Here is a 55,371-nt window from a genome sequence, read left to right on the forward strand (position 1 = left end):
AAAGCGGGTCACGTCTACGTTCAGATACTCGGAGACCGTGCTTCCTTCTGTATATCCCGATTGTGTATTACCTGTTAATGTGTCTTTTGGTTCAATGTTGGTAAACTCAAAAATATTTTTGCCTAAATATTTCTTTTCAGGATGGGTAATACAGACACCTTCTTTGGTAAAAACGTAGGCATAATTGTTCGGGGTTTTATCTATATTGATGAAGTATTCGTGAAGATCATCCAGGCTTACTGCAGAGCCATAATACAACAGGTCTTTATTGGACAGTGTAAGAGAGTCATAACTTACCCAGTACATACTGTCTTTACGGATATTTAAAAAATCACGGAAATTTCCGGAGCCGTTATTGTCTATCTTTATGTACTTTCCTTCTTTTCCTTTTTTTCTGAACAGGTAAGATAAAGGGCTGCTGCTTTCAAATTTCCCGGAAGCATGGCTATAGTAAGCATACCAACTGTAAGGCAGCAGATTACGTTTTCGGTTCAGCTCGTTCAGAACGGAAGAGTATTCTTTATAATTTTTCAGACCGTCTTTCTGGATCAAGGCCCGAAGAAGATACTGATAGTCTTCGATATTCCTGAATTCTTTTTCTATGGTTTCGTATTTCCTGAAAAATGTTTTCCGGGCAAATTCTTCATTATTTTTCCGGCTGTCATGAGTAATAAGAACACTCAGAATGGCAAAAGCGGTTGCGGCAATTAAACAGGTCGACAGAACCGCTATATAAATAGATTTCTGAGATATTATGTGTTTAAAATTAATATTCAATTCTTATGATTATTTTACTATTGATTTTTAATAATCATATTAATATTTTGTTGGTGTCTGTTTTCAACGATGCTTAGTATACTTTGCATGCACTAAGGCTGTTAAGACGGAGCAATCTTTGGTGATTCAACTAAGCGAATACTTAATCTAATGCTTTTTGAAGCTCTCAATTTCACTGCGGTTCACTTTTAGAATATATAAGGAGCAACAATATAATTTGATTTATAAATGGAGATTAATCAATTCAAAGCGAGCACTTTAAATATGCAAATCAAACAATTAAAACCAAGAATTCTAGTTTGGGATTACAAATATAAAAAGAAATTAAGAATTTAATGTACTATACCAAGAGATCCGTTACAAAAACAAGTGTGATTTTATTGATACAAAAGAGTATCTTTCAATAGCTTATCTACAATGTAAAATGAGATAATATTTCCCAACATTTACTAATTTTTGTCTTTTAGCAACTAATTTGGGTTCGAAATTTCCTTCATTTCCTGACCTTTGACCGATTTTTTCTGTTAATAAATTTACAAAGGTCTTTTTTGTTCTTAATGAGACAATACCTCTTTTCTTGCCATTTCAGGCGTTTATTTCCAATTTTATTAAAATTTATATTCAATAAATAAAAAAATGTTAAAAATTTATTAAAAATACAAATAATAATTTCTATTTTTAAGTGGCATAAAATGTAAATCATGATAAAAAACCTATTTTCTAAACCCAGTTATGGCCAGGAAGCTATTAGGGGCAAACTTTTCTTATTGATAGTGGTATTATCCACGGTTTGCTCAAAAGCACAATCCCCCTCCCTAGAGATGGCCGCAGGTGACAGTAACCCCACTACCAATGTAACCAATGTTGTAGGCAGTACTGTAATCAGACTACGAAACAATACAGACAACCCTACTGGTAGTACTTATGCTACTTATGCAAATCCCAGTGCTTTGAATGTTACGTATACTATGAGCAATCAGCAGTATACACAAACCAATTTTACCGGCTATAACGGAGCTATTTTCATGGGATATCCGGGAGAACCTATTCTGACATTAATGAATGCTTTCGGAAATACAACTGCTAATACTCCTTTTACGAGCAGCGATGCACCGGTAGGGACTGGTATTGACATTACAACAAACAGGGCTATCAATTTTTCCACCAATGTTCAGCCACTGACAGCTGCTGGAAGAGCCACAAATCAACGTTGGCAAATGGCGGACTTAACTCTTACTTTCAGCAGACCGGTTAATAATCCATATTTACAGATTAATGCACTCGGAGGAACGTCAAACGGACAATCTTATACAGCAGAATTTGATTATGTGTCTTCTAATGTGCCGGTAACTTTTTCAAAGATATCGGGTACGGCGCTTTTGAATGTTACTTCCACTCAGATACTAAATTCAGCCACAACTCCTGATGGTGCAGCCGCCAATGCTTCCAGGGGAACTGTATTGGTATCTGGCACGGGTATAACAACTATAACCTTGAGAATATTTACACGTGGAGCAGCTGCCAATACAGGTACTAACTGGCATGGAACGACAAACACAGCAGGAGATGGATATATGCTGGGAGTAACTGCCTCAGAATCGAACTTAGCAGTTACAAAAACAGTTAATAACTCAACACCAGCTGCAGGAAGCACTATTAGCTTCACTGTGACGGCAAATAATACGGGCGCTTCCAATAATACCAATGTGATCGTAAATGACCTTCTTCCCTCGGGATACACTTATGTTAGTTCTACAACCTCTACTGGGACCTATAATAGTGGAACCGGAGTCTGGACCGTAGGGAGTTTAAATGCTGGTGCAAGCGCTACTTTACAAGTTAATGCAATCGTAAAAAGCACAGGTAGCTATATGAACACAGCTACTATTTCCGGAGATCTTCTGGATCCTGATAATACGAATAATACCGCGAGCGTAACACCAACACCGGTTATTACTGATACAGACGGTGATGGGATTGACAATACCGTGGATCTTGATGATGATAATGACGGCATTTTAGATACAGATGAAGGCTTTTGTACCTCTCAAAGTGTCTATACTTTGAATATGGCCAGCACCTTGGCAGGAGCTACCATAGGAGTTAACGGCGGAAGCTTTAATCTGGTATATACCCTAACTTCCGGTCCTGCAGTAGCATCATTAGGAAGCAGTTTTAATGTTCCCTTCTCCTATTCAGATCTTAACAATACGGTGAATGCACAAAACCATACCTGGAGTATATTCAATACTTCAGCAACTGAATTCAGAATACTTCCCAATACAACTTCTTTGTATACCGGCTTACCTACTAATAATACAACCACTGAAGATCAGAGTGGTGCCTCACCGAATACACCAGACTCATGGTTCAGATATCTGCTAAGCACCAATAGAATTTCTCAATTAGGAAATTACACCACTACCATAGGAAGTTTACCTACAGTAACGGGAACTTCTTCTTATAGTAGCAATACTGCACTCAATTTATTTTCGACTTTTAATGCCTCCAATGCCGGAGCAGTTCTGGGAAGCGGATATTATTCAAGAATGCAATTCCAGAACACTACCAATACAGGGGCTGGAGCTGCAACATTGCCTTTTGGGGTAAATTACGGTAATACCTATACATGGAACTACACAGCATTTACCAGTACAGCAGGTACAGGCGCCGGAAATGCTGGTGACAGAGGACTGATCACTATTTCACAGAATACGGTTACTTTCTGTAATCACAGAGATACAGACGGAGATGGAACACCGGATTATCTGGATTTGGATTCCGACGGAGATGGCTGTTATGATTCTCTTGAAGGAGATGAAAATGTACTTGTTGCACAGTTGAATCCAAATGGAAGTATTGCAGGAGCTGTTGACGCCCAAGGGGTACCCGTGATCGTTAATTCTGGTGGAGCTGCAGATTCAGGTGCAGATCAGGGACAAGGAGTCGGGACTTCAGCTAATTCGGCGATTCAGGATACTCAGTGTTTAACAGGGTTCGGATGTACTAACAATATGTACCTTTCTCAATTAAATACATTATATAATGTAGACACTGCTACCAATCCTTTTACTTATACACAGATCGGACCTGCCGCTGCTACAAATTATAATGCAATAGGCATTAATCCGCTTGATGGTTTCATGTATGGAATGCTTACCAACTCTAATACGATTATCCGTATCAATGCCAACGGTACCTATAATACACTCGGAGCGGTAACAGGTTTACCTGGTGCAGTTATATATAACTCAGGAGAAATAGATAATCTGGGAAACTATTATGTAAAATTAAATACCAATAACAACCAGATTTACAGAATAAACCTGACAACGTTAACTGCTACATTGATTACGCTTTCAGCTAGTGTTAATTTACCTGATATGGCATATAGCATAACTACGGGACTGTTGTATGGTGTTAACTCAACTAATGGGCAGCTCGTGTCCGTTAATCCGATTACAGGAGCTGTGGTCCCAATAGGAATTACACCTGGAGCTGTTAATTTTGGTGCTATGTTTGCTTCCAGCACAAGTGAAATGTTTGGCGTTGATAATACAGGAGGTTTTTATCAGTTTAATCTTACCACCGGACAGAGAGTTCTTATTTCCAATGCGCCTCCAAGTTCCGGAAATGACGGTGCACATTGTGTTAATACCCCTATAGTTTTCAGTGCTGATCTTGCTGTAACTAAAACAGACGGAGTTACAACCTATGCTCCAGGTACCTCTACCACTTATACTGTAACAGTGAATAACAGTGGGCCGTTTGGAGTTCTAGGGGCCACTGTTTCAGATCCTGTTCCTGCAGGAATTCCACCTGCAAATGTGAGTTATACCGCAGTTGCGGCAGGCGGAGCCACTACATCCGTATCCGGAACGCAATCAGGAGCAATTAATGACCTGGTGAGCCTTCCCGTTGGAGGTACTGTAACCTATACAGTGGTGGTAAATATACCTTTTGCCTATTCGGGAAATCTTGTTAATACAGTAACCATTACTCCTCCGTCTAATATAACTGAAGTCAATAATACCAATAATACGGCAACAGATACGGATACCCAGGCAGTGTGTTATAAGCCGGCGGTGACAGCAGGAACAGCATTAGACTCTCCTATGGGAATTACTTCCCTGGCAAGAGCAGGAGCTTCTACAGGAGGTAATAATTGGCCAATGGTAAGAAAAGGCGCCTGGACTGTTCTTGAAGCCAAAACGAAAGGGTTTGTGCTCAATAGGCTGACTTCAGCACAGATTACTGCTATCCCGGCTGCTAATCTGGTAGAAGGAATGATGGTGTATAATATTACCCTGGATTGTTTACAGGTTAATACCAATGGGACTGCTGCCGGATGGGCTTGCTTTAATACCCAAACTTGTCCTACTAATTAATTAACTTACTTTTAATATATTCAAGATGAAAAATATTTTCGTAATCATATTGACCTTATTCTGTGAGCTTGCTTTTTCGCAGGTTGCAATAGGAAAGACACTCGTTTCGTCTCCATCTGCTTCACTGGATTTTGGAACTGCCAACCGGGGAATAGTACTCCCCTGGGTAACTTCAACAGGAGCTGTAGCAGGTGTTGTGAACGGGACAATGGCCTATGACCTTACTGATAAAAAAGTGAAGGTAAAATATGTTTCAGGCTGGAAAGATCTCTCAGTGGACACTTCAGGAACTACCGTTGATCCGCTGACTAGTGTAGATGGGGTAACTATCCAAAATACAGCTACAGAAAATACAGCTGCCAAAACATCCATAGGTACTCCAACCTCTACTCCGGGTATTTTGGTTTTGGAAGACACCAATAAAGCAATGATTCTTCCCAAAGTGAACAGTCCACATCTTAATATCATCAACCCGGCTCCGGGAATGATGGTGTATGATACTTTTAATAAACAGTTAGCTGTTTTTAACGGTAACGTCTGGACTTTCTGGAAACAGTAATATATAAACTTACAAATCAAAAAAATAAGCAGCCTCATTGAGGCTGCTTATTTTTTTCCTGAAAATCTTGAATTATTCTACACCTTAATTTAAAATCTAGTCAAGATTACTGAAACTTTATTATATTTTTTCCTGATAAATCTTTTTCCATTTTGCCACAGTATTCCTGCTGAGTCTATACTCATTAGCTAATTGTGTATTATTAAGATCATATTCTTTTTGATAGCGGAGCAATACAATGATGGATTCTTCATCATAAGATTTTGACTGTTGAGTGATATAAGACTTTTTCTCCCCTACCGTTTTTGATATCAAATTATTGAATTTAATAATGTCAATGCTTTTATCCAATGGTGGAATGGAAATCTCTTTTTCCAAGCCTTTACATTTTAGAAGATCAGAATAAATTTTTTGGTAATTAGGTGTTCTCATAGATTTTAATGTTTTCTTAGCCACTTATACAGTGTAGTTCTTGGAATATTATACTCTTCAGTGATCTGCGATACAGTCTTTTGATCAGAAGCGACCAGACCAACCAAAAATTCTTTGATTTCCTTGGTATAAATATTTTTTCTGAAAATAATCTTTTCTCCGCTCTCTCTTATTTTCTTATTGTTTTTAGTATGAGAGATTCCGTCATACAATAAAAGATGGGTTACATATATTCTAAAAAAATCATATTCTAGCAGCTTGCACCATTTTAGAAGAGAATCGGTGTCTATACTTTTATTGCCATACATCCTTACTACCTCTTTCTCTCCGGTTTTGAAGAAATTGCATGCCCTTTCAATAGAAATTTCTTTCTGTTCCATCTGCTCTTTAATATAATTTCCTATATGTATTTCTTTAAAATCTATATCCATATTATTGAAGATTAGTTTTTTTTATATGCTTTTCTACCCATCTATAAATCATCCATTTATAAAGATTTTTCTTAGAAATATTATTTTCTTTGGAAACTTGTGAAATGCTTTTTTGCTTAGTATCAATCAGTTCTAAAATAAAGTCTCTTATTTCTTTTTCATTGTGATGCATTGGATTCATTATATTAAGGTACAGATAGTTGTTGCATTGAGAAATTCCGGCTTTCTACAAGGGAATTAGGAGCCGTAATTTGTACATTTGTAGTAGGTTTATCTCCGGCTCCCCAATTCATCGTCAGATAAATCCGGTCTCCTGCATTCAAATGCACTATACAATTTACATTAATAGGCGTATTGGCTGACTGGGCAATGATATCCATAAAATTTCCCCGATTACCACCAATAATATTCGCAACAGATGTCCCATTTTTAGTAATATTCAGGTTAATCCCCGTCCATTGAAAAGCACCCGAAGGCGCACCGCCACTCCCAAAATAGGAATATCCTTCTATTTTGTACACTCCTGATTCCAAAATCTGCCAGTAATCTCCTGCATCATTCCATGATACAGATCCCCCCTGATTAACAATAACATCTCCTACAGAAAATGGGATAATTTGCGGAGTACTGTTATTAAAAGCGGTAAATGCAGTTCCTGTATAAGTTACTGTATCCGTGGCTCCCAGCGCGGCTATAGTTGCCGTTGTTTTGTCGATGAATGTAGCCAGCTCCCATGTGGTACCGGAAGCTGTTCCTTTGCTGATCATCATAGCATAGCCGCCAGGATTCAACTTAAAGCTTGCCACTCCTGCTCCCGATTGGTTGTCTATTAATTCCGTTCCACCTGCTGCAATGGTGAGCTGGCCTGTTCCGGTATTTTTAATATAATATACCCTTCCCAGGATATTTCCAGCAGCAGGACTAGCTGCTACAGCTACCGGCAGAGTAAATGTAGCAGGAGTACTGCCGTTAAATGCCAAATAGAAATCATTTGCCCCAAGCGTGGTGGATGTTGATACATTTTTATATTGTCCGGCTATAGAACCATTGACTGTCAGGGTACTTCCCGGCAAGGAAGTATTAATTCCAACATTTCCCGCCTGTGAATAAACAGTGAATGGTAGCATGATTAAAGCCGCAAATACTATTTTTTTCATCATAATATTTTATAAATTGATAATAGAGAATAATTTCATTAGGGTTTCCAGAAAGACCATACTGTTCCGTTGAATACAGCCAATTGATGTTTAATATTGTCATATACAATCATTCCCGCCGAAGGGCTGATGATGTTTGCATGCGGGCTGTCCACTTTGGGAAGGATCATTGCTTTATTAATATCTGTCAACACTAAAACACCCGGAGTGGTATCAGTAGCTGCATTGGTTCCTATTCCCGTTTTAGCGGAAGATTTTTCAACAAGCGGATCCTGTAATGTGGTATTCACAGTTCCTGTAGTATCTATGCTTAAGTCAAACCAATTTCCGTTTTTGCGGTATTTGATCTTTTTATCTGTGATATCATAGATCATGGTACCATCTACAGCTCCTGTTACTCCTGCTGCGGAAGTCACCCAGGGTAATAACAGTCCCCTGTTTTCTGTTCCAAACTCCAGTGAAACAGATGAGTTGGTCACTGAGCTCTTGCCTATTGCCACCTGTGAAGAAACACAGGTAGAAATAACAGCCAATATTGAGATGAATATTTTTTTCATTTTGAGAATATTATGAGTTGATAGGGTTATTAATAATCCGGACAGGTTTGTGTGTTGAAACACTGCCAGCTGAATGAAGTTCCATTATTTGTGGTGGTATAGATCTTTAAGCAGTCAGCTTCTTCATCATACACCATCATGCCTTCCACAGGAGTGGCAATGGCATTCACCTGGGCTGTGGTAGGAATCCTGTTCACGACAAATCCTTTGGTTTTAGCCTCCAGTGCTGTCCATGCTCCTTTACGAATCATGGGCCAGTTACCGTTGTTTATTCCGGCTCTTCCCAGTGCTGTTATACCAGATTTAGTATCCAATACGGTTCCGGCCAGTACTGCCGGCTTGTAACAGAAACATCCTGAACTGATGGACGCATTTTGAGAATCACCTATTGCCTGTCCTGCAGCTCCTGCAATAGTGGGAACACCATTAGCATCAACACATGAAGAGCCTGCACATAAATTCTGATTAGAAGCCGTAGACCCTGTTCCTACAGAGAGGCTGCTTGCCGCAGTTACTAATTGTAAGCTTGCAATATTTGCAGCTCCTTCCAGTGCATCCACACATCCGTCATTATCTGAGTCCAGGTCAAGCTGATTGGGAATGCCATCCAAATCAGTATCTATGGAAGTACAAGTCTCCTGCCCGTCTAAAAACACATCAAAACCATACGCCCAAACATCTGCAGCTACTCTTAATTCAGCATTGGTGATTGTTGCCGTAGCTTGGTAGGTTGTAAAAACAGTTGCATCCGGCAGAAACACGATCTTCCTGTCTGCATCCCGGATAAAAACAGCTTTCCCATTGGCATCCACCATTGCTGCTTCATAGGTTCTGGTTAAGGAAGCAATGGTCATCTGTATTGCTCCGGACTGGTTGAATGTACTTTCCGGCCAATATCCATTGGTAAAAACAGCATCACCAATAAGTCCGTAGGGAACATCTGTATTTAAGTTATTATTAGTAACCTGATATCCGTAATCTGTTGCATTATTCTGGGAAACAATCACTCCCTTGCTATTATTTTCGGACCAGGAAAGTATTCTGGTATTTACGGCTGTTGAAAGCTTATCCACGGAGGTTTGGGCATCAGCTGCTGAGGACCCTACATAGAAAATATCTATATTATCAGTCAATAATTGTGCTTCAGTAATGGCTGCTTCAGTAGCATAAGGTACAAATGTAATCCCTGGAATTTTGTCATAAGTGCCTGTAGGGCTAAAATTAGCTGTATTGCTGAGCATGTTGATCATTAACCCAGTTCTTCCAAGAGCTGTATTTAGATACCCTATTCTCAGATTTCTGGTCAATCCACTACAAACGTTCCCTTCATTGGTATCCAATATACCGTCATTATCATCATCCAAATCTGCAGCATCTGGTAGAATATCTCCATCGCTGTCCAGACATTTCCTGATCGTAGCATCCAATGCTTGAGGATCATAGGTACTCAGATAATCCGGAATCCCGTTAGTATTGGTATCTACAATATCTGCTAAACCATCACTGTTGGTATCTGTTGCCGTACCTGCCAGTGAAGTAAAGGTATAGTTAGGAGTTAAAGAAGTTGTTGCTCCGGCTTCTAAAGCATCACTACAGGTATCCCCATCTGAGTTTAAATCCAGATGATTGGGAGTACCATCCCCATCCGTATCTAATGTGCTGCACTGAGGCGTAACAAATCTGTCAAAAAAATAGGTCCAGGTATCTGCAATGGCCTTTTGGTCATTGGTCGTCGGAGTGACCATGCCGGATTCAGCATTATATATGGTAGCATCCGGGAAAATCAGCAAATTATATCCTCTATCTGTAATCACTACAGGTCTGAGATTCGCATCTGTCATCAGAATGTCAAACTGCCTTGTAGTAGACTGGATCGTCATCTGAACTGTCCCTGACTGATTCAGGGAAGAAGTTGGCCAATATCCGTTGGTGTAGGTATTCGTTCCTATAGTTCCCGAAGGTGTGTTGGGATTGACATTATTAGGGGTAATGGTATACCCATAATCTATAGCATTATTCTGAAGGGCAAATATGGATTTGCTGTTATTCTGGGCCCAGGTGATCAGTCTGGTATTAAGGGCTGTAGATACCTTGTCTGCACTGGTGGTAGCATCGGCCGCCGAGGAACCTACAAAAAATACATCTACATTATTGGCCAGTAAGCTGGCTTCAGTGATACTGGCTTCGGTAGCAAAAGGCACCAATGTGATCCCTGTGGTTTTATTATAAGTACCGTAGGGACCAAAGTTATTTAGGTTTAACAGCATATTGGAAGCCAAACCATCGTCTCCTACGCCACTGTTTAAATATCCTACCCTGATGTTCCTGTCTATTCTTCCGCAGAATTCTCCTTCGGTAGTATCTGGTACTCCGTCATTATCATCATCTATATCAATAGGGTTTGGAACCCCGTCGTTATCTGTGTCGGTACACAGGTTCTGATTAGAATTGCTGGCATATTTTGCATAGGTGGAAACATAAGAGACCTGTCCGCTGTCTACACTGGTTTCTACTGCATTCGCCAAACCATTGGCTCCGTAAGGCGCAGGTAAGATGCTGATCGTTTTATTGGAAGTCGCTCCTCCTTCGTATGCATCCGGACAGCCATCTCCATCACTGTCGGTATCCAAATGATTGGGCTTTCCGTCTCCATCCGTATCTACACTGCAAATTCCGGGTTTCGGATGTGCTGAAGGGATATAAACCGTAGCTGTTGAAAGCAGGGATGAGATTTCGTGTATTGCAGCCGTACCCGCAGTTACAGAGGTTGCATTGCCTGCAGAAACGGTTCCTATATACCTGATCTGGTAATATAAATATGCTGTTGTAGAAGTATTTGTAAAAGTAGGATTGGTACCAGCTATACTAATTCCGGCACCTGTGGTAAGAAGCGTAAAGGTGGTACCATCATTAGAACCGTATAATTTGGCAAAACCACTAGCCGCCATTCCACTGGCAGCCTGGGTAACCGACATCGATTTTAGGATTACCGGAGTTGGATACTGTACCGTAAAGATTCCTGATCCTGAAGTGATGGTTTGTAATGCTGCAAAATTATAAGCAGTAACGGTAGTTCCGTCATTAAGGTTATCATTATAAAGCAACGGAATCGTATTTCCGGCCGCAGGATCCCCGACTCCCCCATTTAATGTGGAAATGACAGAAGTAATCCTGTTGGCTTCGTATACCGTATAGAAGCAGTCCGGCGATTCTTCCGCATCCGGAATACCATCGTTATCGTCATCCAGATCAATGACATCTGTAATGCCATCACTGTCTGAATCCTGGGCTTTTACTATATTTGTTCCTGCCCAAAAAAACAAGAATATAGTAAAGAAGCCAACTAAAAAATTAAAATTTTTCATCATTTGTATTTTATGTCTCCAACAACTGAACAATTAAACTCATTAATTTTTATTAATAAATTTTTCCAACTGCATATTTTTTTCTTTTAAAGTTTTTATTTCTTTCTTTAATTCAAAAACATACAAATACAGTTCTTCTATTTTTTCCAGGTTTATTTCCGCAGCTCTGTTGAGTACAATTCCACCCTGAGCTTCTATTTCAGAGGCAGAAGGAACTCCAGGTAAATGCTTATTAAGGCGTGTATATTCTTCCACCTGATCCAGGTCCATCATTGTATAAGATGGCTTTAGCTTTGATAATCCGTCAAAATGCTTTTCAAACACATAATCAGGGGTTATTGTTCCCGAGGCTAAAATGTTACCAATAACATGCAGCTTTTGCGAAGGGCTCATTGTTCCTATCCCGAAATTCCCGTTGGTTGCCAGGATAGCTCTGTTGGTTCCCACTCCAAAAACCAAGGGCCCGGAAGAAGTGTTGGTCCCTACGAATAATTCCGTGCTTCCGGTAGATAATAACCTCGAAGTCCCATCCGTTAAAAGCTCCATATCCAACATTCGGCTGGAGCCAATCAAAGCTCTGATCAAGGAGCTACTGCTTCCTCTTGTAATCAGCCTTGTGCTGCCCGGGACAGCTACATTAATATCAAACGCTATATGATTGTTTGTATTGGTAGTTCCATTTTGAAACCACAGCATTTTGTTATTGGTTGAAACCATTCTGTCACCCGTAAGAGTCCCATCAGAATTATAAATATTAACTCCCTGCGGAAAGGTAACGGAGCTTGAAGAAATCCCGTTTACCGTAGTAGTCAGTGTATTTCCTGAAATGGTGTTGGTCACACTGTTGATGATAGGTGCTGTACGTGCAATCCCGTTGACCGTTGAGGTCATCGTGTTACCTGAGCTGCTTAACAGGTTTGTAGTAGCTGCCGTAATAGCAGGACCCAGATTAACCGTATTGCTTGCAATTCCATTTACCGTGCTTGTTAAGCTGCTCCCGGATAATGCCAATGCATTAGTGTTAATTATAGGAACAGTAGCCCCCGTCACTCCATTGACCGTTGTAGATAAGACGTTCCCTGAAGAGGTGTTGCTTACAGTATTTACAGCCGTAGTACTCGCTGCAACTCCGTTCACGGTGGAAGTAATCGTATTGCCCGTTGAGCTCAATACATTGGTTGTGTTTCCTGAGTTTTTTGCCAATACCCATCTTGTCCCGTCATCATAATATAATGCCGGAATCACATCATTTACTGTTGCTGTGTTATAGGCTACCATTCCCGCTACGTGAACTGATAGAGGAGCCGGAGAAACTGTGGAAACTAATGCTAGCCTTGGAGGCAGAAGTCCTTTGTTAGCTGAAACGATATCTAATGCTGCATCAGGATTAGGAGTAGAAGTATTTATGCCAACCTGAGCAAATGAGAAAGTTGAAATCAGGAAAATTCCTGCAGAAATTACATTTTTTTTCATTGTGTTGTTTTGTTTTTAGAATGTCTGTTTAATCAAAAAGCGAGAAGAAGGAAAAGTGATAATTCACTTCCGATCTCAACTTATTGGTAATTTAGATTATTATACCTGTATAGAAAAGGTATAGGAAGGGTTACAGTATTTTTCATCATTTGTGTTGTGTTTTTATAAGGCTGCCAAAATTGTATAGAAATAAGTATAAAATTTTATAACGTAATTTCTAAATAAGCTTCCGAATATTTTATCATTTGTTTTCGCTTACAAATCAATAAAAATATTCTATCAGAAACAAAAACCCGAGGTACCAACAGAGTACTTCAATTTTTAACAACCTGTAAATCAAAACGTTAATTAATTACCTAAATTATTCCGGAACCATACAACCATATCATCTTTTGCAGGTACGGAAAGTCTTTTTCTTAAATTGTATTTGTTATTTTTTACGGTCTGGACAGCTTTAAAGGTATACTCCGCAATATCTTTTGTATTAAATCCCAAATAGATATAAGCGCTTAAAATAAGCTCAGAAACTTTAAGGTTAGAATTGATTTCTAATAACTTTTTCTGAAAATCCGGATATTTTTCCTGAAAGTGTCCCCAAAATTCAGGGCTGTTGTTCTTAGCCAGATACATTATTCCATCAAATGCTTCACTGGTTTTCTGCTCCGATAATAAAGCTTGTGTATTTTTTTTCTTTTTACTTGAAGCCAATAGCATCCTGTAAACTAATGGAATCATTGTGACAGCACTCCCGATCAATAAATAATATATAATAAGATTTTTCTTTTTTCTTTTTTTGTGTTGTTTTGCTAACATGCTAAATTAAGTACCATTGATTAATAATTCTTAAAGACATGAGTAATAATGGCGTGTTTAAACCGCAATTATTAAAGATGAATTGTAGTCGATTGCTTAGGCCCAATGTCTAGCTGCTCGTTGTACAATATCATTTTAAAGTAGAAATATGCATCCTTTTTCATCGTGTTTTAAGTTTTTGTGTTAATAAAGAATTTTAAAATTCAAACCACAAAGCAAGAGAAGTCAGAGTTGAAAACAAAAAAAATAAGGTACCAACGAGGTACCTTTTATGCTAAATACAACAATAACAGCTACTTAATCACTCAAATTGGTTTTATGCAGTGAATATCTTTAATTTTTTTATAATAGAAAATCTATCCTTTTCCATTAAAAGATTGATTGGTAAATTTGTGCTGAAATTAGGCCTTACCTAAATGATTCTCATCCATAGTGTAATATCTTCCTGCTGAGGAACATTCAGCCTTTTTCTAAGATTATATTTATTATTTTTTATCGTCTGTACAGCCTTAAAAGTATATTGGGCAATATCTTTCGTATTAAATCCCAGGTAAATATAGGCACATAGGATGAGCTCCGACGTTTTTAAATTAGGATTAATGATCAATATTCTTTCGCGAAATTCGGGATATACCTCCTGAAAGCGGCCCCAGAATTCCGGGCTGTTTTCCTTTGCCAGCTGTATAACTTCTTCAAAACTTTCATTTACTTTCTTCTTAAGCGCTCTTACCTGTTGATCTTGCTGTAAAATAGCTGCTGTATTTTTTGTAAGTAAAAAGTCTTTTTTCTTATTTTTCATGTAGTGTGAAAAACTTAGCACACTGATTATAATAATAACGCCTAAAAATAGTCCCCCTAAAAGATAATACAGCTTCATGTTTGAATTTTGATTCTGTTTCTTTTCATCATTAATAAACTTTTTTTCAGTAGCCTGTATGGCTATTATATTATTTTCAGCTAAACTATCTCTTAGTTTTGTGTATTTCAGTAAATACTCATTGGCTTTATAAACGTTATTTTGGGAACTATATATTTCAGCTATGTCTTTATAATTCTTCATCACATTTTTAGGTCTCTTCATTCTCATGGATGCTTCGAGGGAATTCTCATAAAACGCCAAGGCTTTACTGTACTCACCTTTATACTTATAATATCGACCCGACATATAATTAAACACCAAATAATCAAAAGTTTCCGTAGATTTTTTTAAAAGACTTTCAGCTTTATCCAAGTAAAATTTTGCGGAATCTTCATTTTTTCTTTGAGTGATAAAATAATCGGTAAGATTAGTGGCTTCCACTACTCTAGGAGAAATTGTATATGCTTTATGGATATAATAGTACGTTGAATCTTTATCCTGCAGCAATTCAAAATTAACAGCCTTATTTCCGTAAATAAAATGGAGCTGTTTTTGTTTCTGCTTTTTGTCCTTTAATTTAAATGCCTCTTTTAATGCCTTATTATAATTTTCATTTGACTTTTCAGTGAAGCCTAATGCATAATAGTTTTTTCCGTACCATGTAAATAATGATGATAATAAAGCTGGGTCATCTCCGTATTCGGAAGTCAGATCTTCTGCTTTTTGCAGATATTGTAGCACTTCATCATATTTTCCTAGAGAATGCAGAAAACCCGCAATATAAATATATCCCCGTGCTTTTCCTTTAGCATAATTAATTTTCTCTGACAGCTTAATTGTTTTTTTACTGAACTCTATACCTTCATAGAACTTTTCTTCCTGAAAATATTGATAGTACTTATCTTTCTGTAACTGATCTATTTCGGACGGGGACAACTGCTGAGTATAAAATACACAGGACAGGAGCAAAAAAAAGGGCAATATAAAACGGTACATATATTTTTAGATAACACATCTGATAAGCAAGTTATTCTGAGCAAGATTTAACAGTCACAATCAGTACTTACTAAAATTAATAAAATTTAACCATTATTCCATATAAATAACGATAATTTAAAAATATGACTGTTATATTATTGTATTCTACGAAGTACACGCCTAATATTCAGAATAGATAATTAAAGAAACATTTTCAACACATTAAAACAGAAAATTTTAATTTTAAAAGTAACCGTTACCAATAGACAGCATTAGATATACAATCTCTGTAGCCGGCAACGTAGTGACCAGGGTCCGAAATGGATGGCTCCAGAGGACAAGAAAAAAGGATCTTCTATAAAAGATACCACATTTCTTCCGATGGCAGAAAATTTGTAATCATATCAATAAAAATATCCTATGAACAATACAGTAAAAATAGCGTTAGCCCTGGCGGCAGGAAGTTCTTTACTTTATATGGGTCTGCGAAAAAAAAACAAAAAGAAAGAGGTATTTCTTGCCCCCGACGGAAATACTTATAAAGAAAATGAAATTTACCGCACTTATGACAACAAATTGTTTAAGAATGGTAAAGAGTTTCATTTTGAGACTCCTGAATTAGATGACCACTTTCCTAAATCAAACACCTTTTACGGTACAATGAATGGGAACACTCATTTAAAACAACAAACGGCAAACAAGAATGTTACTTACCATCATAAAGGGGTAAGGCATCATTAAAGCTTCACCCCTATTACCAACCACAAAAAATAGTATTATGAGAAATTTATTATGGCTTGTTGCAGTAATCTGCATCGTTGTATGGCTATTAGGAATGCTGGGGATTATCCCTGGTATGGACACCGGAAGTTTAATTCATACTCTTCTGGTTATTGCTGTTATTGTTATTTTGATCAATTTATTTACAGGACGAAAGCCCCTGAATTAAATATCAGGAAACAACCAATAAAAGGATGCTACTTGGCATCCTTTTTTATTTGTTCTCAACACAGGGAATCCTTCGTTTTACTTCAGAGAATAATCTCACCCATCCAATTCAGTTTTTGAGCCTAAAATAAAAACATGAGAATGCCCGGATTTCACATCCAATGTGACGGTTTTCAACGCATTGAATATTTTCGTAAACATTTGGAATCCAACCACTATTCGCAATAAATCACTTTTTAAGGTAGGTCATCATACTTGGGTTATTGCAGCTGTAAATGGCCTTACTAAAATTATAAATTCTCTTTATATTTCACCAATAGATATTCAATTATTCTTTTCCTTATATTTACAGAATATACTAGTTATTATGACAAAAAAAGTTGTCCTTGTTCAAGATAATGAAGCCATCTTGGATATAATGGATCAAGTGTTGAAAGAAGAAGGTTTTGATGTTACTTCATCATTAACAACTGAACCGATTGAAAAAATCGACGAGATTGAACCTGACGTCGTTATTGTAGATGATTATATCAAAGGAAATAAAAAGGGATCAGAGGTCATCGAAGAATTAAAATCTGTGCCGGAAACAGAAGATATATCAGCTGTCCTGACTTCTACGGCTCATGATTTACCCGAGAAAGCAAAAGAATGCAAAGCAGATGACTATATTGAAAAACCATTTGATATTGATCACATGATAGAAGTGGTTAAAAAAAATTCTTAATCAGGTCCATACTCAACCTGGTTAAAAAATTGGTTGTGTGTCGCAAGATAGAAAGAAAATTTACAAATTGCCGATATTAGTTCCCAAATTAGGATTTATTTACCTTAATGCTTCTATGGGTAGTTTCAAACATTTTCGTTCGTTTGTTCACGACCCTTTTCAATATTTGATTTTAATTATTCTCAAACTTCACGACAACATTTCTGTTACCCAATGTAGCAGCAAATTCGGTCGGATTGTCAACATCTCCAAGTTTTGTATAGCTGTATGTGGTATTGAAGCTCCTATATAAAATAACACCATTAATTTCCGAAATTCACAAAGTGTGGGATTTCTGTCCCTAAGTCATTCACTGGCAACACATTGTTCCGGTTGCTGTTAAAATCAAAAATAGAATTATTATCGAAAGGAACACGGGGATAGTACGTAAAAGATATTTGAATTCTATTGAAAACCAAATATGGATTATTTATCAAAACACCAATTCCTATTTTAGTGTTACTTTTTGTTTTTAATAATTTATCATCAGGCATACCCAACCACCCGACTGCAGCAGTCAGATAAGGACTGAAATGAAAATTCTTCCAGGTTTTATTAATAAAAAGCTGAAGCTGATATCTCAAAACTAATTTTTTTGTTCCTATATAATCTGAATTATAAACAGGAAATTCATCTGCAGAGGAAAGATTAATTCTGTCTTTATAAGAATAATTGTGCTGCGGATTTCCTAATGCTAAAGTTGGAGAAAAGAAATGTCTTGCTTTGGCAAATTTCCAATCCATAAGATTAGTAAAATAAGTTCCATCTAAACGAAAAGACTCACGGTTTTGACTGTCTTCATTAAAAAACCTTCCAAACTGAGCTTTCACATTGAAATAACCGATCTTTATAAAATTACCATACGATGCAGAAACTCCCACGTAAGGCTTCACCTCATTACTTCTTGATAAAACTCCGGCAGTAAGATTCATTGAATTGCCATAGGCAATATCTTCCGGCAAATTATATTGAAAAATATTCTTCTGAACTGAAAAGTTTCTGTGAATAAATCCGGCAGACATCAGAAAACTGCTGTAAGAGCTAAAATATTGATATTGGTCAATTCCCGGACTGTCTTTATATTGATAATTCTGGAATCTTCCTATCAATGCAATATTACTGTCGACTTTTTCATTTGAATCAGATGAAACAGGGATTTGATAACCACCCCATAAATCCTGGCTGTACACCTTGATCTGCACTTCCGGAAATGTGGTGCCTGTCTCTACTGGAAGTGAAACATTCCGCATAAAATATTCGAAAGTAAAACCACCTGCCCATTTTGTAAGGGGTGAGAAAAAATCTCTTCTGACATTGAAATTGATTCTTTCATTTTTCAAAAAATCACGTTCTCCCAATATCTGAGCATTAATATAAGAACCCCAAAGATTAAATGCAGTATAGCTTCCTAAAAGATAGTCCTGCTTTTCTTTGGAATCATTTCTATAAAGCAAATTCAATTCATGTCCTAATCCCAATAGATTTTCTTCGGAAACCCCTAAGCCAATTTTACTTCCTGAATAACTGACTCTCGGCTTTAGACTCCAGGAATCGAGAACTTTTACCACAACATCAATAGAATCTTTGCTGGAAGTACTGTCTGAAACACTAATATTCACTCTGTTTATAAAAGGCATTGCTCTTAGCAAACGTTCAGATTCGTAGAGTTTCTGGGCATTATATTCTTCACCTTCCTGAAAAAGTAAATAATTATTAACAGTAGAAGTTCTTGTATTCGCATGAAGGTGATTGGTGAACCAATCATACCATCTGGATTTTTCTTTTTTTTCTTTTGAACCATATCCAAAAGGGTCAATTGTTTCTATCCTGATATTTCTGATATATTTCCCATTGTGAGTCTTTTGTAAAAGTTTCTCAGTTCTTGTTTTAACAGAGGCAGAATCTGCCTCCCTACGAAATATAAAACGGTGAATAAATTTGGTAACTTTTCTTTTATCCGAAAAGTTTTCAATTTTATAATAAAGCGAATCCTTTCTTTCCTGTGCACTTAAAAAGAAAAAACAATTTAAAAAGAAAATAAGAATTACGACCGATTTGTTCATCAATAATTAAAAATTAAAATTTAATATCAATTAATAAGCCAATATAGGGTAATATAATAATTTAGTTGCACCTTCTGTTTCCGGCAATTACCATTATAATTATGATGAAAACTTCAATGATCTAATTGAGTGATTTTTATTGGATTTAAAAGCTTCGGAATGAATGCGATACGTAACTCTGCCAGGTAACGGTTAAAAATTAATACCTGACTTACTGTGGAAAAATATTTACCTGCAGGTAAAATGATCGATTGCCAACTACCAATGAAGCATTAACACAGACCGGAGTGACCCGGGGAGAAACATCCAGACCAATAGCACCTTGGCCGACCACAGGTGGCTCTACGCGATTCATGATTCAGTAATTCAGCTTGGAAACTATTAATTAATAGAATTCTTTATCAGAAAATTTGAAATCCTGTATTTTAGGCAGGGGTCTTATTAAAACTCTTTTTTTTCTTGCTTTCAATGCTTTGGCTGAACCTGATATTTCATCAGTTTCGGTTCTGATCCCTGTAACCAAATCAAATTTGGTTTCTGTAAATATGGTATTTTCATCAGTATAACCTTTGGTTGCATTATTCGTGAGCTTATTGACATAAATTAATTCAAAATTACCATTTTGATATTTGAAATCATATGTAATATTCCCGCTTTTAATTTCACTCCACATTTTTAAAATCCCGTTTTCAATAAAGAAATCGGGAATTTGATATCCATTAAATTTACCTTGGTTTTCGACGGGATATTGCGGTTCGATGATTTGAGTTGAAGATACAGCTAAAGTTAATTTTCCATTGGGTTGAGACAGAAAAATTTGTAATCTTAACGGTCTTGTCTCGTCTACTGTATCCATTTTTACGGTTATTTTATCCATTTTGCCGTCATTATTTAAGTCACCGTTTTCTTCCCTGACCTGATACGTATAATTGTCTTTAGTCTTAATACTTTGGGCAGATAAATTCATTGGGACTGAAATTAAAATGAATATAAAGTATAGGTAAATGTTGTTCATAATTCTATTCATTTATTTTTGGTTTTTAATGGCTATATCACCTAAGCTATTTTCTGAAAATCTCAACAACAATTAACAACATTATTTTACCGTATAAAAGACAGAATTTCATTAAATGGTTTTCCGAAGATAATTCCATATAAAGAAACCACAAATAAAACAGCTATAATAATTAAAAAAACGGGTTTATATCTGAATACCAGCCCTCTCTTTTGAGTATATCTGTAATTGATGTATGTACCGATTAAAAAAAGCCCCGTAAATAAGAGTATAAAATAATTGACCTGCATACCATATTATTTTACTTTGTCGATTCGTACTTCAACAGGATAAATTGATGATTTTCCAACTTCAAATGAAACTTCTACTTTATCATTCGTTGTTAGGGGTTGGCCATCGTTGTCGTAGAATATTGTTTTATCGGAGCCACGTCCTGCATCTTCAGGAACAAAAACACTGTTGTGCCCATCTTGTTTCCAATCCATCTCTACTGGCGTAATTGTTTCTCCGTCATCGCCAGGTGCTGTATTCACATATACGGTTTGAGGCCTGTCAACGTACACCGTCATTCCCGCGGAATAATTCAAATAGCCTGTAATAGAAAAACGTTTGCCTTCATTCACCTCTTTGGCTGCGATTATTTTTTGGACCGCTGTTTTGGATGATTCTACTGGTGTTCCTTTCTCACGGTTTTTACCACTTTCAAAATAGGAGCACGATGTGGCTGTTAGTAATGCTCCTGCAACTGCTGCCGTTACCAATAATGTTTTAGTTTTCATATTATTTTTTTTAATGATGTTTTTGGTACCGCATACTACTTATGGTTTCTCCATATTCTCTTCGTAGCCTGAACTAATTCTCTGACTAATTAATGATTAAATAACTCAGCAACTACTTCTTCCAATTTTTTCTGTAACTGACCTGTTTCAGCCGTTGTCACTTTTCGGTTGATTCTCATATCATTTCTAAGTTTCAGATAATAATCCAATTCATTTTTTGTCGTTGCAGGTTTGATCTGATGAAAATTTGAGCCTATCCAATACTCGCCTTTACATTTGTCATTATATAATTCTAAAAATATAAAATCGTCCTTTTTATCTCCATTGATGTCCTTGATAACGAACGCAGGAATAGTAAGATCACAACCTTTGACAGTCAGAACAGATTTAAACTTTGAAACCATCTGATTTGTTTCCGGGCTGATAAAAAAGTAGGTTAATGATGATGTCTCTTTATCATCCCTCTCTACTGTGCAGATTGCCAATACAACCGGTTCATTGTCTGCTTTTGTGATATAAACATTTTTAAGCGTGACAGGAATCAGCTCTCCAGTATTATCATTTTTTATTTTTGAAGGCACAATCTGCTTTGCATAATCAAAAGTGTCCCTTCTCCAGTCCGGAAATGTACTGGGAATAACTGCTTTACTTTTCTGTGCAGTGGCACTAATAAATAATAACAGGGATATGAAGAATAATAGTTTGCTATTTTGTATCATTTGTTATGTATTTAAACTCTGTAATATATCACATGATTGCCGAATTTTTTCAAAATTTTTATTTAAGCTGAAAAGAAAACATAGCAAAATTCAAGAGAATATTACCATGTTAAAATACGAAAAATATAACTCATTAAAGAAATAGTAATTTTATTATGATGATACCCCTAACTATCCTCATGGATGAATTGGTTTACATCACAGAGATTTTTTCCAAAATCTGTATCCTGCCGAATAGATCTCTACGTGTATATCGTAATCAGGAAGGTAAAGCTATATCACAAAATGAATATGCTGAACTTTGTGAAATAACTTCCTCTACCATTTCAAAGTTGAAATTAGAAGAAGGTTATAATGTTCCAATGTCAACAATTTATAATATACTTAGATACGAGCGCTATTCGTTAGAAAAATTCTTTAAAGAATTTGAAACAGTGAAAGGCATAAACATACCAGATTAATTTACGTTCTCCAAAATTCAAAATGCACAACAGGCTCAGTATTATATATTATTATGACATAAGGGTGAACGATTTCTATAAAAGCACAAACACTATATCAATTTTTGAAAAATTAATAATCTTATTTCATTAGAAACAAGCTCATATTTTATATATAGCTATAGCCCAAACCAATCAAGGTAATAAAAATGCATAATTCCAATCGCCAAAAATATCATAATATATAAGGGAATATTGCTTTTGAACACTTTGATTAATGAAATAACAAAAGTAATTATAGAAAGGAATAATGATACTCTATATAACTGAAAAGCAAAATTCCATTTTGAAGGTAATCCAAAGGATAATAAGTAAAAATTATCCTTAAGTGTACTATTAATTCCTAATCCTAAAGAAATTGTAAACGCTATTAGGAGTAAAGATGTTAAAAATAATAGAAAAACATTCACATTTATTTTTCCCTTTTTAGAAATGATTGTAAATAAAGTACTTATAAACACTACAAAAACAACCATTAAAGTGATAATCAAAGGAATAAAATAATACCATTGCTTTGAACTTATATCTCCTGTCATTTTAACAACCCCTTTGTTTAAAGTAATCCCTGTTTTAAAAACTACATATTTCTGATTAAAGTATTGTTTCAAAGAATCTGTTATGGGTTTACTTTCAACAAAATTTCTAATAATGCTAGCTCCCGATTTTGTATACCCTAAACCATGCCCATAAGTATATCCGTTTACAATTAGACCCTTATTATTGAAATTCAGAGCCGTTTCGTTTGCAAAATAAGTTGGTGTAATCGGATCAAATCCTCCAGAAAGGATTAATACTTTGAACGGATTGTCATTTTTTAATGATATATTTCTTAATTTTAGTATATCTTGAGTATTATTCCATTGACTACAAACACTAAAATCTGATCTATAAAAAGATAAACCTCCATTCAGTTTTTTGTATTTTGATGAGATTGAATCATATTTCTGTAAATTATTATACGGAATAACTTCATTACAGGTAAAACAAAAGTAATTCCCATAATTTAGTGATAGTGCTCCCGAAAAAGCCTGAACTAATCCTGCCAAAGTAGCAGTATTTCTTTCTTTAAATTGATAAATCAAGAGAGGTAATACTTCAACTAGTTTCTTGTCATACAATGACTGTTGTATGGCAATTTTATAATCTTCTGCATTGTAAGTAAACTTTCCGGATTGAACGATTGATTGGTCTACTTCTACAGTAATGGGTTTCTTTTCTAATTCTGAAATAGTATTGTAATAAACTTCTTCCAAGTTAGGATATTCTTTATTACACTTTGTATCTTCTTTACAACTTTTAAAGAGTTTGCTTAAACTCAACATATAGTTTTGAGTGTTATTGGTGTAATATTCTGAAATATTGGGGATAGAAGAATCTAATGTTAAGGATTGTACATCATTTGGGAAAATTTTAGCATAATTCTGACTGATATATGTTCCATAGGAAACGCCATACACATTCCATTTCTGAATTTTCAGTACATTTTTCAAAGCATGCAAATCATTTGCGACCGATGTACTGTTGTATGAATTTAAATCGATTCCCTGATTTATCATATCTTGTCTGCATTCTAGCGAAACCTTAACTTTATCTTTAACATCCTGTTCTTCAGATTGATTTTTAGATAGAATTTCGAAGAATTTTTTGCCCAAATCAGGGCATAGTTTAGGTTCTGAAAATCCTGTCCCTCTTAAATCTAACAATATAATGTTATGATTTTTTCTCAAAGGATGATCCACCCAAAACATCGTTTCAGTAATGGTATTTCCACCTGGTCCTCCCTGAATAAAAATAACAGGTTCTTGTTTGGAAGTATTTTTTGACTTCAATACAGCAACTGCAAGGGAAATTTTCCTTTCATTTACTTTTCCCCAATTTTCAGGTACTGAAAAACGATACCAATCTATATTATCTTTTCTTAATTCTTTTGAGTCTGGAAAGTAAGACTTTACTTTTTCCAATTTAGTTTGAGCATTTAAAACAATGCAAAAAAACAGTAATATAAGTGTAAAAAAACGAAATATTTTCATCTGTTGGTTATATTTATTTTTATGATCAGATGGAACACCAGAAATCATTTTATTATGATTGAAAACCTCTACAATGTGTTTAATTTTATAATAGGTTCAAATTAATTTGTTCTAATTGTATATTTTGCTTTCGAATATCATTGTTAGAAGCTATACAACATTGATATTCTTGATGTATAAAAATTTCTTTTAAATAAAATTTTTCTTTGTCAATTAAAGTTTGACCTTGAAAAACTTCAAATGATTGTAATGGAATTAATAATCCTTTGCCATGAGCTTTTATAACGGCTTCTTTTTCTGTCCAGTAAGTGAAAAAACTTCTAGCTTTATCTCCCGAAAAATGCATTTTGTTAAATTCATTTATAGTTATTTGAGATTTAAAATCATTGTAACTTATTTTAGGGTCTATGTATTCTATATCAATTCCAATAGAAAACTTACTGATTCCACAAACTACAATATTTCCTGCGTGAGATATATTAAAATGTAGATCTTGATTTTTTAAAAAAGGTTTATAATTTGTTGTTCGATCTATCTCATAATCTTTTATGTCAAAATGATTTTCTAATCCATATTGTAGAAGTACTCTTCCCAGTAAAGACAATTGAGCATCCTGCCACCTTCTGTACTTTAAAATTTTTGCATTGAATTCTTCAGTACAAATTTTGGAATACTTATGCAATAAATATTGGTGTTTTTGCTCGTCTATAAATGTATACAAAACTATCATTAAAAATCAAAATCAACATCTACGGAGCTCTTGAGTTGCTGTTCTTGAGCGGTTAATAATTCGGTTTCTATAATAGCCTGATTTGGATTTTCAAAAACCCAATTAATCAACACCAATATCTTATCCCAAATGAGTTCTATTATTTTAAGGTCAATACTTTCACTATATTCAACTTCACATTTTAATCCTTCTGATTCAAAGAAATTGAAAACCATCGGAAATCTATATTGGGTAGAGTATTCTTTTTGCTTTTTAAGTTTAAATGTCCCAAAGTCAACCTCACTTTTTGATAGTGTGTCAGAATGTTGATAGATAACTAAAAAATCGGTTATTTTGTTTAGATTTCCTGTAAACGGCAAATTCATTTGCTCTTCTAATGCAATTATTGAATCTTGATTTATTTTAGCCAAAGATGCAAAATTAGCATTTTCATTTATGTGTAAATTTAGTGGCAGGGTTTTAATAAACATTCCTATTGCATCTTCCAGTTGCACATTATTTCTTCCACTAAAAACAGTTCCTAAACAAATGGAATTTTGTTGGTATATTTTATTAAGTGCGGTACTTAATAGGGTAAGAACAATAGAAAAAGTAGTTACTTTATTGAGTTCTGAAATTTGTTTAAGCTTATCATACTCTTCTGGTGATAGTTGAAAATTTATATTTTTAATTGTTCCGTTCGCTTGGACATTTCCTAAAACTTTTGTTTTTACATTGATATCCCAAATATTCTCCTTTGATTGATTATTTTGAGTAAACAGCCATTCTGAATAATCCTTAAACTGAATACCATTCGTTACATTTATAGCTTTTCCATTATAAAGTTCAATAAGTCTATTCAAGATGATTTCTAAAGACATTCCATCAACAATAATATGATGGGTAAGGAAAACCAAATATTTTTTTTCATTACAGTTTATGATCGCTGTTTTAAGAAGTAAATCTCTTTCTAAATTAAAACTTTGGAAAACATAATTTTCAATTACAGAGACAAAATTGGCTTCTGATGTATCTATAGAATCTATTTCAAAACCGAATTCTTTTTTGATTAATTGAAATATTTCTCCTTCTTTTTCTATAAAATTGGTTCTTACTATTTCATGTTCTTGAATGATTTTTTTAATGTATTTTTCGAGTAAAAGGTTATCAAAACTTCCTTCAACTTCAAAAACAGAATACATATTGTATGCATTAGATAATTCTTCTTTTTGCCCAGCCAACCAGATATTCATTTGATCAGGAGTCAATGCATAAAATTCTTTTTCTCTTGCTTTAGTAATAATCGTTTTTTCTTTAGAATCATCATTAAAAACTTTTACTAAACTTTCAATGGTTTGATTCTGAAAGATCTGCTTTAATGATACTTCTTTGTTCAATTCTTTGGAAATAGTATTCATAATTTTTCCAGCCGCCAAACTATGCCCTCCGAGCTCAAAGAAGTTATCTGTGATACCTATTTTCTCTATCCCGAGAGTTTGTTGCCAAATTTCTACTAGTTTCTGTTCAGTTTCATTCCTCGGTGCTACATATTCTCTCCTGATTAAATCCTCACCAGTTACACTTGGTAATGCATTGCGGTCTATCTTTCCATTCGGTGTAAGCGGTATGGTTTCTAACTCTACAAAGAACCCAGGAACCATATATTCAGGTAATTTGCTCTGTAGATATTCTCTTAACCCGGTCTTATCTATATTACTTTCGTTGTCTTTGGTATAGTAGACTAATAGTACTTTTTCTCCATTGACTTCCTTAGCATCAGCTACTGCTTGTTTTATGTTTGGGTATTCCTGTAGTTTGGTTTCTATTTCTCCCAACTCAATCCTAAAGCCTCTCACCTTGACCTGAAAATCATTCCTGCCTAAAAACTCTATCTCTCCTTCTTCATTCCACTTTCCTAAGTCGCCTGTTTCATACATTTTCAGATTATTTTTATCTGTTGTTGAAAATGGGCTGTCAATGAATTTCTCTTCAGTAAGCGTTTCGTTTTTGTAATACCCTTTTGCCAATCCGTCTCCCGCAATGAAGATTCTTCCTACTATATTTTGTGGTAAAAGATTATGGTGTTTATCAATAATATAGATTTGGGTATTGTTAATAGGTTTTCCAATTTTGGAGGCATCCGATGGTTTTTCTATTTTCTTTGTACTCGACCAAATGGTGGTTTCGGTTGGTCCGTACATATTCCATACTTCTTTGGAGTGGTTTAAGAGTTTCTCTGCTAACAATCTATTCAGACTATCTCCTCCACATAATATTTTCAAATCTTTATTCCCATTCCATCCTGCATTGAAGAGCATTTGATAGAAGCTTGGTGTCGCTTGAATAATTGTTGGGTTGATGTTTTCTAACTCTGCTTTTAATTGTTCCGTATTGTTTAGTGTTTCTTTACTTGCAATAAATACGCTTGCTCCTGATATTAAAGGAGTGAAAAATTCTAAAATGGAAATATCAAAAGAATAGGTGGTTACGGAATACAGGATATCTTGTGGTTCGACTTTTGGTTTGCTTCGGATACTGGTTAAGAAGTTGGTTAGTGCCTGATGTCCTATTTCTACTCCTTTGGGATTTCCGGTAGAACCAGAAGTATAGATAATGTAAGCGGTATCGCTTGGTTTTGGTATATTGTGGATATCTACTTCTTGAATGTTTTCGAACTGAAGTAGTTTGTCCTTGGTAATAAAATTTGCTGTGCTTTTGTTTTTATTATCCGCTATTTTTATTGAATTAAATTCCTGTAAAAACATTTCTTCAGTAATGATAACAGAAGCTTGGCTATGATCGATAATATACTCAATCCTTTCTTTTGGAAGCATCGGGTCAATCGGAATATAGCATTTTCCTGATTTTAGAATACCTAAGAGTAACACGATAAGCTCTGCCGAACGGTCAACCAATACACCAACAGGCTCTTTATTCTTTCCTAAATTGGAAACTAAATAGCTTGCTACTCTGTCTGATTTTTCTTCTAATTCCTTGTAGCTTAGTTTTACTTCAGAATCTATTAAAGCAATATTCTCTGGGGTCTTCTCTACCTGCTGCTCAAATAACTCAACTATCGTCTCATCACTCAGATAATCTACCTTAGTATCATTGAACTCATGAAGTAGCTGGTCACGCTCCGATGACGTGAGATAATTTAAATCTTTGACTTTTCGGTTAGGACTTTTCAAAACTTCTTCCATAAGTGTTTGGAAGTGTTTTGTAACCTTATTGATACTTTCTTTTATAAAGTAATTCAGGTTATAATCAAAATCTATTTTTACATCCTCAGTCTCGTCGAATTCTCTTATGTACAATGCCAATGCTACCCTTTCCGACTCATGACTAAGCGGTACTACTTTAGTAATGGTATCTTTAAAATGAGATGAATAATCTTGTTTTTCGTAAGATAATGTAATATTGAATATTCTTTCTTTCTGATTAAAAACACCCAAAGAGTTTACCAATTGCCCTAAAGGAAATCGTTGGTGACGATAGTCTTGTTTAAGCTGGTTTTTAATCTTTTCAACTAATTCAAAAAATGTATTTTCTTCATCAATAGAAATCAATAATGGATTAACTCCCATGAATAAACCTACTGTCTTTTTAAATTTAGCTCCGGATCGGTTTAGAACAGGTAATCCGATTGAAACCAATTCATTTTGTGATTTTTTCCCTAAATAAGCATATAATATAGCCAATACAATATGGAATGTACTTGATTTTGTTTCTAAAGCCAGTTTTGTCAACTCATTATATTTGGCTCTTTTAATGATAAATTCTTTTCTAGAACTAGTATTCCTTGTTTTTGACGAATCCAGTTTTTGGAATAAATTTTCAGGTAGTGTTTTAAATTTTTCTGTCCAATATTGTTTGTCACCATTAAAATCCTCAGAATTGAAATAATTTTCATCTTCGGAGATAAAATTTTCATAAGAATATGGATATTCAGTAACAACTATCCCGTTTTCTAAAGTCTCATTATAGTTTTTTACTAAGCGCGTAAACATTAAAGAAGTACCCCATCCATCAGTAATAATATGGTGGTAAACAGAAAACAGGTAATGAAATTTTTCATCTACTTTAATGAGAACAAATCGGTATAAGAATTTGTCTTTTTCAACATCAAAAGACTTTTTAAATTCTTTTTGTATGAATTCCAATACCAAAACTTCTTTACTTTCTTTATTGGAAAAGTCAATATATTCAAGGGGTCTGATTTCAGTAGTGAGTAGCATTTCTGTATTGTTCAAATCTCCTTTCAAAAAGCATCGATAAGCATCATGTTGTTGAATTAAAGCAACATACGCTCGTTCAAACATATCTTTATTTAAAGAACCTTCTATAGAAATTTTAGCACCTATATTGTAAATAGGCTCATCAGCAAATAAAAGTTGTTCAAAATAAATATCTTGTTGTGGAAGTGTGAGTTTCATTGTTCAGTTTAAAGAAATTATAGCATAGACAGTTGAAAGTCAGAGTTTATTTTTACATCGCTAACAATTTGACCGTAATCAAATTTGATAATTCTGTTCGCCTGTTTGAAATAGGCATCGTCATGCGTTACCGCTATAATGGTTTTACCTTCTTTCTTAAATTTAGGAATAAGAATTTCATAGAAATATTTTCTAAAATGTGGATCCTGATCCGCCGCCCATTCATCTAAAACCAAGATCGGTTTTTCTTCTAATAGCGCAAATATTAAAGACATTCTCTTGCTTTGTCCTTTTGAAAAATTACGTCTTGCAGATTCTTCTTTACTATCTCCAACCACCGTTTCCATTTCCATCATCTTCAGTAAAGATTGATATTGAGAATTATTTTCTAACTGGTAATTGTCATAATTATGAGAAAAAACATAATTGTCTGTAAATACTGGAGATATTAGATTTTGTAAAATCTTCTTCGAATTTAGTTTTTCATTGTTTAGGCTAATTTCTCCTTCTTTATGATCATATAAGCCTGTTAATATATTAATGAAGGTACTTTTACCACTTCCATTTCCTCCTACAATAAATATAACTTCTCCTTTCTGGGCATTAAAGTTTACTTTATCTAATGCAAAAGATTGTTCTCCGGAAGTATTCTCATATTGGAAGGATATATTTTTAAAATGTAAAGATTGAAAATTGATGTTTGTTAGATTTTGATTATTGTCTTCCTCTTTTTCTTCACTAAAATCTTTCAAAAAATTATTAATTCTTTTATTAGCAACGGAAAATCTTGTATAGATATTCTGCATATTGATTAAGTTACTTATCGGTCCGGTAATAAACAAAAGAATGACTACATAAGAAACTATATCCTCTTTTGGCAGTAAATTAAACTTTGGCAATACAAATAATATGGCTCCTATTATCAGATATAACCCGTACTGACTAATAAGATTAATGGACAAAAAAATATAATTAACATTATAATCTAACTCTTTTGCCTTATCACGGTTGGGAAACAGATTTTGAGACAACAGATTTTGGGATAATGTTGAATTAACTTTAAGATTTTTGAAACCTTTTATCACATCATTAACATATTTATAGTAATGTTCATTGAATTTTCTTAATACGGTGATTCTCCCATTCATGGTATTGATGACAACAAAATAAATGACAGCAATCATGATGATTAATCCTAAAACCGTTAATCCTGCATATATGGACAGGCTGAACATATACACTAGACAAAGTAACAGCATTAATAATGAATTGATGGTGTGGGTAATTACTTCCGGTAAAGAAGAAAATATTCTTAAATCTTCTATCGCTGTATAAAATCTCTGGGTTCCATACTTTTCTAAGGTAATTAATTTTGTTTTCAATATTCTTTTGAAAATACTTTTTTCATTTTCATACAAAATATTATATGAGTACTGATTAAGTCTCTTTTGAAAAATGATATTCAACAAGTAAGTGAAAATGATAATAATCAGAAAGCTCCAGGCCAAATAGGATTCTCCATAGCTCTTATTACCTGATATTACATTATTTATGATAAACAAAATCCCAAAACTTAATATCGTATTGGGAAGCGCAAATAATAATAAAAACAGTGTATTTTTTAAAGTAATCTTTAGCATTTACTTTTGTGATTTAGATTATTGAAATAGTTCCTAAAATACTCCACGTGATCGAAAATAAAAAAATGATCACCTGGCAATTGTGTAATGGTTACTTTTTCAGTCGTTTCGTCCTCCCAATCCAACATTTCCTCTTCCGTAGCTTCTTCGGAACCATAAAAAACATCTATTGGAATATTGAGTTTCGGCTTCTTTTCGTATTGGTAATTTTCAACCAATCTGAAATCGTGTCTTAATATGGGTAAATAATACTCTATGAGTTCAGGATAATTTTGCATTTCATCCGGAATTCCTCCTAGTGTTAGAATTTCATTCCAAAATTCATTATCAGGTAAGTGAGCTATTTTTTTTTCTCTTGGAATATTAGGAGCCTTTTTACCACTGACAATTAATTTTTCAGGCATTGGTAAGTCATCTTCTTGGAGTTTTTGACAAATTAAATATCCTATTAAAGCTCCCATGCTGTGTCCATATATGACATAAGGGCTATTTTTAAAAATTTTTTCATTGATATCTAGTAGAAAATTATGTATTGCTTCATTCAAATCCAAATCGTCTGTATCCCTTTGTAAGGCAAAAGGAATATGGTTGTTGGTATGTCCTTTAAAAATTTTACTGAAAGAATATTGATTACCACCTGCAAAATGAAATGTTATGAGTTTCATATATTAATCTTTCTATTTTTTGCTATTACTTTCCAGTCATACAAATACTCCCCCTTTTCTACAACATGTAAATATTCATGTAATGCAATAGTAGGACAAATATGATCAGGAATTCCAATGAATATATCACCTACCTTTACATTTGAGGTATCTTCAATTTCCAGCACAAGATGTTCTTCACTTTGCGATATACTTTTGGCCTCTGGAAAGTCCAAGAATATTATTCTTGGAAATGGATTTTCTGATGCTATTGCCTTATGCCCAACATCTAAGCATATTTTTTTTGAGTTTATGATAGAAATTACTCGTGAAATTACGTAAACTGCACATTTAAAATTCAAATCAGGGAGTATTTTTGAATATTTCCAATCCCAAAAAATAAATGTTCCTGGAGAACATTCAACTCTCGGGTTTTGGGCATGTACTGAAAAAGAAGGGGATCCTCCAGCTATAATAATGAATTTTTTATTATATTTTTTTTCTAACGTTTCAATTTTTGAATATGCCTGTTGGAAGGCTTCATTTACTATTCTATTTCGCTCATCGATATCCGTTTCCCTGATATGCCCATCATAAATATGAAATCCTATAATATTTATATTGTCTAATTTCAGTGCTTCTTCAAACAAGGTAATGAGATGGCTAGGGCTTACCCCTGTCCTATTCATTCCAACGTTTATATCTATATAAATATCCTGTGTTATCTTAAAAGATTTCAGCAATTCATTAAAATAATTCAGATTCTCATAATTATCAAAAATGCAGGAAAACTTTGTACCGGGATAGCTATGAATCATTTTTAGAAACCTCTCCATCTTAACAAATGTCGGTTGATGGGCCAATAAGACATCAGGTGCCCCCGCAATTCCTAACATTTCCAATTCAGAAATGGTAGATGCCTTAAATTTATTAACCCCTTTGCTTTTAAGTATTTCGCAAATTTCAAGTATTTTATTTGTTTTTACATGGGGTCTAAACCTTTCTAAAGGTACCATGTTCAACGCCAAATTTATATTTTCTTCCATAATCTCCCTGATCAGTATAATCGAGGGAGAATCAAGTATTGATAAATTATGAATTTCTTTTATTATCATTTTTTCTTACACATTATTGCATCTATTTCAATTTTGGCTCCTTTTGAAATTACAGCGACTCCCAACCTAATTCTTGCAGGAAAAGGAGCCTCAAAAAACTCTGTTATAACCTCATCTAATGCAATTGAATAATTCACATCGGTATAGTATACATTCAGTTTAACAATATCATTTATTGTTCCGCCAGCTGCAATACAAATGTTTGAAATATTTTCCAAACATTGTCTACATGCATTATGATGGTCATCTAAAAGAAGTATATTATCTTTTATGGGTAGCTGACCACTTATAAATACAAGATTCTCAACTTGGATTGCCTGTGAATAGTTTCCTGAAGGCTGTGGAGCTTTTTCAGTTAAAATTTTATGTTTCATTTAAAAAATATTTTATTTTATGAGCTAAGTCAATAGATACTTTTTCTAGTGCATCACGTGTACCAGCTGCAATATGTGGCGTATAGAATACATTAGGATGATGAATTAAAAAATGATTGTAGGTATTTAGAACCGGATCAATATTATAATGTGGATCCGGATAAAGACTGTCTAATACGGCTCCCACTATTGTTCCGTTATTAAATGCCTGAAGTAATGCTCTATCGTCAATAATCTTACCTCTTGCTGTATTAATTAAAATACTCCCCTTAGGTATCAAATTAAATAGAGATTCATTAAATAAATATTCTGTTGTAGGATTTAAAGAGGTGTGAATAGTAATGACATTAGAGTGGGACACGACCTGTTTAATATCATGATAAAATCGGACATTATGATTAGCCTCTGTTGAGGAGACAGGCTTGTTTGTAAAAACCAGAACACTTTTACATAAAGGAGCAATCAATCTGGTAACTTCCTGGCCAATAACTCCATATCCAATAATTCCTACATTCAAATCATTAATATTTCTTCCTTGCCAAATATGCCTCTGAAAATTATTCATTTTAGCACCTAAATGAGATTCAAAAAGCCTGTGAGACATAAGAATCATGGTTCCTAAAACATATTCTGCAACACAACGGGCATTTCCTTCAGCTGAAGTAAATAATCTTATCCCTAATTTATCTAAAGTATTTAAATCTATATTATCTACACCTGATCCAGCTCTGGCAAGAAATTTTAAGTTTGTTCCGTTATTTAAAATTTCATTATTAATTCGATTTCCGCTTTTGAATATAATACCATCATATTGAGCTATTTTCAGTTTAATTTCATCATGTTGCAGTATGCATCCATCATCAACTATTGAAAATTCTTTAAACTGGTCAAGTCCCTTTTCCGCAATTTTATCTAATAAAAGAATCTTAGGCTTTTTCATTCATTGTAATATATTGGTTAAAAATTTCTAATAAATGACTTAAATCGGATAACATTGTCATATGATTTCCTGCAATTTTAACCACTTCTACGTCCTTATTTCCAATAAGATCTAACTGATTATATTCATAATTATAATTTCTTTCGAAATCATTGACTATTTCTGGTTTTATCAGTACAATTTTTTGATTGACTTTGACGGGTTTATAGTTGACTATTAACTGATTTGCCAAATACATCGTGTTCACATATTTATTCGTAAAAACACTAGATTTATCAAGTTTTTCCGCGTGTTCCAAAAGAACATTTCTTGAAATACCTGCATCATATTCTTTATTGTAGAACCCTGGATCAATTAATAATATATCATCAAAGTTCATCAATCGGGACATTTCATAAGCAACTGTCGCTCCTAACGACCATCCTGCAATGATACATCTTTTATAATCCGGATTTTCATTCAGAAACAAATGAATATTTCTTTTATACGATTCTGCTATATATTCAATTGTATTTCCTTCTTTTTCCAGTCTAATGGGATGAAAAATCATAATACTAAAATCTTTTGCCAAGTTTTCTAAATAATCAAAATCAATCCTTCCATCTCCTGCGGGAGTAACTACGACAAATAAGGTCTCCATCCCTGGATTTAAAACGGTATATTCTGTTATTAAGTCTTTTCTATCTAAAGCATTTGTAAAACTTCTGATCGTATTATTTTTATAAAGTAATATTGGATCTGCTTTTATATTCAGAACAGAATATAGCTTATGGAGAAAATGCATGGCCAATATAGAATCCATTCCTAAAGACATAAAATCCTGATTTGGGTCTATCTCCTCCTTGCTCTTTAATGTTTCTTTTATCAGTTGTGATAATTGTTCTTCAAATTCAGTATTAAAGATTATATCGTCAGCCTTCAAATTTTTATTTTTGTTTTTTGAAATCAGACTGATTTGCATTGCATCTACCTTATTATTTCTTGTTAATGGAATCTTATCTAAGTAAGTATATTTTGAAGGAACGCTATATTGTGGTAACTTTTGCAATAAAAAATTATACAATTCATTCGCTTCAATAGGCTGCTTATTTAGTGTGGAGTAAAAAAGACTTACAGAATTTCCAAAATCATTTTTTTCTACCATAGCATAAGATTGAGCAATATTGGCATGCATTGCTACAGATCTTTCAATCTCATCCAATTCGACTCTATATCCTCTTATTTTTACCATCCTTGAATTTCTACTGATATAGTATAAATTCTTGTCGTCACCTATGTACCCTATATCTTCAGTATTAAGAAATAATTTACCGTCAATTGATATAAATTTATTTTCATTAAATTTTTCTTCCACATATCCGGATGACAAACTCTCTGATTTAATATAAATAAATCCTGGTGTCCCTATTGGAAGTATCTTATCATTATCATAGATCATGACCTCTGTATTGTATATTGGATGCCCTGCAGGAACTTCATTCTTCTTTTCCTGCAGCACTTCGTCAAAATCATAATATACTACAGAAGCTGCTTCTGTACATCCGTACCTATTTAAAATTTTAATATGAGGAATCTCTTTTTTCAAAATATTTACCAAATCAATAGAATATGGCTCACCACTTAATTCCAACACCTGCACGCATGTAAGAAATTTCAATTTATTATTTTCTATAAGAAGGGATACATATGAAGGAGTAAGAAATAATCTGGAGATTTTGTTTAACTGAATGAATTCACAGAACTCGTCTACGTTATTCAAAATCTGTGGTTTTAAGATATGTAGAACGGCTCCTTGGGTTAAGGGTTCAAAAAATTCTCTTAAAGAAGGTGCAAAAGAAAAAGAAGATTTTAAAATATAGTGATGATCTTCCTGTGTAGCAGGATAATTTTTTATAAGCCAGTCTAATCTGTTTAAATGATTTCTATTGTTAATTTTAACAAGCTTGGGTTCTCCTGTAGATCCAGAAGTATAATTTATCGTTACTAAGTCATTTTGCGAATACCCGCTTTCATTAATATCACAAGAAACACGTAGAATATCATTATTCACCTGCATTATCTTTACTTTGTCTCGTATGGAAATAAGCCTTTCATTATTTATATCATCTGTTATCAGCAATTCTGGCACTAACTGATTATATATTCTATCTATATTATTTGCAGAGAATGATTCATCGATATTTACAAAGTACATCCTGGATTTTAATATTCCTAAAATTACTGATGGAATAATTCTCGGATTTTTTATAAAAATAAAAACAGCACCCGTAACAGATTGTTCCTGGATTTTACAGAAAATAGCATTACTTTCTTCATTCAGATCCTTATAGGTAAAAGATTCATCATCATATCTGATCGCAATTTTATCAGAGGATTTTTTTGACTCCTCAACAAAACGATGCACCAATGAATCATGCTGATAATCCGCATTATACGTTTTTCCTGTAATGATCGAGTTTTGTGTGGTAATATTGAGTTCTAGAGTACTCAAACATTGAATAATATTATCAATACAATTATTGATAAAAAATTTATTATAAAAAGAATTATTATACTTCATTCTTATAATAAACTTTTCTTCTTCAAGTTGGCTGACTGTGACGGTAATCGGAAAATGAGAGGTTATAACATCTTCATTTATCATCTCAATCTTTAAATTTGCTTCTCCTATTTCCCCTTTCTTGTAATTTTGGAAAGTAAATAATACATCAAATAGTTTTGTTTGATTATGTAACGATGTTATTTCATTTAATGAAACATAAGAGAAATTCCTTGATTCTAAGATCTGTTTTTGTAAAGCCCTTATGCTTTCAAAAATATTTTCATACTGTTTCTTAAAGTCAAAAAATACAGGAATTGTATTGATACACGGTCCTATAATACCATCTACATTTTCAATCTCGGGACTGCGATAGTTCACGATATTTCCCCATGTAAATTTCGATTGATTTAATAGCTCAGACAGTACAAATCCTGTAATAAAATTCGTGGTTGAAGAAAGGGTAGTTTTATTCTGTTTAATTATATTCTGAATCTCTCCACTTATCTCGAAAAGAGAAACTTCTTCTTTATATGATGTATTTTCATATGGTGCAGGCTGAACCTCATTATGTACTGTTAAACCTGACAATAATTCCTTCCAATACTTGGTAGCTTTTGTTTTATCTTGTTTTAAAACATGTTTAACGTACTCATTGTAAGAAGTATGTGTATTAGGAATACCATTATTATTTACATAATAATCGAACAGTTCTTTTATTAAGTTCATCATTGATTGCCCATCCATAATAAGATGATGAGCTGTAATTGCGAAAATTTTTGATTTCCCTTCTAATTCAATAATAGAAAACTTAATCAAGGATGTATTATCAGAAAGTTTTAGTTTCTTAATTTCATTCAGGGTACTTCTTATGTCCTCAACATTATTATAAGTATTGAATACAAAAGCATCTTCACCAGATAATAGTTTACAAGCAAATTTCCCTTGTTCAATATCATAATAGTATGCTGTTTTTAAGATGTCAAACTTATCAATAAGTTTCCTACAGCTTTCACTCACCCTTTTTGTATCGATATCATCAATTTTAAATTCATATTGTACAATATAATCATTGGAATGATCAGAACTAAACATGGCATGCGCAATTAAGCCTTCCTGAAAGGGAGAGATTAAAATATTCTGTTCATTATCATTTTGATTTTCTTCAGTCAGTAACGTTTGGATATTTGTTTGAACTTCGTCTTTAAATAGAATCCAATTTTCATAACTCAAGCCTAGTTTTTTCATTGAGTTGATATTGATGAAAGCTTCATTTTTAGTATAGCCACACGTGATATCCAAAAGGACTCCCAATTTCTCCCAAACTTCATCAATATGTTTCTGATTGATATAGGATCCTAAAGAAACCCGGTCATCAAGCAATGGAAAACTATTTTTTCCTGATTTGGAAATTGATCCTAAAAAATTAAATGTAATTTTAGGATCAAAATTTAATAATTGTTTTACCTCATCAGATAGTACATTTTTGTATTTATCAAAAAAGAATCCACTATAAGGAACATTATCATTTGTACTAAAAACATTCTTCAGGGTTTGATGGAGGCTATTGGAAATTTGATATTTTACAGGAAATTTGGTAGTAAACCATCCAATAATCGTATCACAATTAAAATCATTCAATGTTTTTCTACCATGTCCTTCTTTTTCGATAACAATACTTGAAAAATTCAATAGTTTTCCAATAGAAGAAATAATACCTGCTACAATAATATCTTCAAGATTTTTACTCTTTTGTACTAAAGGGATGGTAATAGTAGCCTTTCTATTTTCAGTCGGCTCAAAAGCATATTCATTTTGATCATTCACCTGCTCTATCCAATATTCTATTTCATTGTTGTCGATATGATTAAGAACATATGAATTTACATTATCAAGCCAGTCTTTATATGATTGGAAATTTCTCAGCGGAGCATCAGAAAAATGATAATAGTGGGTAAAATCATTGATAAACACATTCCATGACACAGCATCTATAACCAAGTGTGGACATGCAAAAAATATAATACTTTTTCCTTCTGAAGCAAATATAGAACAGTATAAAATGGGACCATCAGAAACATCAATCATACGATCTGCTTCTTTCAGACAAAATTGTTCGGAATAATTTACATTATCATCAAGATATTGTTTGAATATATATAAATCATCAGCAGCTGAGCTTTTTTCATAATGTTGAGTCCAATATATTTTCTTAGAAAATCTAAGTCTAAAAGAAGAATGTTTAGTCACGATTTTTCTTAAAGCATTTAATACTTTATCAACCTGATAATTTTCCTCTAATATAAATGAGCTGTACATTAAAAAGTTTACATTTTCAGGAGCATTATTAAAAAACCATTTTTGAATAGGCGCAAGTAAAAAGCTTTTATCATATATTCCAGAAACTTCTTGATTCATCTCTTCAGAACTTCCTTTGTAATTATCTACAAAAGGATGATCCATAAACTGATCATAGGTAACAGAATGACCAATATTATTCAATCTCCCAATAAGGTTTAACAAGGCTAATGAATCTCCTCCATTTTCAAAAAAATTCTTAGAGACATCGATAGATTCAGGAGACACCTCTAAAACCTCGCCCCAAATATTCAAAATTTCATTATGTAAATCCGGAGTCTCCGGAAGCTCTTTTTCGCCAATAATTTGGATATATGGATGATCCATAAATTGATCATAGGTAACAGAATGACCAATATTATTCAACCTTCCAATAAGGTTTAACAAGGCTAATGAATCTCCTCCATTTTCAAAAAAATTCTTAGAGACATCAATAGATTCAGGAGATACCTCTAAAACCTCACTCCAAATATTCAAAATTTCATCATTTACATGAAATTCATTCGAATAGATTTCTTCTTTGGCTGGTTTATCTATGATATTAAGGTGATAGCTCTTAAGAAAATTATAATCAGATTTTCCATTTTGGGTCAAAGGAATTTCTTTAATGAAATAGAAAAAATGTGGAATCATATAGCCCGGTAATTTGCTTATAAGAAAATTTCTTATAATGGTGTCATTTACCTCCTTTGCACCTGTAAAATATGAAACGATTTTATCATTAATAAAGATTGTTTCTGCATTTTCTATAGTAGCCAGTGTTTTTAAATAATGGGTAATTTCATTAAGTTCTACTCTATTCCCATTGATTTTTACCTGGTCATCTTTCCTACCCATATATTCTATATTCCCATCCGGCATCCATTGGGCTATATCTCCGGTGTCATACATTTTCGATGCTAAGCTGTAAGGATTTTTGACAAAGCGATCTGTATCATCAACTTTGTTAATATATCCCTCTGAAATCCCTGCTCCGGAAATATAAATTATCCCCGGTTTATCTGTAACAGGAGCTCCATCATTGTCCAATATGAAAATATGTATTCCCTTTATAGGTTTTCCTATAGGGATATTTTTATAATACCTTCGTTCGATCTTATATACGCAAGCAAAAGTTGTTGATTCCGTAGGACCATACCCATTATAAATGGTTATTTGGGCATTATATTTATAGAGTTTATCTATATGAGTCGGTGAAACAACTGAGCCTCCCGTAATAATATGTTTAACATCATCAAATAATGATAAATCATTATCAATCAACCTGCTAAACAATGAAGAAGTAATCCATGCACTATTAACGGCATGATTACTTATTGTTTTTTTCAATTTTGGGGTATCAAGAAGGGTACCTTTGTCACAGACTACTAAAGTTCCTCCATTTAACAGGGTTCCAAAAAATTCAAATAAAGTTGCATCAAAACTTACATTTCCCGTACTGAGCATGATTGTTTCCTGTGATAATGGAAAGTACTCACATTGATAAACCAGATTGATAATACTGGATTGTTTTATTTTTACTCCTTTAGGTATTCCTGTGGTTCCAGAAGTAAATAAAATACATGCCGTATCTTCATCCATCTTTTTATCATTTGATGTAAAAACAGATGCATTGCCGGTATAGTTATTTTTCTCATTGAAAAATTCCTCCATCAATGATTCAGTAATCATCAATTCTGAATTACATATACTATTTAATAAATCAAGTCTTCCTTCTGGGGATTCAGAATCCACAGGAATATAGACTGCATTTAATTTTAAGACTCCCAAAATGGCTATGATCAGATGATCATTTTTAGGAAGGTTCAATATAATATTTTTTTTTGCCCCTATCCTATATTTAGTAAAAAGAAAGGTTGCAAATAAAGAGCTCACCTGCTCTAATTCCTGATAGGAAATCTTTTTATTATCATATATTATCGCTATTCTTTCAGAAGCTTTATGCGCTTGTTCTTTGAACAGGTCAATTATCGTATTATTAGTTAGCATGATATTATTTTTATTTTTCTAAGTATTAGATCTTGATTCCGTTTGTAATACATATTCATAAAACTTATTGATAAGATTTTCCAGATTTATGGTACTCATGAAATTTGAATTGTATTCCACATGGAGTGTGAGACTTATTGCATGTTCATCATATAAAAACTCAAAAACTAAATCATTTTTAAGCTGAACATTCTGAATTACTTCACTTTTGACTGCCTCAAATCTATGATCAATGGTATTTTCAGCTATTTCATTTAACAAAATAATTGACATATTGAACAATCCGGGAGGGATACTGATCCCGGACATAATAGACGAAAATGGATATAATTTGTGGTCATTATATTCAAATATTTCATTTCTAATATCTATTATCAGGTCTTCTATTTGATGTTTACTACAATCGATCCCTAAAGGTAGTTGGTTTATATAGTATCCTACCTGATCATGATGAGATAAAATTTCTCTTGTAGAAAAAGGAACGGTAAAGATGGAATAAGAGTTGTTGAAAACATCTTTAATGGAATAAGATAGAGAAGCTATGATTCTGGGAAATAAATTCCGTTGTATTGAAGTGTTTAATTTAAACGAAAAATATCTGCTTTCAGAAATTGGAGTTCCATTTTTGGATCGTATATTAAATGAATGACGTGCATTCTTTTTGATATCCAACATTTTTGCTATCCAAAAATCTTTAGACTTATTAATTCCGTCTTTTTCATTCTGAAGATAAGTTAGATAATCTGTAAAATGCTCAGTAAGGGCCTCATCTTCCGGGACTCCATTCATAAAATTCAGAAAGTTTTTTTGGATGATGGCCATACTTTTATCATCCCCTACTATATGATGAAGCACTAAACAAAGAAAGGTTTCATTTTTATTCTTAAAGACGCCTAATTTCACTAAATTTTCTTCTAACTCAAAAGGGGTATAAACGTAATCCGTTACCAAAGAGTAATCGATATCGTTAAAGACATCAATTGATCTAAAATCGTTATCTACTATAAAAAAATATTTTCCATTCTTGTTTAAGAGCTTCATCCTTAAGGCTTCATGCCTGCTTACTATACAGTTGAAAATATCCTTTATTTTTTCAAGATCACAAAGGGATTCATCAACTTTGAAAATACGACTCATATTATAGCTTGAAGATTCTCCCTGCAAACATTTAAAAAGAATATTTCTTTGTGCCGGAGATAGCGGTATGTCATTTAGATTTTTTTTTCTTCTGGAGAGGAAATCTAAAAGTCCTATTTTATTTTCTTTGATCAATGCCAAGTATTCTTTGATATTTTCTGTATTTTCCTCGAAAAAAACTTCAAGATTATCCTCAACAACCTGTACTCCAATATTTAAGGTTGTTAGTTCATTATAAAGATCCCTAATATTTTGCATACTTATTTAGAATATAATATTTCTTTTTCTCCATACAGACGTTCTGATATCATTCCTTTTTGGCTGCATATTCCAATCAATCTGTTAGACTCAACAATCGGATTAGAGACTTCCGTATATTTTATACTGCTGATAAATTCACACCACGGTTCCATTCCCATAGCATATACATATACTTCTTTTGGATTAAAAATATTAATCAATGACATTCCTTTTTCGCAATCTGAACCGGAGAGCCTGCGTTGTTGATCATACTCCCTTTCTAATTTCTTAAACATCAAGGGGCCGTATAACCAGGAAGAGGGAGCCCCATCACACTCCATTCCCAAGAATATAACATCAACATCTCCTACTGCTTTATGTAAATGTTCATAAACACTACTATCTATTATTCTTGAATCAGCCACAAATAATAGTTTGAAGCTTCCGATCTGTACGAAGTGACACAGTTTCGATGCTATATCCAGATCAGAATGTTCCCCCATAAACGGCAAGCCAATGATCTTACAGTCATTTTGATTGATTTCCTCAAGCTCATCAAGCTCATATACATTATTAAATCCAATATGATTAAACATCAGTTTTAAATTTGGGTCTAAATATGAATTACGATTGGATTTAGGAACTATAATATTTTTAATTTTATGCCTTAACGGAAGCAAGGTTTCTAAAAGAATATGATCCTGATGATTGTGTGTGATAAGAACGTAATCAATAGTATCGGGAAGATCATAATCAGAGAAATGATCTACTTCAGACATATACCCAAAATAACTAATCAGAGGATCTACCAAGATGCTGATGTCATCAGTCTCTATTAAAATGCACGCATGTCCAAAATATCTCATTCTTATCCTGTCTCCCGAATAATTTTGATATTTATTAGGATTTTCGTTTGAGAACAAACTTTCAAATAATGCTTTCCGCTCCCCTGTTAAACCAAGTTCATGAATGATCGGTTCAATATCTATAGAATTTCTTTTTGAATAAGATATTGTATCTATGATGGAAGAGCTGAATGGAATATCAAGAAAAAGTACATTTTCACTATTAATTCTGGGGGTGCTTAAGACAAACGGTCTGGAATCATTATTAGTTTCCCATAATGCAATACTTTGAGTAGACTCATCAAAATATTCCTGATAAAGTAATCGCTCATAAATTTTAAAGCTTGGATTATTATTTACATCATACACTAATTCTACAAATCCTTTTAAGGACTTAGGAATAAATTCATATAAGGATTCCAATTTTTGGCCCTTTGCATTATTTTTCAATAAATCGTTAAGATCCGTGAAAGCATGATATAGCTCAATCAGCTTATTTTGTTTTATCAGTGTTTCTTCAATTAAGTTTTTAATTTCAGTGGTTCTGTCATTATTATAATCTATAAAAGGGCCTCCTAACATTTTAGGATTTTTTACGGCTTCCTGATGAAGCTTGGCCGACTTAATATAAGAGTTCATAATTCTTATATGTCTGCCAACAATATTTCTACTTAAGGTTGCCGGAGATATTAAGTGCGACCAGGCATACCACCTCATTACTAATGGTTCTATTACAACATTAGGCTTTAAATACATATCGGATTTTTTATTTGGTATTACTCTATACAAAGCATTAGAATGCCCTGTCTGTTTGTAAAAACAGAATATTTATTTATTTTTTACTTGTAAGGATTAGGTCTTTAGTCTATCAGAAGTATAAAAATTAATGAAAGTGCTTTCGCATCAGTCATTTTATATAACCACCTTTTGATAATTTTTTTTGTCCTGTCGGGATAGTGCATGGGCCAAATCTTTGATTACTAAATTCTCCAGTATGATACTCTGAGAAATCGTCAGATTAAATTTTTCATTAATTTTTTTCCTCAAAACCATTGCTCTCAGAGAATCCCCTCCCAACTCAAAAAAATTGTCATCTATACCAATCTTATCCATACCCAAAATTTCTCTTACCATTTCACACAGTTCAACTTCAACATCAGAGCTTGGAATGACATAGGGGTTGGAAATTAGGGATTCACGGCTCTTGTTAACTTTTCCAGTATCTTTAAGTTTAAATAAACTATTGATTTTATTGTTAATATTATCCGGAGAAATAATAACATGTAAGTATTTTTTTTGAGCCAAGACACATTCTAAAACAGGTAGAATATCGTCCCCAGCCAATATATTGATATTGAGATCATCATTCTTATCTAATGTATCTGCTAATCCTACATTTTTAATCCTCGGCCATTGTAATGTATATATTGGAAATTTAAATTGGCTTTGAACATTAATATCTGCCATACTATTCAAAAAATTGTTATCGGCTATATACAAGGATTGCCCTATTACCGGTATTGTTGTTGCCCGTGAAGAAAAATTGGCAAACAAATTCAGCTTTCTATCCTTAAAATAGGATAATAAATTTTGTGTTCCTTTAATCTTAGGTGAATTTTCCAGTAAATTTTCTTTATTGTTCAACCCATCAATAAACTCAAATTTAACTTGTGCTGCAGTATGAAGAACAGCTGTAATTTTCCCAAAGTCTTTTTCTGCAATATCTAAGTTATTTTCAAAAGATCCCTGGTTACGTATATCAGCTTTAATATTATAAATATGATCATTGATTTTTCCACTTTTCTCATGGCTTCTTCCTATTGATATAAATTTTGCTCCATATTTTTTCTGGATATCATGAATCATAATCTGAGCCATTCCTCCGGTTCCTCCAGTTATGAGAATAACATCTTCTTGGTTGAAAGGAGATATACTTTCTTCTATTTCAATCTCTTTGTATGTTCTGCATAATACCTGACCTTTATTGATGATCAATGCAAAATCATTCGAATTTTCATTATTATTGAAGATATCAAATAAACAATCAATCGACTGAGCATCTAAAGTTTTTATATCAACCATTTTCGTTTCAAAAGATTCATATTCAAGCATAGAGCACATTAGAGGGCCTACAATTTGAGATTTTGATATATCTAAAATAGTATTAGCAATATTATTTTCCCAAGAGAACAAATGATTACAAACCCATGTTATATTAGCTTTTGAAAAAATAGAATTAATATTTCTTACAACATAGGTTGTTGTAAAAAATCTCCTAGAATATGCCTGATCAATATTTTCTTTTTCTCCTATAAAGTCATAATCTAAAAACGAAATTATTTTCTTAAAAATAAAATTAGAATCTTTAACATACCTTAATGCCTCTATAACATCCGTCTCTATGCTAAAATTTGTTTCAAGTTCATTCTCACTTACTACTTTAAATTCCTCACTTTGCTTAATTTTTATGACATTATATTTTTTAAATTTATCCTTAAACAGAGACTCGTCATAATCACTTGGTAACAATAACAAAACATTAGGATAAGTCATTGAACGACTCTGCTTGGTTTCATAGAGTTCCCATATTGGGTGATAAAAAATATCACTTTTCATCATCCCTTTTTGAGAAGTAAGACCGAAATTATCAATTATAACTTCGGAAAGGAGTTTTGTTTTTGCAAAATTATAGTGCGGTGGTATTTCAATATATTTTATTTTTTCTAAATAGAGTTTCTCCCATAGAATATCTATTCCATATTCCCAAATCTTACCTAAATTCTGATAAAAAAACAGTTCATCTCCAATATCTATTTTTTTATGTCTTACAATATTTACAGTATTTTTTAAAGAATACTCTTCTTCCAGTAAATTTTTTATAAAATTTCCGGGCCCGCAATCTATAAATAGACAATCTTGAAAAGTATTTACTATTGTTTCTATCCCTTTATCAAACAATACAGGATGAATTAAATGATCTGACCAGTGTTGCTTAGTGATCTGGCTTTTGTGGCTTATCAATTGTCCTGATGTATTGGAGATAAACGGAATGTTAATATCCTTATACACAATATCATCACTGTATTTCTCAAAATCTCTCCTGATGACTTCTAATAATGGAGAATGATTCGGTTGTGTCGAAGTAAGAACTTTATAATCAATGTCTTTTTCGACAAGCAATTGTATGAACTCATCAATATTCTCTGACGTACCTGAATATACTTTACCATTCGGACTATTGACAACGGACAGAAATACCCCTTGAGATTCTACTTCTTTTAACACATCCACAGGAAAGGAAACATAAACCATTTTTCCTTCCGGTCCACTGGAGAGACAATTTGCTCTTTGTGCAATGATTTGGATGGTTTGCTCCAAATCCATAGCTCCGGAAATACAGCTTGCCGTATATTCTCCCAGACTATGTCCAATAAGGGCATTGGGTTTTACTCCCAACTCCATCAAATAAGTAGCTAATGAATATTGAACAATGAACAGTGCTAGATGCAATTTAACAACATCCGTTTTAATAGCATTTGATCCTTCACCAAATAAAAAATTTTTAAGATCAATATTCAATTTTTCTTGAATCAGACCTAAATTTACATCAAGAATTCTCTTATAAAGTTTAGATTTTTGATATAATTGTTGAGTTGCATTACCATAAAGAACTCCATTTCCCGGAAAAGCAAATATTACATTTTTTAAGGTTGGTTTAGGTGAAAAATTCAAAGGAAATTCTGTATTAGAATCCAATGAGAATCTTACTTTATGATGAATTTTTCTTATCTGTGAAGAAAGTGCCAATTCATTGAAGTCATAATGATCTTTTTTAGAATAAAACTTTTTAATATTTTCTTTTAGTGCCTCTTCGTTTTTTGCACTTAGTAAAATAATGTTTCCTGTTTCATTATTTTTTGCTTTTGTTTCGGGAAGCTCTTCTAGTATACAGTGAGCATTATTACCTCCTATACCAAATGAACTAACAGCTACTCTGATCGGGCTTTCGTAGGCTTTAATAGGTGTCAAATAGGTATTAACATAGAAAGGAGTACTTTGAAAATCAATACTTGTATTAGGTGAGTCGTAATTAATACTGGCGGGGATTTTTTTATTTTTTAAAATCATCACCCCTTTTATTAGTCCTATGATTCCAGCCGCTGTATTAAGATGTCCTATATTGCTTTTAATAGATCCTATAGGAATTTTAACATCTGCAGGAGTTTTATATGTTTGCTTAAGAGCTTCTATCTCAATCGGATCTCCAAGCTGAGTCCCGGTCCCATGACATTCTATATAGTTAACGCTTTCAGGTTTTACCTTACTTAATAGAAATGCTCTTTTAATGGTTTGGACTTGTCCCTGTATACTTGGTGCTGTGAAAGCAACTCTTTTATCTCCATCATTTCCTATTCCTATTCCTTTAATAATACCATGGATATGATCTCCATCTTCAATGGCATCTTTTAACCTTTTTAACACTACAATCCCAATGCCTTCTCCCCAAATTGTTCCTGTTGAAGAATTATCAAAAGGTCTGCAATGCCCATCGTCGGAATTAATATGACCATCTGTATACTGATAAGCTTTATGAGGTTCACTGCTTACATATACTCCACCGGCAAGACATACTTTTGTTTCTCCAAGCAAGAGGCTTTTACAAGCTGAATCTACAGCTATAAGGGAACTGGAACATGCTGTATTAATTGCAACAGAAGGTCCTGATAGACCTAATTTATAAGAAATTAAAGCCGGAATATGATAATAACTTGAAAAATTCTGAAACACAAAATCTTCTATTGGAAATTTATCCTTATTCTGAAGGGTAAAAATCTTCCAATTATAATCTTCAGACATCCCCAGAAAAAGACCTGTAGATCTTCTTAATTCTACTAAAGATATTCCCGAATCTTCAATCGCATTCCAAATTACTTCATGTATATGTCTGCTCTGAGGTGAAAGAAGTAAAGCTTCCTTTTCTGTATAACCAAAGAAATTATAATCAAAAAGCTCTTTATCCTTTATATCATTTTTAATAGCAATATAATGATCCTTTATATGATATCTTTTTTTCTCCTTATCATTTAAAAAACTTACAGATTCCTCTCCATTAGAGAGGCCTTCCCACAGTTCATTATAATTATTTCCCAGAGGTGTTTTACATGCCATCCCTATAATGGCTATTTCTAACCCTGTATACGTTCTATTTTCCATTCAAAAAATCTATTACTTGATTATTGATTTCATTACTTTGGTCTTGTGTCCCTTTATCATCCATATCAGTATGTCGGATATTTTTGAAATAGATAATTTTGATACCGTATTTAGCTTGTTCCTCAGGTGTAGGAATTACTCCTGGATCGGCAGGATAATCATATCCTCTAAGCGATAAGATTCTAGGTTTGGCAATTCTTGGAATAGGAACTCTTCTATGGTCCAGAGATATCACATTTTTAATTAGATCGGCATGATCTCTAACAAATAATATGGCCATATCCCCACCATTGGAATGCCCCATTAAGGTGATGTCGTTCCAATTAAGATTTGGATATTTATTTTTACATTCTTCTATAACATAGCCTATATTCGCTTCTCCTTTTTGCCAATTAGGCATTCGTGTTTTATATAAATCACCTTCCATAGAAAGAAGGTCATCCGTAGGAAGTTCATGCTGAATAGAGATAACGAAGTATCCATTGTTTGCCATAAACTTACAAATCTTAGAATATATTTTATAGTCGCCTCCTTTATTAAAACCATATCCATGATTAAATATTACAATCTTCTTACCCTGATCCGTTTGGTTGTTATCATAAATAGTGATGGGAACAGAACGATTTCTGCTATTATCAAATAGTGCAACATCCTGCTCTTTTAAAGTAGCAGCACTGACCCTTTGTGTAACTTCTTTTTTTGTTGTGGAACAACTTTGTAATAATACAACTACCTGAATACCAAAAATTAAATAAAGAAATTTATTTTTCATAACTATATAATATTTTTCGTGATTGAAGATTTAATTTTCTTACACTGTCTAAAATCCTGTCTACGTTTGTATGATGAATAATATTGTATATAATATCTGATATAATATCCATTTCATCCATACAAAACCCTAATCTTGTTACCTCCTGAAGTCCGATTCTTAAGTAATTTTCATTAAAAATGCGTCTCATATTAATGCTAATACTATTTTGATAGAAAACTTTTGCAATCTTCTCAACATCAAACCTATCGGGTATTCTGATATACAATTGATTCGTAACCAGCTCTCTTTTGTTTTCAGGTTCTAATATATAAAATCCTTTCTTAATAAGTGAGTGGTAAAGGTATTGTGTATTATCGATAATCTTCTTCACATAACTTTCGGAAAATTCATCCATTTCTATAATCGCCAAATGCAATGCAATGGTATGATGGGTATGTTGGCTGGAAACCAAGCTTTTTCCTACTTCATCTTTAACAAGATTTCCCAATTGGCTATTTGAAAAATGTATAATCCCTTTTTGAGGACCCGGAAATGTTTTGTGGGTATTGGCCTGAATGATATCGCAGCCTTCGTATATGGGCTTCATAAATTCCTGTGCGAATATAAGTCCAAACGGGTGTGATGCATCGTACACCAGAATTGTTTCTTCCCCCAATAATTGTCTTAATAATGAAAAATCTACAGGTTGGCACGCAAGACTGTCATCAATATAAAACATTTTGATGGTATACTTATCCTTTATCTCTCGTATAAAATCATAATCAATTGCAAGCGTCTCTCTTTTTAACGGAACCTTTATAGATTTTCGTCCTGTCTTTTCAATAATATTCTGAGTGGCAAAATGTCCCCCTTTTTCAGGATCAATTGTTAGTATATAATCTCCAACATCAGTAGCTGACAATATGGTACACATCATAGCATGTACTCCTGAAAGGGGTCTGAATTCTGTAGCCACACCTCCTAATCTTTTGTTAAGAATTTTTGATGAGATTTCCTCCAGCTTATTTACCAAACCTATTCCCCTATATATATTACCTTTTGAGAAAGTAATATTATCAGTATTGAAGTTTTCTATTCTTCCTAAATGATATCTAAAAGAGAAATTACTGTTTAAAGCCTTAGCAGCAAAATCTGAAAGAATATTTTCATTTGCTGTCAAATGCAGAATATCCGATAGCTCTCTGGCTTCTTCCTCTAATAAGGAAAGATAATGGTTACTCGTCATAATCATTGTGATCTAAATTGTAAATATTTAATGTAGTTTCTAAAATACTTAAGTTCTCTTCCTGTTCCTGATCAGTAGTAGTAACCGTGGTAGAGAGGAACTCTGCAAGTGTGGAAATATTTGGATATTCAAATACTATTACCGGTGAAATATTTTTATCCGGATAGTTGATTTTTAATTTGTTTGATAATTCAATTGCCCTTACCGAAGTTCCTCCAATATCAAAGAAATTATCGTGAATTCCTATCTGATCTATTTTTAAAATGTCTTTCCATATATTCTCAAGTTCTTTTTCCAGTACATTTCCTGCAGGTGTAAACTCTTTTTTGAATAAATCATTTTCTTGTATATCAGGTAAGTCCTTAAAACTTATTTTTCCAGTATTGGTTAATGGAATATGATCAAGAATTACAATAGATTTAGGAACCATATAAGCAGGTAAAGACGATTTTAATATTTCAAGTATCGCTTCTCTGCTTATACTATTGCCAGCCTTAAAACAAATATAACTAGCAATTAAATCACTGTCTCTAAAGGTTTTAAATACAGTAACACTTACTGCTACTTCTTCGATTTGTTCTATGACAAAATTAATTTCGTTCAATTCTATTCTTATGCCATTAAGCTTGATTTGATTATCCAATCGCCCAATAAATTCTATATCGCCGCTTGGAAGTAATTTTCCCCAATCTCCGGAATAGTAGTATCTAAGATTCGGATCTGAATTTTGAAAATCTGCCTTGGTCTTAAATTTCTGATTTGTTAATGTTTCATCCTGATAGTACCCTAAAGCCAAATAATCACTCCCATAAACAATTTCTCCTTCTTCATATATACGTGCCGGTTTGTTACTGGATTTAACAAGGTATACCTTTGTCCGATCAACAGATTTTCCAATAGGCACATGATAACCTACTATACTTTGATCATCTAAAAATTTTTGACAGACAATAGTAGATTCCGTAGGTCCATACCCATTGATAAAAATAGCGTCCTTTCCGAACTTGTTTTTAAATCCTAAGAAGTCTCTTTTAAATACCGCTTCTCCACCGAGCACTATTAATCTAATTGATGAGAGCCTATATTGGATTGTCTTTATTAAAGACCTGAATAATGTCGGAACAGAATGATAGATCGTAATTTCGTGATGATCAATCCATCGGGCCAAATCATTTATTCCTTTAATATTAACATTAAAAGGGTACAATGTTGCGCCATTCAACAATCCTCCAAAAATATCCATTACGGCAGAATCAAAATTATAAAATGGTATCAGGCTTAGATGATCCTCCGGAGCTATATGTAACTGCCTTGTATATATATTGATAAAATGTAATACATTTTTATGAGATTGCATCACCCCTTTAGGCTTTCCGGTAGAACCAGAAGTATATAAAATATAAGCCAAAGAATCAGCGGATGGAATTTCTTCTAAAGATTGCATTGTACCTTGAGAATCCTGATTAATTATTCTTTCAATATTGACTGAAACAAGAGAAGGATCAATCAAAAATTTGTTTGCAAATTCTTCTGTTTGATTATCACACAATATAAGATCCGTATTGATTTCCGCTATAATTTCTCTTGTCCTGAGCGTATGAAGACTTATATCTAATGGTATATAAGCTTTACCTGCTTTTAAGGTAGAAAGAATTCCCAGAACTGATTGATATCCGTGAGATAACAGAATTAATACTTTGTTATTTCTACTGTGTTTTATTATTTCGTTTGAAATAATAGTAGATGTTTCATTAAGTTCTCTGTAAGTCATTTTTTGATTATCATCTACAACAGCATATTTATCAGGATAAGTTTCACATATATAATCAAATCGATCAATTATTGAATCGTATTCTAGCTCCCAATCTACGTAATCATTTTTAGGGGTAATCGGATCCGAAAGTAGGAACTGATCAAAGATTTCTATTTCCTCAATTGTTTTTTCAGAGTGATGAATTACTTCATCAATGATATGCCCAAGCCCCTTTAACCAAAAAAAGACTTCTTTACTGTTGAATAGATCTTTATTAAAAACGCTACTCACGAGAACTCCTCCGGAGGTAGTTTCTACAAAAAATTCTAAATCAAATTTTGAAGCTGTTAAATGGTCTTTTTCATCATCACAGCCAGGCTCATATTCAAAATTATCTTTGATAAAATCTAAGATATTAATAACGACTGGAGTTAAAGGAAGAGTATGGACTGTATTATTAATTTTTAATAAATCACATATCTCGTGAACTGAGATATCAGCATGATTTAAAGCCTCAATAGAAGTACTATGAACCTGATCCAAAAGTTTTTCAAAAGAAGCATGCTGATTCAGCAAATCATTGTGAAATATAATATTTGTAAAAAGTCCTATTATATTCGAAAAAGCAGGATCATTCCTATTGGCAACAGGTATCGCTACCGTAATGTTATTAGTATTAGAAATTCTACCTAATAAAATTTTGAAACATGAGATAAAGAATGTTGACAATGTAACTCCACGTTGTTTTATAATTTTTTTTATCTCATTATAGGATCTATTATCAATTTGAAAATCAGTATAATTTGACGTATAGGCTACTTCATGGTCTATGGATTTTTCAGGATTAGAAATATGTAAATAATCAGGTACGTCTTTAAGCTTGTTTTTCCAGTACTCTAATAGAATGTCTTTGTTTTGGTGTTTCAGATAATTAACATAGTCAATATATTCATAATTAGTTCCGGGAAGTGTATTGTTTTTATTTTTATAAATAGTTAGAAGTTCATTTCTAAATAGATTAACAGACCAACCGTCAAAAATTAGATGATGTATTTTCAAAACAACTTTGAACCTATCTTGTTTAGGAATTACATAAATTTTAAAAAGTGGATATTCATCTAAACTAAAATCATTTTCTAAATTTTGAGCAACAAGATCTTCTTCTGAAATAATGTTAATATCATATTTATCATAGTCATTTGTTATGATTTTCTGTAAAGGTAAATTATCATGTGTAATGAAAACAGTTCTTAAAGACAGATGTCTCTGTACTATCTTATCTATAGATTTCTTTAATAAATTAATATCCAATAATTCGTCTACAGTCAACTGCGTGACAATTATATTGGAAGTATTATTTTTCACTTCTGATATCCACATGTTCATTTGCTGCGGTGATAATTTGTAAGGCTCCGAAATCTCCTCAAATCTCTCTATTTCTTTTTTCTCCATAATCAGAGAATAGGCAATATGCTGTATATGAGGATTTTTAAACAGAACAGAAAGTTCCACGCTCATTTTGTGACGGGAATTTAGGATTGAAATAAACTGCATTGCTTTTATACTATTCCCTCCTAATTCAAAGAAACTATCTGTAATTCCTACTTTTTCAATACCTAAAACTTCCTGCCATATCTTTACTAGCTTTTTCTCTGTTTCATTTTTCGGAGCTACATATTCCTTTCTTACCATATCGTCTTCTTTTACATCCGGTAGAGCTCTACGATTTATCTTTCCGTTTGGAGTAAGAGGTACTGAATCTATTTCAATAAAAAAACCAGGAACCATATATTCAGGAACTTTAGATTGCATATAGTCCCTTAATTCTGATTTATCCAGTTTCTCAGTGGGGTCTTTCTTTACATAGAATGCTATTAATATATTATCCCCGTTAATTTCTTTAGTATCAACGATAGTCTGACTTATAGAGTTATGCTTAGTAAGAACGGTCTCCACCTCATTTGTTTCGATACGATATCCCCTTACTTTCACCTGGAAATCTTTCCTCCCAAGAAACTCTATGTTCCCATCCGGAAGCCATCTGGCAATATCTCCTGTATCATACATTTTACTACCAGGAATGAAAGGATTAGCAATGAACTTCTCTTCCGTTAGCTCTTTTTTATTAATATATCCTTTCGCCAGTCCGGCTCCTGAAAGATATAATCTGCCATATTCACCTATTGAGCATAACACCTTATTTGTGTTTAATATATAAACGTATATATTAGCTATTGGTTTACCAATAGGTGGAATATAGTTTTTAACTGTTTTTTCATCAATCACATAAGTAGTAACGACATGGGTTTCCGCAGGTCCATAATGATTATGAATCTTTATAGGTTTCTCTTTAATACTTTCAAAAATGGCATTATTAAGAATTAGTTTCTCTCCGGCTACTATAATATGCTTAACGTTTTCTCCTACGCATTCTAAAAATGAATCATCTTCTATTAGAACTTTAAAGTATGCGGTCGGGAAGAATAAGACGTCTAATTTATTTTTTGAAATAAAATAAGTAAGTGCCTGAATATCCTTCTTAATTGTATCTGATACAGGGAATAGCGTAGCTCCTGTTAATAAAGTACTGAAGATCTCTTGAAAAGATACATCAAAACTTGGATTAGACAAGAAGGTAACTTTATTATATGGGGCAATAGTCTTTATGTGATATTTAATCAAATTCAGAATGTTTTCCTGTTGCATCATCACTCCTTTAGGCTCTCCTGTAGTTCCTGAGGTATAAATCACATATGCCAAACTATCTGGTCTGCTGATAATCGGAAGGTTCTCTTTTTTGTATTGGTTTTTCTGTTTTTTTAATTCCTCATG

At 33.4% G+C, this 55,371-nt stretch carries 34 protein-coding genes (1 of these 34 running past the window's edge); 5 read left to right on the forward strand and 29 right to left on the reverse strand.

Annotated elements, in window-relative coordinates; translation table 11 throughout:
- Positions 1-777: the 5' end (the start) of a histidine kinase gene (locus tag V6R96_RS15900; protein WP_336379176.1), read on the reverse strand. It extends 810 nt beyond the left edge of the window; 777 of the gene's 1,587 nt are visible here — the first part of the coding sequence; its start codon is at positions 775-777; the stop codon falls past the left edge of the window.
- Positions 778-1,478: 701 nt separating this feature from the next.
- On the opposite strand from V6R96_RS15900, the gene V6R96_RS15905 reads away from it, so the two are divergent.
- Positions 1,479-5,165, forward strand: a complete 3,687-nt coding sequence (locus V6R96_RS15905; RefSeq protein ID WP_336379175.1) for a DUF6923 family protein — start codon at positions 1,479-1,481, stop codon at positions 5,163-5,165.
- Positions 5,166-5,190: 25 nt separating this feature from the next.
- On the forward strand, positions 5,191-5,724 hold the full coding sequence (locus V6R96_RS15910) for a hypothetical protein (protein WP_336379174.1): 534 nt from the start codon (positions 5,191-5,193) through the stop codon (positions 5,722-5,724).
- 120 nt (positions 5,725-5,844) lie between these two features.
- On the opposite strand, the gene V6R96_RS15915 is transcribed toward V6R96_RS15910, so the two are convergent.
- The 9 genes from V6R96_RS15915 to V6R96_RS15955 form a co-directional block, all read right to left on the reverse strand.
- Positions 5,845-6,156 carry a helix-turn-helix domain-containing protein gene (locus V6R96_RS15915; protein ID WP_111957483.1) on the reverse strand — a complete coding sequence of 104 codons (312 nt, stop codon included), beginning with the start codon at positions 6,154-6,156 and terminating at the stop codon, positions 5,845-5,847.
- A 5-nt stretch (positions 6,157-6,161) separates the two neighbouring features.
- The gene (locus V6R96_RS15920) at positions 6,162-6,587 is read right to left on the reverse strand and encodes a transposase (protein WP_336379173.1); all 426 of its coding nucleotides are present in this window, start codon (positions 6,585-6,587) and stop codon (positions 6,162-6,164) included.
- A 1-nt stretch (position 6,588) separates the two neighbouring features.
- On the reverse strand, positions 6,589-6,768 hold the full coding sequence (locus tag V6R96_RS15925) for a hypothetical protein (RefSeq protein WP_336379172.1): 180 nt from the start codon (positions 6,766-6,768) through the stop codon (positions 6,589-6,591).
- Between the two features lie 4 nt (positions 6,769-6,772).
- The gene (locus V6R96_RS15930; protein ID WP_336379171.1) at positions 6,773-7,747 is read right to left on the reverse strand and encodes a hypothetical protein; all 975 of its coding nucleotides are present in this window, start codon (positions 7,745-7,747) and stop codon (positions 6,773-6,775) included.
- Positions 7,748-7,782: 35 nt separating this feature from the next.
- Positions 7,783-8,301: a hypothetical protein gene (locus V6R96_RS15935; protein ID WP_336379170.1), complete on the reverse strand. Its 519-nt coding sequence runs from the start codon at positions 8,299-8,301 to the stop codon at positions 7,783-7,785.
- Positions 8,302-8,330: 29 nt separating this feature from the next.
- Complete coding sequence (locus V6R96_RS15940; protein ID WP_336379169.1) at positions 8,331-11,666, reverse strand: hypothetical protein; 3,336 nt, start codon at positions 11,664-11,666, stop codon at positions 8,331-8,333.
- Between the two features lie 42 nt (positions 11,667-11,708).
- Positions 11,709-13,139: a hypothetical protein gene (locus V6R96_RS15945; protein ID WP_336379168.1), complete on the reverse strand. Its 1,431-nt coding sequence runs from the start codon at positions 13,137-13,139 to the stop codon at positions 11,709-11,711.
- Positions 13,140-13,487: 348 nt separating this feature from the next.
- The gene (locus tag V6R96_RS15950; RefSeq protein WP_336389756.1) at positions 13,488-13,952 is read right to left on the reverse strand and encodes a hypothetical protein; all 465 of its coding nucleotides are present in this window, start codon (positions 13,950-13,952) and stop codon (positions 13,488-13,490) included.
- Positions 13,953-14,364: 412 nt separating this feature from the next.
- Entirely contained in the window at positions 14,365-15,747 is a 1,383-nt protein-coding gene (locus V6R96_RS15955) for a tetratricopeptide repeat protein (protein ID WP_336379166.1), read from the reverse strand.
- A gap of 462 nt (positions 15,748-16,209) precedes the next feature.
- On the opposite strand from V6R96_RS15955, the gene V6R96_RS15960 reads away from it, so the two are divergent.
- The 3 genes from V6R96_RS15960 (at position 16,210) to V6R96_RS15970 (ending at position 17,461) form a co-directional block, all read left to right on the forward strand.
- The gene (locus V6R96_RS15960) at positions 16,210-16,530 is read left to right on the forward strand and encodes a hypothetical protein (RefSeq protein ID WP_111957498.1); all 321 of its coding nucleotides are present in this window, start codon (positions 16,210-16,212) and stop codon (positions 16,528-16,530) included.
- A 37-nt stretch (positions 16,531-16,567) separates the two neighbouring features.
- Positions 16,568-16,738, forward strand: coding sequence for a lmo0937 family membrane protein (locus tag V6R96_RS15965; RefSeq protein ID WP_111957500.1), 171 nt, complete (start codon positions 16,568-16,570; stop codon positions 16,736-16,738).
- A gap of 366 nt (positions 16,739-17,104) precedes the next feature.
- Entirely contained in the window at positions 17,105-17,461 is a 357-nt protein-coding gene (locus V6R96_RS15970) for a two-component system response regulator (RefSeq protein WP_111957502.1), read from the forward strand.
- 302 nt (positions 17,462-17,763) lie between these two features.
- On the opposite strand, the gene V6R96_RS15975 is transcribed toward V6R96_RS15970, so the two are convergent.
- From V6R96_RS15975 to V6R96_RS16065, 19 genes are all read right to left on the reverse strand, one after another.
- Positions 17,764-19,563 carry a POTRA domain-containing protein gene (locus V6R96_RS15975; RefSeq protein WP_336379165.1) on the reverse strand — a complete coding sequence of 600 codons (1,800 nt, stop codon included), beginning with the start codon at positions 19,561-19,563 and terminating at the stop codon, positions 17,764-17,766.
- Between the two features lie 385 nt (positions 19,564-19,948).
- Positions 19,949-20,530 (reverse strand): hypothetical protein, encoded by a 582-nt coding sequence (locus V6R96_RS15980; protein WP_336379164.1) that lies wholly within the window; start codon positions 20,528-20,530, stop codon positions 19,949-19,951.
- Positions 20,531-20,874: 344 nt separating this feature from the next.
- A complete protein-coding gene (locus tag V6R96_RS15985) occupies positions 20,875-21,357 on the reverse strand; it encodes a hypothetical protein (protein WP_336379163.1) in 483 nt (160 codons plus the stop codon).
- Positions 21,358-21,446: 89 nt separating this feature from the next.
- Positions 21,447-22,076: a hypothetical protein gene (locus V6R96_RS15990; RefSeq protein WP_336379162.1), complete on the reverse strand. Its 630-nt coding sequence runs from the start codon at positions 22,074-22,076 to the stop codon at positions 21,447-21,449.
- Positions 22,077-22,695: 619 nt separating this feature from the next.
- Positions 22,696-24,654 carry an alpha/beta fold hydrolase gene (locus V6R96_RS15995; RefSeq protein WP_336379161.1) on the reverse strand — a complete coding sequence of 653 codons (1,959 nt, stop codon included), beginning with the start codon at positions 24,652-24,654 and terminating at the stop codon, positions 22,696-22,698.
- Between the two features lie 37 nt (positions 24,655-24,691).
- Positions 24,692-25,336, reverse strand: coding sequence for a 4'-phosphopantetheinyl transferase superfamily protein (locus tag V6R96_RS16000; RefSeq protein ID WP_336389757.1), 645 nt, complete (start codon positions 25,334-25,336; stop codon positions 24,692-24,694).
- The gene (locus V6R96_RS16005; protein WP_336379159.1) at positions 25,336-29,751 is read right to left on the reverse strand and encodes an amino acid adenylation domain-containing protein; all 4,416 of its coding nucleotides are present in this window, start codon (positions 29,749-29,751) and stop codon (positions 25,336-25,338) included. Before V6R96_RS16005 ends, V6R96_RS16000 begins: the two co-directional genes overlap by 1 nt.
- Before the next feature lie 17 nt (positions 29,752-29,768).
- Positions 29,769-31,391 carry a cyclic peptide export ABC transporter gene (locus tag V6R96_RS16010; protein ID WP_336379158.1) on the reverse strand — a complete coding sequence of 541 codons (1,623 nt, stop codon included), beginning with the start codon at positions 31,389-31,391 and terminating at the stop codon, positions 29,769-29,771.
- Positions 31,385-32,056, reverse strand: a complete 672-nt coding sequence (locus tag V6R96_RS16015) for a thioesterase domain-containing protein (RefSeq protein WP_336379157.1) — start codon at positions 32,054-32,056, stop codon at positions 31,385-31,387. The genes V6R96_RS16010 and V6R96_RS16015 overlap by 7 nt, the downstream gene beginning before the upstream one ends.
- Positions 32,053-33,150, reverse strand: coding sequence for an alanine racemase (locus V6R96_RS16020; RefSeq protein ID WP_336379156.1), 1,098 nt, complete (start codon positions 33,148-33,150; stop codon positions 32,053-32,055). The genes V6R96_RS16015 and V6R96_RS16020 overlap by 4 nt, the downstream gene beginning before the upstream one ends.
- Positions 33,147-33,524, reverse strand: coding sequence for a RidA family protein (locus tag V6R96_RS16025; protein WP_336379155.1), 378 nt, complete (start codon positions 33,522-33,524; stop codon positions 33,147-33,149). Before V6R96_RS16025 ends, V6R96_RS16020 begins: the two co-directional genes overlap by 4 nt.
- Positions 33,514-34,464, reverse strand: coding sequence for an NAD(P)-dependent oxidoreductase (locus V6R96_RS16030; RefSeq protein ID WP_336379154.1), 951 nt, complete (start codon positions 34,462-34,464; stop codon positions 33,514-33,516). Before V6R96_RS16030 ends, V6R96_RS16025 begins: the two co-directional genes overlap by 11 nt.
- Positions 34,451-41,350, reverse strand: a complete 6,900-nt coding sequence (locus tag V6R96_RS16035) for an AMP-binding protein (RefSeq protein WP_336379153.1) — start codon at positions 41,348-41,350, stop codon at positions 34,451-34,453. The genes V6R96_RS16030 and V6R96_RS16035 overlap by 14 nt, the downstream gene beginning before the upstream one ends.
- An 18-nt stretch (positions 41,351-41,368) precedes the next feature.
- Positions 41,369-42,745 (reverse strand): condensation domain-containing protein, encoded by a 1,377-nt coding sequence (locus V6R96_RS16040; RefSeq protein ID WP_336379152.1) that lies wholly within the window; start codon positions 42,743-42,745, stop codon positions 41,369-41,371.
- A 2-nt stretch (positions 42,746-42,747) separates the two neighbouring features.
- Positions 42,748-44,328 carry an MBL fold metallo-hydrolase gene (locus V6R96_RS16045; RefSeq protein ID WP_336379151.1) on the reverse strand — a complete coding sequence of 527 codons (1,581 nt, stop codon included), beginning with the start codon at positions 44,326-44,328 and terminating at the stop codon, positions 42,748-42,750.
- A gap of 156 nt (positions 44,329-44,484) precedes the next feature.
- Positions 44,485-48,786: a beta-ketoacyl synthase N-terminal-like domain-containing protein gene (locus V6R96_RS16050; protein ID WP_336379150.1), complete on the reverse strand. Its 4,302-nt coding sequence runs from the start codon at positions 48,784-48,786 to the stop codon at positions 44,485-44,487.
- Positions 48,776-49,558, reverse strand: a complete 783-nt coding sequence (locus V6R96_RS16055; protein WP_336379149.1) for an alpha/beta hydrolase — start codon at positions 49,556-49,558, stop codon at positions 48,776-48,778. Before V6R96_RS16055 ends, V6R96_RS16050 begins: the two co-directional genes overlap by 11 nt.
- Complete coding sequence (locus V6R96_RS16060; protein WP_336379148.1) at positions 49,548-50,786, reverse strand: hypothetical protein; 1,239 nt, start codon at positions 50,784-50,786, stop codon at positions 49,548-49,550. Before V6R96_RS16060 ends, V6R96_RS16055 begins: the two co-directional genes overlap by 11 nt.
- Positions 50,776-55,371: AMP-binding protein (locus V6R96_RS16065; RefSeq protein ID WP_336379147.1), on the reverse strand; the 4,596-nt coding region annotated here is incomplete at its 5' end. The genes V6R96_RS16060 and V6R96_RS16065, both read right to left, overlap by 11 nt.

This window comes from Chryseobacterium sp. CCNWLW53 (genome assembly GCF_037083525.1).
Lineage (GTDB): Bacteria > Bacteroidota > Bacteroidia > Flavobacteriales > Weeksellaceae > Chryseobacterium > Chryseobacterium lathyri.

Bases quoted from the DNA above. Each gene is read 5' to 3' on its own strand.
- V6R96_RS15905 (WP_336379175.1), top strand. From the start codon at position 1,479: ATGATAAAAAACCTATTTTCTAAACCCAGTTATGGCCAGGAAGCTATT.
- V6R96_RS15910 (WP_336379174.1), top strand. From the start codon at position 5,191: ATGAAAAATATTTTCGTAATCATATTGACCTTATTCTGTGAGCTTGCT.
- V6R96_RS15915 (WP_111957483.1), bottom strand. From the start codon at position 6,156: ATGAGAACACCTAATTACCAAAAAATTTATTCTGATCTTCTAAAATGT.
- V6R96_RS15920 (WP_336379173.1), bottom strand. From the start codon at position 6,587: ATGGATATAGATTTTAAAGAAATACATATAGGAAATTATATTAAAGAG.
- V6R96_RS15925 (WP_336379172.1), bottom strand. From the start codon at position 6,768: ATGAATCCAATGCATCACAATGAAAAAGAAATAAGAGACTTTATTTTA.
- V6R96_RS15930 (WP_336379171.1), bottom strand. From the start codon at position 7,747: ATGATGAAAAAAATAGTATTTGCGGCTTTAATCATGCTACCATTCACT.
- V6R96_RS15935 (WP_336379170.1), bottom strand. From the start codon at position 8,301: ATGAAAAAAATATTCATCTCAATATTGGCTGTTATTTCTACCTGTGTT.
- V6R96_RS15940 (WP_336379169.1), bottom strand. From the start codon at position 11,666: ATGAAAAATTTTAATTTTTTAGTTGGCTTCTTTACTATATTCTTGTTT.
- V6R96_RS15945 (WP_336379168.1), bottom strand. From the start codon at position 13,139: ATGAAAAAAAATGTAATTTCTGCAGGAATTTTCCTGATTTCAACTTTC.
- V6R96_RS15950 (WP_336389756.1), bottom strand. From the start codon at position 13,952: ATGTTAGCAAAACAACACAAAAAAAGAAAAAAGAAAAATCTTATTATA.
- V6R96_RS15960 (WP_111957498.1), top strand. From the start codon at position 16,210: ATGAACAATACAGTAAAAATAGCGTTAGCCCTGGCGGCAGGAAGTTCT.
- V6R96_RS15965 (WP_111957500.1), top strand. From the start codon at position 16,568: ATGAGAAATTTATTATGGCTTGTTGCAGTAATCTGCATCGTTGTATGG.
- V6R96_RS15970 (WP_111957502.1), top strand. From the start codon at position 17,105: ATGACAAAAAAAGTTGTCCTTGTTCAAGATAATGAAGCCATCTTGGAT.
- V6R96_RS15975 (WP_336379165.1), bottom strand. From the start codon at position 19,563: ATGAACAAATCGGTCGTAATTCTTATTTTCTTTTTAAATTGTTTTTTC.
- V6R96_RS15980 (WP_336379164.1), bottom strand. From the start codon at position 20,530: ATGAATTTATCTGCCCAAAGTATTAAGACTAAAGACAATTATACGTAT.
- V6R96_RS15985 (WP_336379163.1), bottom strand. From the start codon at position 21,357: ATGAAAACTAAAACATTATTGGTAACGGCAGCAGTTGCAGGAGCATTA.
- V6R96_RS15990 (WP_336379162.1), bottom strand. From the start codon at position 22,076: ATGATACAAAATAGCAAACTATTATTCTTCATATCCCTGTTATTATTT.
- V6R96_RS15995 (WP_336379161.1), bottom strand. From the start codon at position 24,654: ATGATTTCTGGTGTTCCATCTGATCATAAAAATAAATATAACCAACAG.
- V6R96_RS16000 (WP_336389757.1), bottom strand. From the start codon at position 25,336: ATGATAGTTTTGTATACATTTATAGACGAGCAAAAACACCAATATTTA.
- V6R96_RS16005 (WP_336379159.1), bottom strand. From the start codon at position 29,751: ATGAAACTCACACTTCCACAACAAGATATTTATTTTGAACAACTTTTA.
- V6R96_RS16010 (WP_336379158.1), bottom strand. From the start codon at position 31,391: ATGCTAAAGATTACTTTAAAAAATACACTGTTTTTATTATTATTTGCG.
- V6R96_RS16015 (WP_336379157.1), bottom strand. From the start codon at position 32,056: ATGAAACTCATAACATTTCATTTTGCAGGTGGTAATCAATATTCTTTC.
- V6R96_RS16020 (WP_336379156.1), bottom strand. From the start codon at position 33,150: ATGATAATAAAAGAAATTCATAATTTATCAATACTTGATTCTCCCTCG.
- V6R96_RS16025 (WP_336379155.1), bottom strand. From the start codon at position 33,524: ATGAAACATAAAATTTTAACTGAAAAAGCTCCACAGCCTTCAGGAAAC.
- V6R96_RS16030 (WP_336379154.1), bottom strand. From the start codon at position 34,464: ATGAAAAAGCCTAAGATTCTTTTATTAGATAAAATTGCGGAAAAGGGA.
- V6R96_RS16035 (WP_336379153.1), bottom strand. From the start codon at position 41,350: ATGCTAACTAATAATACGATAATTGACCTGTTCAAAGAACAAGCGCAT.
- V6R96_RS16040 (WP_336379152.1), bottom strand. From the start codon at position 42,745: ATGCAAAATATTAGGGATCTTTATAATGAACTAACAACCTTAAATATT.
- V6R96_RS16045 (WP_336379151.1), bottom strand. From the start codon at position 44,328: ATGTATTTAAAGCCTAATGTTGTAATAGAACCATTAGTAATGAGGTGG.
- V6R96_RS16050 (WP_336379150.1), bottom strand. From the start codon at position 48,786: ATGGAAAATAGAACGTATACAGGGTTAGAAATAGCCATTATAGGGATG.
- V6R96_RS16055 (WP_336379149.1), bottom strand. From the start codon at position 49,558: ATGAAAAATAAATTTCTTTATTTAATTTTTGGTATTCAGGTAGTTGTA.
- V6R96_RS16060 (WP_336379148.1), bottom strand. From the start codon at position 50,786: ATGACGAGTAACCATTATCTTTCCTTATTAGAGGAAGAAGCCAGAGAG.